The 55,477-nt window shown below is 59.9% G+C and carries 59 protein-coding genes and 1 tRNA gene (1 of these 60 running past the window's edge); 28 read left to right on the plus strand and 32 right to left on the minus strand.

All coding sequences use genetic code 11. The features are described 5' to 3' along the window. On the plus strand, positions 1-441 hold the 3' portion of the coding sequence (locus GRI44_RS07965; RefSeq protein ID WP_160600973.1) for a DUF1993 domain-containing protein. Its footprint begins 84 nt before the window's first position; the window shows 441 of its 525 coding nt (coding positions 85-525); the start codon falls outside the window, past its left edge; it ends in the stop codon at positions 439-441. A 27-nt stretch (positions 442-468) separates the two neighbouring features. On the opposite strand, the gene GRI44_RS07970 is transcribed toward GRI44_RS07965, so the two are convergent. The 5 genes from GRI44_RS07970 to truB form a co-directional block, all read right to left on the minus strand. After that, positions 469-1,146 carry a spermidine synthase family protein gene (locus GRI44_RS07970; protein WP_160600975.1) on the minus strand — a complete coding sequence of 226 codons (678 nt, stop codon included), beginning with the start codon at positions 1,144-1,146 and terminating at the stop codon, positions 469-471. A gap of 76 nt (positions 1,147-1,222) precedes the next feature. Beyond that, positions 1,223-2,272 (minus strand): succinylglutamate desuccinylase/aspartoacylase family protein, encoded by a 1,050-nt coding sequence (locus GRI44_RS07975; protein WP_160600977.1) that lies wholly within the window; start codon positions 2,270-2,272, stop codon positions 1,223-1,225. A 119-nt stretch (positions 2,273-2,391) separates the two neighbouring features. Continuing rightward, positions 2,392-4,719 (minus strand): polyribonucleotide nucleotidyltransferase, encoded by a 2,328-nt coding sequence (gene pnp / locus GRI44_RS07980; RefSeq protein ID WP_160600979.1) that lies wholly within the window; start codon positions 4,717-4,719, stop codon positions 2,392-2,394. A 174-nt stretch (positions 4,720-4,893) separates the two neighbouring features. Beyond that, positions 4,894-5,163, minus strand: coding sequence for a 30S ribosomal protein S15 (rpsO, locus tag GRI44_RS07985; RefSeq protein WP_160600981.1), 270 nt, complete (start codon positions 5,161-5,163; stop codon positions 4,894-4,896). Then, positions 5,160-6,179, minus strand: a complete 1,020-nt coding sequence (truB, locus tag GRI44_RS07990) for a tRNA pseudouridine(55) synthase TruB (RefSeq protein ID WP_160600984.1) — start codon at positions 6,177-6,179, stop codon at positions 5,160-5,162. Before truB ends, rpsO begins: the two co-directional genes overlap by 4 nt. 110 nt (positions 6,180-6,289) lie before the next feature. Between truB and GRI44_RS07995 the strand changes: the two genes are divergently transcribed. Genes GRI44_RS07995 through galK form a run of 4 tightly spaced genes read left to right on the plus strand, consistent with a single transcriptional unit; the run spans position 6,290 to position 12,093 of the window. Beyond that, on the plus strand, positions 6,290-8,458 hold the full coding sequence (locus GRI44_RS07995; RefSeq protein ID WP_202386166.1) for an alpha-galactosidase: 2,169 nt from the start codon (positions 6,290-6,292) through the stop codon (positions 8,456-8,458). Further along, positions 8,455-9,963: a glycerol-3-phosphate dehydrogenase gene (gene glpD / locus GRI44_RS08000; protein WP_160600986.1), complete on the plus strand. Its 1,509-nt coding sequence runs from the start codon at positions 8,455-8,457 to the stop codon at positions 9,961-9,963. Before GRI44_RS07995 ends, glpD begins: the two co-directional genes overlap by 4 nt. Further along, positions 9,963-11,054 (plus strand): galactose-1-phosphate uridylyltransferase, encoded by a 1,092-nt coding sequence (locus GRI44_RS08005; protein ID WP_160600988.1) that lies wholly within the window; start codon positions 9,963-9,965, stop codon positions 11,052-11,054. Before glpD ends, GRI44_RS08005 begins: the two co-directional genes overlap by 1 nt. Next, the gene (galK, locus tag GRI44_RS08010; protein ID WP_232843012.1) at positions 11,047-12,093 is read left to right on the plus strand and encodes a galactokinase; all 1,047 of its coding nucleotides are present in this window, start codon (positions 11,047-11,049) and stop codon (positions 12,091-12,093) included. Before GRI44_RS08005 ends, galK begins: the two co-directional genes overlap by 8 nt. A gap of 3 nt (positions 12,094-12,096) precedes the next feature. On the opposite strand, the gene GRI44_RS08015 is transcribed toward galK, so the two are convergent. From GRI44_RS08015 to pspF, 12 genes are all read right to left on the minus strand, one after another. Then, positions 12,097-12,780, minus strand: coding sequence for a site-2 protease family protein (locus GRI44_RS08015; protein WP_160600990.1), 684 nt, complete (start codon positions 12,778-12,780; stop codon positions 12,097-12,099). Positions 12,781-12,808: 28 nt separating this feature from the next. Beyond that, positions 12,809-13,345: a GNAT family N-acetyltransferase gene (locus GRI44_RS08020; RefSeq protein WP_160600992.1), complete on the minus strand. Its 537-nt coding sequence runs from the start codon at positions 13,343-13,345 to the stop codon at positions 12,809-12,811. A gap of 30 nt (positions 13,346-13,375) precedes the next feature. After that, positions 13,376-13,954 carry a thymidine kinase gene (locus tag GRI44_RS08025; protein ID WP_160600994.1) on the minus strand — a complete coding sequence of 193 codons (579 nt, stop codon included), beginning with the start codon at positions 13,952-13,954 and terminating at the stop codon, positions 13,376-13,378. A gap of 4 nt (positions 13,955-13,958) precedes the next feature. Further along, the gene (gene rbfA, locus GRI44_RS08030) at positions 13,959-14,360 is read right to left on the minus strand and encodes a 30S ribosome-binding factor RbfA (protein WP_160600996.1); all 402 of its coding nucleotides are present in this window, start codon (positions 14,358-14,360) and stop codon (positions 13,959-13,961) included. 17 nt (positions 14,361-14,377) lie between these two features. Beyond that, positions 14,378-14,935 (minus strand): DUF1697 domain-containing protein, encoded by a 558-nt coding sequence (locus GRI44_RS08035; protein WP_160600999.1) that lies wholly within the window; start codon positions 14,933-14,935, stop codon positions 14,378-14,380. After that, positions 14,935-15,351: a PaaI family thioesterase gene (locus tag GRI44_RS08040; protein ID WP_232843013.1), complete on the minus strand. Its 417-nt coding sequence runs from the start codon at positions 15,349-15,351 to the stop codon at positions 14,935-14,937. Before GRI44_RS08040 ends, GRI44_RS08035 begins: the two co-directional genes overlap by 1 nt. Beyond that, positions 15,351-15,740 (minus strand): PaaI family thioesterase, encoded by a 390-nt coding sequence (locus GRI44_RS08045; protein ID WP_160601001.1) that lies wholly within the window; start codon positions 15,738-15,740, stop codon positions 15,351-15,353. Before GRI44_RS08045 ends, GRI44_RS08040 begins: the two co-directional genes overlap by 1 nt. Before the next feature lie 67 nt (positions 15,741-15,807). Further along, a complete protein-coding gene (gene infB, locus GRI44_RS08050; protein ID WP_160601003.1) occupies positions 15,808-18,426 on the minus strand; it encodes a translation initiation factor IF-2 in 2,619 nt (872 codons plus the stop codon). Between the two features lie 23 nt (positions 18,427-18,449). Further along, positions 18,450-19,226: a DUF448 domain-containing protein gene (locus tag GRI44_RS08055; protein WP_160601005.1), complete on the minus strand. Its 777-nt coding sequence runs from the start codon at positions 19,224-19,226 to the stop codon at positions 18,450-18,452. Continuing rightward, positions 19,207-20,865, minus strand: a complete 1,659-nt coding sequence (nusA, locus tag GRI44_RS08060) for a transcription termination factor NusA (protein WP_160601007.1) — start codon at positions 20,863-20,865, stop codon at positions 19,207-19,209. Before nusA ends, GRI44_RS08055 begins: the two co-directional genes overlap by 20 nt. Further along, the gene (gene rimP, locus GRI44_RS08065) at positions 20,865-21,425 is read right to left on the minus strand and encodes a ribosome maturation protein RimP (RefSeq protein ID WP_160601009.1); all 561 of its coding nucleotides are present in this window, start codon (positions 21,423-21,425) and stop codon (positions 20,865-20,867) included. Before rimP ends, nusA begins: the two co-directional genes overlap by 1 nt. Positions 21,426-21,564: 139 nt before the next feature. Then, on the minus strand, positions 21,565-22,623 hold the full coding sequence (gene pspF / locus GRI44_RS08070; RefSeq protein WP_160601370.1) for a phage shock protein operon transcriptional activator: 1,059 nt from the start codon (positions 22,621-22,623) through the stop codon (positions 21,565-21,567). Positions 22,624-22,780: 157 nt separating this feature from the next. Between pspF and GRI44_RS13865 the strand changes: the two genes are divergently transcribed. From GRI44_RS13865 to GRI44_RS08115, 11 genes are all read left to right on the plus strand, one after another. Next, complete coding sequence (locus GRI44_RS13865) at positions 22,781-22,933, plus strand: hypothetical protein (RefSeq protein ID WP_202386167.1); 153 nt, start codon at positions 22,781-22,783, stop codon at positions 22,931-22,933. Further along, a complete protein-coding gene (gene pspA, locus GRI44_RS08075) occupies positions 22,930-23,817 on the plus strand; it encodes a phage shock protein PspA (protein ID WP_232843014.1) in 888 nt (295 codons plus the stop codon). Before GRI44_RS13865 ends, pspA begins: the two co-directional genes overlap by 4 nt. A 3-nt stretch (positions 23,818-23,820) precedes the next feature. After that, positions 23,821-24,117 (plus strand): envelope stress response membrane protein PspB, encoded by a 297-nt coding sequence (gene pspB / locus GRI44_RS08080; protein ID WP_160601011.1) that lies wholly within the window; start codon positions 23,821-23,823, stop codon positions 24,115-24,117. Continuing rightward, complete coding sequence (gene pspC, locus GRI44_RS08085) at positions 24,114-24,491, plus strand: envelope stress response membrane protein PspC (protein ID WP_160601013.1); 378 nt, start codon at positions 24,114-24,116, stop codon at positions 24,489-24,491. The genes pspB and pspC overlap by 4 nt, the downstream gene beginning before the upstream one ends. A 26-nt stretch (positions 24,492-24,517) precedes the next feature. After that, positions 24,518-24,844 carry a hypothetical protein gene (locus GRI44_RS08090; protein ID WP_160601015.1) on the plus strand — a complete coding sequence of 109 codons (327 nt, stop codon included), beginning with the start codon at positions 24,518-24,520 and terminating at the stop codon, positions 24,842-24,844. Further along, complete coding sequence (locus tag GRI44_RS08095; RefSeq protein WP_202386168.1) at positions 24,844-25,194, plus strand: hypothetical protein; 351 nt, start codon at positions 24,844-24,846, stop codon at positions 25,192-25,194. The genes GRI44_RS08090 and GRI44_RS08095 overlap by 1 nt, the downstream gene beginning before the upstream one ends. Continuing rightward, positions 25,194-25,514 (plus strand): hypothetical protein, encoded by a 321-nt coding sequence (locus tag GRI44_RS08100; RefSeq protein ID WP_408609194.1) that lies wholly within the window; start codon positions 25,194-25,196, stop codon positions 25,512-25,514. The genes GRI44_RS08095 and GRI44_RS08100 overlap by 1 nt, the downstream gene beginning before the upstream one ends. Next, positions 25,511-25,786 (plus strand): hypothetical protein, encoded by a 276-nt coding sequence (locus GRI44_RS13870; protein WP_202386169.1) that lies wholly within the window; start codon positions 25,511-25,513, stop codon positions 25,784-25,786. Before GRI44_RS08100 ends, GRI44_RS13870 begins: the two co-directional genes overlap by 4 nt. Positions 25,787-25,849: 63 nt before the next feature. Beyond that, positions 25,850-26,143 (plus strand): hypothetical protein, encoded by a 294-nt coding sequence (locus GRI44_RS08105; protein WP_160601019.1) that lies wholly within the window; start codon positions 25,850-25,852, stop codon positions 26,141-26,143. Between the two features lie 24 nt (positions 26,144-26,167). Continuing rightward, positions 26,168-26,575 (plus strand): SufE family protein, encoded by a 408-nt coding sequence (locus GRI44_RS08110; RefSeq protein ID WP_160601021.1) that lies wholly within the window; start codon positions 26,168-26,170, stop codon positions 26,573-26,575. Between the two features lie 12 nt (positions 26,576-26,587). Beyond that, on the plus strand, positions 26,588-26,935 hold the full coding sequence (locus GRI44_RS08115; protein WP_160601023.1) for a YbaN family protein: 348 nt from the start codon (positions 26,588-26,590) through the stop codon (positions 26,933-26,935). A gap of 35 nt (positions 26,936-26,970) precedes the next feature. On the opposite strand, the gene GRI44_RS08120 is transcribed toward GRI44_RS08115, so the two are convergent. Together GRI44_RS08120 and GRI44_RS08125 are read right to left on the minus strand one after the other, a co-directional pair. Further along, positions 26,971-27,507 (minus strand): sterol desaturase family protein, encoded by a 537-nt coding sequence (locus GRI44_RS08120; RefSeq protein ID WP_160601025.1) that lies wholly within the window; start codon positions 27,505-27,507, stop codon positions 26,971-26,973. 61 nt (positions 27,508-27,568) lie between these two features. Further along, positions 27,569-27,976: an acyl-CoA thioesterase gene (locus GRI44_RS08125; protein ID WP_160601027.1), complete on the minus strand. Its 408-nt coding sequence runs from the start codon at positions 27,974-27,976 to the stop codon at positions 27,569-27,571. A 102-nt stretch (positions 27,977-28,078) separates the two neighbouring features. On the opposite strand from GRI44_RS08125, the gene leuC reads away from it, so the two are divergent. From leuC to GRI44_RS08165, 9 genes are all read left to right on the plus strand, one after another. Continuing rightward, positions 28,079-29,509, plus strand: a complete 1,431-nt coding sequence (gene leuC / locus GRI44_RS08130) for a 3-isopropylmalate dehydratase large subunit (RefSeq protein WP_160601029.1) — start codon at positions 28,079-28,081, stop codon at positions 29,507-29,509. Between the two features lie 139 nt (positions 29,510-29,648). Next, complete coding sequence (locus tag GRI44_RS13875) at positions 29,649-29,810, plus strand: hypothetical protein (protein WP_202386170.1); 162 nt, start codon at positions 29,649-29,651, stop codon at positions 29,808-29,810. Continuing rightward, on the plus strand, positions 29,810-30,412 hold the full coding sequence (gene leuD, locus GRI44_RS08135; RefSeq protein ID WP_160601031.1) for a 3-isopropylmalate dehydratase small subunit: 603 nt from the start codon (positions 29,810-29,812) through the stop codon (positions 30,410-30,412). The genes GRI44_RS13875 and leuD overlap by 1 nt, the downstream gene beginning before the upstream one ends. After that, positions 30,409-31,404, plus strand: a complete 996-nt coding sequence (locus tag GRI44_RS08140) for an NADPH:quinone oxidoreductase family protein (RefSeq protein WP_160601033.1) — start codon at positions 30,409-30,411, stop codon at positions 31,402-31,404. The genes leuD and GRI44_RS08140 overlap by 4 nt, the downstream gene beginning before the upstream one ends. Positions 31,405-31,497: 93 nt before the next feature. Beyond that, on the plus strand, positions 31,498-31,821 hold the full coding sequence (locus GRI44_RS08145; RefSeq protein WP_160601034.1) for a DUF1476 domain-containing protein: 324 nt from the start codon (positions 31,498-31,500) through the stop codon (positions 31,819-31,821). Between the two features lie 4 nt (positions 31,822-31,825). Next, positions 31,826-32,059 carry a BolA/IbaG family iron-sulfur metabolism protein gene (locus GRI44_RS08150; protein WP_160601036.1) on the plus strand — a complete coding sequence of 78 codons (234 nt, stop codon included), beginning with the start codon at positions 31,826-31,828 and terminating at the stop codon, positions 32,057-32,059. Between the two features lie 33 nt (positions 32,060-32,092). Next, on the plus strand, positions 32,093-32,434 hold the full coding sequence (gene grxD, locus GRI44_RS08155; protein ID WP_160601037.1) for a Grx4 family monothiol glutaredoxin: 342 nt from the start codon (positions 32,093-32,095) through the stop codon (positions 32,432-32,434). Between the two features lie 382 nt (positions 32,435-32,816). After that, the gene (locus tag GRI44_RS08160; protein WP_160601039.1) at positions 32,817-33,602 is read left to right on the plus strand and encodes an NUDIX hydrolase; all 786 of its coding nucleotides are present in this window, start codon (positions 32,817-32,819) and stop codon (positions 33,600-33,602) included. A gap of 3 nt (positions 33,603-33,605) precedes the next feature. Further along, a complete protein-coding gene (locus tag GRI44_RS08165; RefSeq protein WP_160601042.1) occupies positions 33,606-34,169 on the plus strand; it encodes a hypothetical protein in 564 nt (187 codons plus the stop codon). A 65-nt stretch (positions 34,170-34,234) separates the two neighbouring features. On the opposite strand, the gene GRI44_RS08170 is transcribed toward GRI44_RS08165, so the two are convergent. Then, positions 34,235-34,311: transfer RNA gene (locus tag GRI44_RS08170), tRNA-Arg, on the minus strand. Between the two features lie 60 nt (positions 34,312-34,371). Here GRI44_RS08170 and GRI44_RS08175 point away from each other — a divergent pair. After that, on the plus strand, positions 34,372-35,109 hold the full coding sequence (locus GRI44_RS08175) for a queuosine precursor transporter (RefSeq protein ID WP_232843015.1): 738 nt from the start codon (positions 34,372-34,374) through the stop codon (positions 35,107-35,109). Positions 35,110-35,211: 102 nt separating this feature from the next. On the opposite strand, the gene GRI44_RS08180 is transcribed toward GRI44_RS08175, so the two are convergent. From GRI44_RS08180 to GRI44_RS13880, 12 genes are all read right to left on the minus strand, one after another. Next, on the minus strand, positions 35,212-38,130 hold the full coding sequence (locus GRI44_RS08180) for a TonB-dependent receptor (protein WP_202386171.1): 2,919 nt from the start codon (positions 38,128-38,130) through the stop codon (positions 35,212-35,214). Between the two features lie 333 nt (positions 38,131-38,463). After that, positions 38,464-39,978 (minus strand): Ppx/GppA family phosphatase, encoded by a 1,515-nt coding sequence (locus GRI44_RS08185; protein ID WP_232843016.1) that lies wholly within the window; start codon positions 39,976-39,978, stop codon positions 38,464-38,466. Continuing rightward, the gene (locus tag GRI44_RS08190) at positions 39,975-42,137 is read right to left on the minus strand and encodes an RNA degradosome polyphosphate kinase (protein ID WP_160601047.1); all 2,163 of its coding nucleotides are present in this window, start codon (positions 42,135-42,137) and stop codon (positions 39,975-39,977) included. The genes GRI44_RS08185 and GRI44_RS08190 overlap by 4 nt, the downstream gene beginning before the upstream one ends. A 135-nt stretch (positions 42,138-42,272) precedes the next feature. Next, positions 42,273-43,316, minus strand: a complete 1,044-nt coding sequence (gene virB11, locus GRI44_RS08195; RefSeq protein WP_160601049.1) for a P-type DNA transfer ATPase VirB11 — start codon at positions 43,314-43,316, stop codon at positions 42,273-42,275. A gap of 7 nt (positions 43,317-43,323) precedes the next feature. Then, positions 43,324-44,442, minus strand: a complete 1,119-nt coding sequence (locus GRI44_RS08200) for a TrbI/VirB10 family protein (RefSeq protein WP_160601052.1) — start codon at positions 44,440-44,442, stop codon at positions 43,324-43,326. Between the two features lie 14 nt (positions 44,443-44,456). Further along, on the minus strand, positions 44,457-45,242 hold the full coding sequence (locus tag GRI44_RS08205; RefSeq protein ID WP_160601054.1) for a TrbG/VirB9 family P-type conjugative transfer protein: 786 nt from the start codon (positions 45,240-45,242) through the stop codon (positions 44,457-44,459). Next, positions 45,239-46,453, minus strand: a complete 1,215-nt coding sequence (locus GRI44_RS08210) for a type IV secretion system protein (RefSeq protein WP_160601056.1) — start codon at positions 46,451-46,453, stop codon at positions 45,239-45,241. Before GRI44_RS08210 ends, GRI44_RS08205 begins: the two co-directional genes overlap by 4 nt. Further along, entirely contained in the window at positions 46,450-48,918 is a 2,469-nt protein-coding gene (locus GRI44_RS08215) for a VirB4 family type IV secretion/conjugal transfer ATPase (protein ID WP_160601058.1), read from the minus strand. The genes GRI44_RS08210 and GRI44_RS08215 overlap by 4 nt, the downstream gene beginning before the upstream one ends. A 49-nt stretch (positions 48,919-48,967) precedes the next feature. After that, on the minus strand, positions 48,968-49,249 hold the full coding sequence (locus GRI44_RS08220; protein ID WP_160601060.1) for a type IV secretion system protein VirB3: 282 nt from the start codon (positions 49,247-49,249) through the stop codon (positions 48,968-48,970). 5 nt (positions 49,250-49,254) lie between these two features. Further along, on the minus strand, positions 49,255-49,557 hold the full coding sequence (locus GRI44_RS08225) for a TrbC/VirB2 family protein (RefSeq protein ID WP_160601062.1): 303 nt from the start codon (positions 49,555-49,557) through the stop codon (positions 49,255-49,257). After that, positions 49,558-50,190 carry a lytic transglycosylase domain-containing protein gene (locus tag GRI44_RS08230; RefSeq protein ID WP_160601064.1) on the minus strand — a complete coding sequence of 211 codons (633 nt, stop codon included), beginning with the start codon at positions 50,188-50,190 and terminating at the stop codon, positions 49,558-49,560. Between the two features lie 186 nt (positions 50,191-50,376). Next, entirely contained in the window at positions 50,377-50,772 is a 396-nt protein-coding gene (locus GRI44_RS13880) for a hypothetical protein (protein WP_202386172.1), read from the minus strand. A 311-nt stretch (positions 50,773-51,083) separates the two neighbouring features. Between GRI44_RS13880 and GRI44_RS08240 the strand changes: the two genes are divergently transcribed. Beyond that, positions 51,084-52,661 carry a hypothetical protein gene (locus tag GRI44_RS08240; protein ID WP_160601066.1) on the plus strand — a complete coding sequence of 526 codons (1,578 nt, stop codon included), beginning with the start codon at positions 51,084-51,086 and terminating at the stop codon, positions 52,659-52,661. Positions 52,662-52,771: 110 nt separating this feature from the next. Next, the gene (locus GRI44_RS08245) at positions 52,772-55,462 is read left to right on the plus strand and encodes a TonB-dependent receptor domain-containing protein (RefSeq protein WP_160601068.1); all 2,691 of its coding nucleotides are present in this window, start codon (positions 52,772-52,774) and stop codon (positions 55,460-55,462) included. The last annotated feature ends 15 nt before the right edge of the window (positions 55,463-55,477 follow it).

The following is a 55,477-nucleotide window of genomic DNA, read 5'->3' on the forward strand; positions in this document are numbered from 1 at the left end:
GCATGGTGTGATGAACACGGCCATAGCCATCAGGAAATTATCGGTGCGCGCCTGATTGATGACATGCTGCCGTTTTCCTACCAGGTGAAAAGCTGCTGGACACATTCTGCCCATGCGGTTGCCAGCGCACAGACCGGGCTGTTCACCCCGGAAATGAGCCCTCCGCCCGACAGTTTCGACGGATTGCGGGACAAGTTGGCAGAAGCCACCACAATGCTGTCAGCTGTGGACGAGGCAGAGCTGGAAAATCTGGCCGGCAATGACATGCGCTTCCAGATTGGCGACCGGCTCAGAATGGATTTCACGGTGCAGGATTTCCTGCTCAGTTTCAGCCAGCCCAATTTCTATTTTCACGCCGCAACCGCCTATGACATTTTGCGGATGAAGGGGCTGGCGCTGGGCAAGCGGGACTATCTCGGCGCATTGCGGCTCAAGACATAGATTGCCCATAGATCGATGCGGCTTGCTTTAGCGCGGGCGAGCAAACCAGATGGTGTGGCGCGGCCCCTTGTTGTTGGGCCGGGCGCGCACTTCGCGCACTTCCACGTCAAAACCGCAGGATTCCATCTTGCGGGTAAATTTGTGATCCGGCGCAGCAGACCAGATTGCCAGCACGCCGTCCTTCACCAGCGCACGGCGGGCAAAACGCAAGCCTTCGCGTGAATAGAGCCGATTGTTATCTTCGCGCACCAGGCCATCCGGGCCATTATCGACATCCAGCAAAATGGCATCAAACGGCGCGCCGCCTTCGGCCGTCTGCTCGATTGCATCGCCGACATCACCCATGCGCAAGGTCACGCGGGGGTCGTCCAGGCAATCGCCCGTCAGTTCCGCCATCGGGCCGCGCGCCCATTCGATGATTTCGGGCACCAGTTCGACCACTGTGGCGTGGCCTTTCTTCCCGATCCGTTCCAGCGTGGCACGCAGGGTAAAGCCCATGCCATAGCCGCCAATCAGCACTTGGGGCGCTGAATTGGTCAGCCGGTCGATGGTCAGATCCGCCAGCTGTTCTTCGGAAAACTGCATCCGTGTCGACATCAGTTCATTGCGGCCAAGGCCGATGATGAAATCGCGCCCGTGGCTGAACAGTTTGAGTTCCTCACCCCCCGGCACTTGTGCCGTGCCGAGCAATTCGCGTGCGATCATTGTGTCAGTTTCCAAAAAATGTCATCGGCGCTTATGCGCAGCAGGGTATTTCCTATAGGCGAAGGGAGGAGCGGTGTCAGACGATTTCATCCTCGTCAAACAGCGGATCGGCAAAGGCGGCATCCTCAATCGCGTTCAGCCGGTGCAGCGCGGTTCCCGGCACTTCGACTTCGGCGATGTGAATAAGCGCGTCGCCCTGGTTGACCACCGGCAGATTGCTCATGCCGATAATGATGCCGGGAATAGGGGTGCGCACGGCAATATCCTCGTCGCCGAAAGGGTCGGAGATCTGGCCGACGATTTCCTCGGACACGGCGAATGCCCCGGTCCGCTTGGCCGCGCGGAAAATGCCGCCTTCAGGGGCGCGCAGCCACAGGGTTCGGCGGCTCTGGATGGAACGGGCGGCGGTTTCCTTCTGATAGGGGACGCCCATCTGCAAATCCGCCATGACACGCAAAATACCCTTCACGCCGATCCTGATGCCCAGTTCGTCAAACCGCAATGCCTCGCCTGCTTCCAGCAGCAGCACCTCGCAGTCATAAGCGGCAGCGGTCTGGCGCAGCGAGCCGTCGCGCAAGGGCGAGACAATGACGGCTGGCGCGCCGAATAATTGGGCCAGCAATTCCGCCCGTGGGCGGCCTTCGCTGATGCGGATTTGCGGCAAATTCGTTCGGTGCAGCGCGGCGGAATGCAGATCCACGCCAAAATCGCTGCGGGCGATGATCTCCTGCGTGAAGGTGTGCGCCAGCTGCGATGCCAGCGATCCGCGCGGCGAACCGGGGAAACAGCGGTTGAGATCACGCCGGTCAGGCAGATAGCGCTGGTGCGCGATAAAGCCGTAGGAATTGACGATGGGGATACACAGAAGCGTGCCTGCGAGCCGTTTGACCGACACGGATTTCAGCAGCCGACGAACAATTTCCACCCCGATAATTTCGTCCCCATGCACGCTGCCGCTGACAAAAATGACCGGGCCGGGCTTACGGCCGTGCAGCACGCGCACCCGCATGGAAATTTCAGTGTTGGTGGACAGTCGGCTGACCGGAATGTCGATCGTGGCGCTGGTGCCAGCCGCGATCCGGTGCCCTGCCAGCTCGAAATCGGGCCGCTGCTGCGCTTTAGCCATGGTGAAATACCCCTGCTGCCATTGGCTGGTGAAGAGCGGCGAACATGGACGCGCGCTGGACAAATGAAAAGGGCCGCGAGGTTTCCCTCGCGGCCCCTTTTCAGATCAGGCGACTGAAATCAGTCGTCCTTGAGGAAGTCTGGCATGTGGTCGGGGTTGCCGCCTTCGCTGCTGCGATTGCCGCCTTCATTGTCCCCGCCGCCGCTACGGCGTGGGCCACGATCCCGGCCACCGTCACGGCCGCCATCACGGCCGCCATCACGGCCACCGCCACCACGGCGTGGGCCGCGGTCGCCACGAGGAGCACCATCACGCTTGTCGCCGCGTGGCTCTCTGGCTGGACGCGTATCTTCCAGTTCTTCACCGGTTTCCTGGTCAACAACGCGCATCGACAGGCGAACCTTGCCGCGCTGGTCGATTTCGAGAACCTTGACCTTTACTTCCTGCCCTTCGGACAGAACGTCGGACACCTTTTCGACGCGCTCGTTCTTCATTTCGGACACATGGACGAGACCGTCCTTGCCGCCCATGAAGTTTACGAATGCACCGAAATCAACGATGTTGACGACCTTGCCATCATAGATCTTGCCGACTTCGGCTTCTTCCACAATCCCGGCAATCCACTTGCGTGCTGCTTCGATCTGGCTGAGGTCGGAAGAGCTGATCTTGATCAGGCCTTCATCGTCAATATCAACCTTGGCGCCGGTTTCAGCCACGATTTCGCGGATGACCTTGCCGCCGGTGCCGATGATGTCACGGATCTTCGACTTGTCGATCTGCATCGTTTCGATACGCGGTGCGTGGGCCGAAAGTTCGGTCCGGGCGCCGGTCAGTGCCTTGGCCATTTCACCCAGGATGTGGGCACGACCAGCCTTGGCCTGCGCCAGTGCCTGGGTCATGATTTCCTGGGTAATCCCGGCAACCTTGATGTCCATCTGCATGGTGGTGATACCCTGTTCGGTACCGGCCACCTTGAAGTCCATGTCGCCCAGGTGATCTTCATCACCCAGAATGTCGGACAGGACGGTGAAATCATCACCTTCCAGGATCAGACCCATGGCAATGCCTGAAACAGGGCGCGTCACAGGAACGCCGGCATCCATCATCGAAAGACAGCCACCACAGATGGTAGCCATCGACGATGAACCGTTGGATTCGGTGATGTCTGACAGGACACGGATGGTGTAAGGGAAATCTTCCTTGGACGGCAGCACTGCACGCAATGCGCGCCATGCCAGCTTGCCGTGGCCGATATCGCGGCGGCTAGGTGCGCCGAAACGGCCCACTTCACCCACCGAATAGGGCGGGAAGTTATAGTGCAGCATGAAGTTGGAATACGTCAGGCCTTCCAGCCCGTCGATCATCTGTTCACTTTCCTTGGTGCCCAGCGTGGTGGTGCAGATCGCCTGCGTTTCACCGCGGGTGAACAGCGATGAACCATGCGCGCGTGGCAGGAAGCCGACAATCGCCTCGATCTGACGGACTTCGTCAGTCTTGCGTCCGTCAATCCGCGTACCGTCCTTCAGGATGGCACCGCGAACGATTTCTGCTTCCAGCTTCTTGACGACCTTGCCAGCTGCCATTTGCGTCTGGCCATCTTCGCCGGCAAATGCTTCCTTGGCCTTGGCACGAACGGCATTCAGCGCGTTCGAACGCTCGGACTTGTCGGTCAGCTTGTAGGCTGCAGCGATATCGCCGCCCACAACGCCAGCCAGCTTTTCCTTGATCGCGGAAGTGTCGCTGACTGCAACATCCCACGGATCCTTGGCAGCCTGCTCGGCCAGATCGATGATCAGGTTTACAACCTTCTTGATCTCGTCATGCGCGAACATCACGCCGCCCAGCATGATTTCTTCCGAAAGTTCCTTCGCTTCGGATTCCACCATCATCACGGCATTGCCAGTGGCAGCCACGATCAGGTCAAGCGCGCCGTCAGCTGCAGTCGCCTGCGCCGGGTTCAGCGTATATTCGCCATCTTCATAGCCGATGCGCGCCGCGCCGATCGGACCCATGAAGGGAACGCCGGAAATGGTCAGCGCAGCAGAAGCTGCAATCATAGCAACGATATCAGGCTCGGTCTCACCATCGTAGCTAAGAACCTGCGCGATTACGTTGATTTCGTTGTAGAAACCTTCGGGGAACAGCGGGCGAACCGGACGGTCGATCAGGCGGCTGGTCAGTGTTTCCTTTTCGGTCGCACCGCGCTCACGCTTGAAGAAGCCACCGGGAATCCGGCCTGCTGCAGAGAATTTTTCCTGATAGTGGACGGTCAGCGGGAAGAAATCCTGCCCTTCCTTCACACTCTTGGCGGCGGTCACGGCGCACAGCACCACGGTTTCGCCATAGGTTGCCAGCACGGCGCCATCGGCCTGACGGGCAATGCGGCCAGTTTCGAGGGTGAGGGTTTTGCCGCCCCATTCCATCGATACGGTTTTAGTGTCGAACATGTATTTTCCTTCTGAACCCGCCAGCCATATTGCCGCGCGGGGCCTTCTGTTTCCGGGGATACCGGCCCGGACCGGTGTAGGGCTATTTGCGCCCTGTGAGCTTTCTGCCGAATTGCAGAAACTGCCCATAAGCAAAAAGGCGGCCCCATGGTGGAGCCGCCTTTCGCAAAACTCTTATTTACGCAGACCCAGTTTCTGGATCAGTGCGTTGTAGCGCGCTACGTCGATCTTCTTGAGATAGGCGAGCAGGCTGCGACGCTTGTTAACCATCGTCAGAAGACCACGACGTGAGTGGTTGTCCTTGTGATTGGCCTTGAAGTGGTCGGTCAGATTGCGAATACGTTCGGTCAGGATGGCTACCTGGACTTCCGGCGAACCGGTATCACCCGTGGTCTGGGCATTGTCCTTGATAATTTCCTGCTTACGCTCTGCAGATACCGTCATTCATTATACTCCGCGACATCGGGAAGGTTGAAACCCCTGACGACCCTGGCCGTCCCGTCCGATACTTCCATCAGCGCGACCGGCACTGTGCCGGCCTTTGCCAAATAAAGCCCGTCTGGTTGGGGCAGTCCTGCGAGGACGCGGCCCTGGCGGACCGCTTCTGCCGTGTCGGACCTAAGAGGAAGAGCCGGGATGTCGTCCAGCCCTGCCTCCAGCGGCAGAATTACGTCTTCAAGTCGCGCGCCCTTACCTATCGCGTTCAATTTGTCCAGCGAAATCGCGCTGGCTTGCGTGAACGGACCGGCTTTCGTGCGGCGCAGATAGGTCACATGACCCACCGTTCCCAGCGCATGGGCAATGTCCCGCGCCAGGGACCGTATATAGGTGCCCTTGGACACATTTGTAACCAGCGTGACTGCATCCGCCATTTCCAGCGGCGCGGCCGGGTTGAACGGATCTGGCCTGCCAACCGTGGTGGCAAAGGTAGAATCGGGCGTTTCGCCTGCCTCATAGGTGGACACAGGGGCCAGCGAATGGATTGTCACGCGGCGCGTTTTCAGCGCTACTTCCTCGCCCGCACGGGCCAGGTCATAAGCGCGCTTGCCATCCACTTTCAGGGCTGAATAGGCAGGCGGCATCTGCTCTATCTCGCCGGTAAAATGCTCCAGCACCGCCGCCACAGCGGCCATCGGCGGGCGGCGGTTGCTGGTCTGGACGACCTTGCCTTCAGTATCCAGCGTGTCCGTTTCCTCACCGAATTGCAGCGTGAATTCATAGGTTTTGTCGGATTCGAGCATCCGCCCCGCCAGCTTGGTCGCTTCGCCAAGGGCAATGGGCAGCACGCCTTCTGCCAGCGGGTCCAGCGTGCCGCCATGGCCCACTTTCACCTTGCCATAGCCCGCCTCGCGCAGATTGCGCTTTACAGCGGCAACGGCCTGAGTGGAGCCTAGCCCGCGCGGCTTGTCCAGAATGATCCAGCCGTGCGGCGGCAATTTGGGATGTGTGCTGTTATCCATCGCCTCCTCGCCTAGCGCCAAGGCCGCCCATGCGCCACCATGCAGCGAAATTTCTGCTGCGCCGTCCCGTTTTCCCGTCTGGAAATGCCGCCCATTGCTGGTAAGCCCCGATGATGGATGCAACCGGCAGCATGACCCTGATCTGCGGCAAGGATACCGCCCTGCTTTTGTCCACACAGGTGGGCGAGCGGCCCCATATCATCTATTGGGGTCGCCTGTTTGCAGGGTTCGATGGCGCGCAGATTGCCCTTCTTTCCACCCGGCAGCAGTATTTTGGCGGTCCGACTGAGGTCGTCCATTCTACCCTTTCCTGCGAGCTTGGATCATGGGGCGCAGGCCCGCCCGGGCTGATCGTCCACCGAGCCGGTCAGGACTGGATGCCTGACCTGCGCGTTTCGGATGTCTGCTGCGCCAGTGATCATGAAGCGATCATCACCTGCACTGATAGTCGCGCTGCTCTTTCGGCCAGTTACGCATTGTCGATTGATCCTGCCACTGGTGTGCTGTCTGCAAAAACGACCATCCAGAACCTTTCGGACCAGCCGCTGGGCGTGGACTGGTGCGCTCCATTATGCCTGCCGCTGGATGACCGGATGGATGGGCTGACGGCATTTACCGGCAAATGGGCCGGAGAATACGAACGCGAAACCGTGCCATTGGGCACGGGCAGCTATGTGCGCGAAAACCGCAGCGGGCGCACCAGCCACGACAATTTTCCCGGCCTGCTGGCCACCAGCGCGCAGGCCTGTGAACGCAGCGGCGTTTGCGCGGCATTTCATCTGGGGTGGAGCGGGAACCACAGGCTTCGGGTGGATCGCCAGCCAGGCGGTCAGGCTGTCGTGCAAATGGGCGAATTGCTGCTGCCGGGCGAAATCACGCTGGCCCGCGGCGAAACTTACACGACTCCGGTCATGTATGGGGCCACTGGCGAAACCGGTTTGAGCAGGCTTTCGCAGCGGTTTCATTCGTTTTTGACAGGGAAGGTCCTGGATCGCCGGATCAGCCAGAAACCCCGCCCGGTCCATTTCAACACCTGGGAAGCGGTCTATTTCAATCATTCGATGGAAAAACTGCTGGACCTGGCCGATCTGGCCGCCAGCGTTGGCGCGGAACGGTTTGTCCTTGATGATGGCTGGTTCGGCCAGCGGCGCAGCGATGTCGCCGGCCTTGGCGACTGGGTGGTATCGGCGGATATATACCCTGATGGTCTGGGCGCACTGGCAGACAGGGTGCGCAAACTGGGCATGGAATTCGGCATCTGGTTTGAACCCGAAATGGTCAATCCGGACAGCGACCTGTTCCGCCAGCACCCTGACTGGATATTGGGCGAACCGGGGCATGAAACCACCCCGTTCCGCAACCAGCTGACGCTGGATCTAACGCGGCCAGAAGTTGGGGATTACCTGTTCAACGCCATGGATGCCATCGTGCGGGACTATGGCGTCAGTTACATAAAATGGGACATGAACCGGCAGACATTGCATCCTGCCAGTCAGGCTAGGGATTTTCAGGGCCGCGCGGTCATGCACTGCCAGACCCATGCACTTTATGCACTGATGGCGCGCCTGCGCGCTGCCCACCCTGGGCTTGAACTGGAAAGCTGTGCATCGGGCGGCGGCAGGGCGGATTACGGCATCCTGCACCATGCCGACCGCATCTGGACATCGGATAATAATGATGCCCGCTCGCGCCAGTCCATCCAGCGCGGGGCCAGTTTTTTCTTCCCCCTGTCCATCACCGGCAGCCATGTCGGGCCGGCCACTTGCCACATCACCCGCCGCACGTTGCCCATGGCGATGCGCGCGGCCACTGCCATCTTTGGCCACATGGGCATGGAAGTGGATTTGGCCTGCGAAACAGAGGCAGACAGGGCCATTCTGGCAGCAGCGGTCGCGCTGTATAAACAGCATCGCGGCTTATTGCATGACGGGCTGCATTACCGGATCGATACGCCGCCCTTCCTGTCGGTGTCCGGCGTAGTGTCCGCAGCACAGGACGAGGCGATATTTTCCTGCGCGCTGACAGACACGCATTCGGCCAATTTGCCCCCGCGCATCCGGTTTGATGGGCTGGACTTGGACGCTACCTATCGCCTCCAATGTGTGTGGCCGCAGGAAAACCTGTCGATTACCGGCCCATCCATTATGGAAGCGGCTGCATTGTTGGACGGCGGCTCTGTCTTCAGCGGGGCGGCACTGGTGAACCACGGCCTGCAACTGCCGCTTCTTTACCCTGACACTTGCCTCATCCTTTATTTGCAGTCAGTTGACCGTCCATGACTGATGATGCGCCCTTTGATCTTCTGGTAATCGGCGGCGGCATCAACGGCGTCGGCATCGCCCGCGACGCGGCAGGGCGCGGCGCAAAGGTGCTGCTGGCGGAAAAGGATGATCTTGCCAGCCACACATCCTCTGCCAGCACCAAGCTGGTGCATGGCGGCCTGCGCTATCTGGAACATTACGAATTCAGGCTGGTGCGCGAATCCCTGATCGAACGCGAAGTGCTGCTGCGCAATGCGCCGCACATCATCTGGCCGCTGCGTTTCATCCTGCCCTATGATGCGGGCCTGCGCCCTGCATGGATGCTGCGGCTGGGGCTGTTCCTGTATGACCATATCGGCGGCCGGAAACTGCTGCCCGCCACCCGCACGATCAATCTGCGCCAGCCGCCGCATGACGCAATTCTCGACAAACGGCTGACGAAGGGATTTGAATATTCCGATTGCTGGGTGGAAGATTCCCGCCTGGTCGCGTTGAATGCGATGGATGCACAGGCCCGCGGCGCGGATATCCGCACACGCACCACATGCACGGCGCTGGAACGCGGGGATACGCACTGGACCGCCACTTTGCGGACCGCTAGCGGCACTGTGCAAACTGTTGCTGCCCGCGCCATCGTCAATGCGGCGGGGCCGTGGGTGGATCAGGTGCTTGGCCGCGCCATACCCGCCCAGCGGCATGAAAACCTGCGGCTGGTCAAAGGCAGCCACTTGGTCTTCCCGCGCCTGTTCGACGGGGAACATTGCTACATTTTCCAGAACAAGGACAACCGGATTGTCTTTGCAATCCCCTATGAGACGGATTTCACGCTGGTCGGCACAACCGATGTGGCCTTCACCGGCGACCCTGACCAGATTGCCATTTCCGCGTCCGAAGCGGAATATATCTGCGCTGCCATCAACGAATATCTGCACCAGGATGTGACGCCGCAACAGGCCGTGTGGAGCTACGCCGGGGTACGCCCGCTATATGATGACAAATCCAGCAACAATTCCACCGTTACGCGCGATTACGTGTTTGAACTGGACCATGAAGGCGGGGCCCCGCCCATTCTGTCCGTGTTTGGCGGCAAGATCACCACATACCGCAAACTGGCAGAACATGCGCTTTACAAGCTGTCGGCGCTGGACGGTCTGATTGATGGCAAACCCTGGACCCGCACGGCCCCACTGCCCGGCGGCGAAGGGCTGACGCCTGTGGATTTCACCAAATTCATGCAGCAGCAATGCGCCCGATACGGCTGGTTTCCTGCCCACGGGATTGTGCGCCTTGCGCGCGCCTATGGCACCCGGATGGCGGAAATTCTGGATGGGGCATCATCCCTCTCGGATATGGGGCAGCATTTTGGCGGCACGCTTTACAGCCGCGAAGTCGATTATTTATGCGCTGCCGAATTTGCCCGGTCGGCGGAGGATATTCTGTGGCGCAGGTCCAAACTCGGTCTGCATATCGGGCAGGACGGTCAAACCGCCCTGGCTACGTATCTTGATGACAGGGCCGTCTGATGGGCAACAGTGCAGATGATCTATGCCAGCTTTTGCAGGCGGAAGCGGGCCGCGACATATTCTGCCGCAGTTTTGCCAAGGCCGATGGGCGAATGCTGCATCTTTACGGCTACGCCCCCCATACAGCGCTTCCCTTGCCGCAGCCTGCCGATGCAATCGCGGCTGGCGGCGAATTGCGGCGCCATCCGCTGCGCGGGGAATGGAACATCTACGCAGCGCATCGGCAGAACCGGACATATAAACCCGGTGCCAGCGACGATCCGCTTGCGCCTTCGCAGCCGGGCATGGCGCCAACCGAAATCCCTTTTGAAAATTTCGAACTGGCCGTGTTCGACAATAAATTTGCTGGTCTTCATCCCGATGCGGTTTTGAGCAATGCCGCAGCCGGCATCGAGACGGCACCCGCCACGGGTAAATGCGAAGTCGTCGTTTACGCGCCTGATGGGGACGGGGATCTGCATAGTCTGGGGCAGGACCGGCGCAGGCTGCTGATTGCGGCATGGATTGATCGGTACGCTGCCCTGTTCGCCAAGGGCTGCGACTATGTCATGCCGTTTGAAAATCGCGGCGATGCAGTGGGTGTGACCTTGCACCACCCCCACGGGCAGATTTACGGCTTTGGTAAAGTGCCGCTGGTGCAGCAACGGGCAGTCGCCGCTTTTGCAGGCGGTTATGACCTTGGCGCCGAAATAGCTCGGTCCATGCCGGAATTGGGGCTGGCAGAAGCTGGCGGCATGGCTGCATTCTGCCCGCGCTTCGCCCGCTTCCCCTATGAAGTGTGGATCGCGCCGCTACGGCAGACCGAGGGATTATGGGATGCAAACGAGGAGGAGCGCGGCGGTTTTGCGCATTTGCTGGGCGAAATAACGCGGCGCTATGATGCGTTTTTCAGGGAGCCAACGCCAACCATGATGGCGCTGCATTGCGCGCCGCGCGGCGGGGCTGAAAATTACCACTGGACTGCCCAGTTCTACCCTCTGCTGCGGGCACCAGGACGAACGAAATATCTGGCAGCGGTGGAACAGCACAGCGGTGTGTTTACCGTGGATGTCATGCCAGAAGCTGCGGCCGCAGCGCTGCGTGATGCCTGATATGGCGCAGGCAACTTCGCCCGGACGGGTCAATCTGATTGGTGAACATACCGATTATAATGGCGGCATGGTGCTGCCCGCGGCTCTGTCTGTCAGCCTAACCGCAAAGATAACGCCCCGTGCCGATAATGCCCTGCATATTCGCGCTGCTTCCTTTAGCCCGCCAGCGATCCGCAGTTTCGGGGAACCTGCCGGCGGCAACTGGGCTGATCCGGCTGTGGGCGCGTTGATCGAAGCGCGGCGGCTGGGTTTGCTGGCTGGCGGTGTCGATGCCGAAATAACTTCTGACATTCCGCCGGGCGCGGGCCTTTCCTCGTCCGCCGCGCTGATTGTCACTTTGCTGAAAGCAGCCCGCAGCCTTGCAGCCTCGGACATTTCCGATGTCGACATCGCGCTGGCCGCACGGCGGGTGGAAAATGATTATATCGGTGTGCCATGCGGCATCATGGACCAGATGGCCGTCGCGCTGGCCACGCCCGGCCAGGCCATGGCGCTGGATACATTGACGCTCAGCCATGCGCTGGTGCCCCTTCCGCGCAGCCATGCCATGGTGGTCATCCATTCCGGCATCCGCCGCAATCTCAATGAAGGGCGCTATGCCATTCGCAAGAATGAATGCGACCGGGCCAAACAGGCGCTGGGGTCAGAGCACTTGTGCCTGCTTGCCCCCGCCGGGATAGACGCCGCATCCGGCATTGACGATACCGCGCGCCGCCGCGCCAGACATTGCGCGACAGAACACCGCCGGGTGATCAGCGCTATCGCTGCGCTGCGGCAGAATGACATTGCTGAATTTGGCCGGTTGATGAACGAAAGCCATGTTTCCATGCGCGACGATTTTGACATGTCCCTGCCCGCGATTGATGCGCTGGTGGACACTGCGGTGGCCCTTGGCGCGACCGGCGCCCGCCTGACTGGCGGCGGTTTTGGCGGGTGCATTGTGGCCTGCGTCGAAAAAACAGCGCGCCAAGACTGGCTTCGCACGCTGGTTGCCGCCCACCCACAGGCATTTTATGTGGATGAGGTTAGCGGCAGCTAGGCCTCATTCACCGGCCACCAGACGCGCCAGATCGAGATAGCGGTCCATGGCCCAGCCAACCGGCGGACCGACCAGATTTTCAATCACGCCAAGGTCGGGCGCAAACCAGCTGAGGGCCACGATTGCGAAAAACAGCAGCATTCCTGCCGGCCGCGCCTTTTCATACAATCTGGCAGCTTTGGGCGGCAGCAGACCTTCAACGATATGCGATCCGTCAAATGGCGGAATGGGCAACAGATTGAACAGGGCAAGGAAGATGTTGATGAGGATGAATGTCGTCATCGCGCGCACCGCGACTTCGGCCATCTGGCTCGGTTCGGCTGATGCAAAGGCTGCAAACATCCCCAAGGCGACAGCGCCAATGGCTGCCAGAAAGAAATTCATCGCCGGTCCGGCAGCGCCCACGGCCATCATGCCGAAGCGCGGGTTGTTCAATCGTTCCTTGATGACGGGAACAGGTTTCGCCCAGCCAAACACCGGCCCGCCCAGCAACAGCATTGCGCCCGGGACAACAATGGTCCCTACAGGGTCAACATGCCGAATGGGATTGAAACTGAGCCGGCCCAGCGCCTTTGCCGTCGGATCGCCCAGTGCCAGCGCAGTCCAGCCATGCGCGACTTCGTGAAAGACAATGGCGATCACCAGGCATGGAACCAGAATAAGCGCGAGCAGGATGGTTTCTGTCATGCGTGATAGGTAGGAAGCGCAAGCCCCCTCAACCAGCCCAATCTTCACGCAGCAGACCGAAAACTGCCGTATCGCGGATGTAGCCTGTCCAGGTCACACGGTTGCGCCGCAGCGTGCCTTCGCGAACCGCGCCCAGCTTTTCCACCGCCGCCATGGAACGCGTGTTGCGCGTATCCACCCGAAATTCGATCCGGCGATAGCCGCAGGCAAAGGCATGGCCGATCATCAGCGCTTTCATGGCGCGATTGAAACCGCTGCCGCGCATCCGGGGCACAATGAATGTGCCGCCGATCTCGACCACGCCGAAGGCATCGGGATTGATGAAATTGGTCATCCCCACGCATGTTCCGCTGGCCCCATCGATGACGGCGTAGCGCACCCATGATGTTGTTTCATGGAACTGGCGTATCGCAGCGTCAAAATCATCGCCCAGCATATTAACCGGATATATTTGCCAGATTTCGCTATCTTCAGCGCAGGCTGCGCGCAGCGGCTCAAGATGATGGTCTGCCAAAGGCTCCAGCCGGACGCGTCCGTCGTCCAGCAGTCCGCCCAGGTCAGCCACGGAGGTCAGCCACGGAGGTCAGCCCCCGGATCAGCCACAAAGTGCCTCGCTGAAATGTTTGCGGCACAGGGCAAGATAACGGTCATTCCCGCCAATTTCCGTCTGCGCGCCTGCCTTTACAGCAGCGCCGCTTTGATCGACCCGCAGGTTCATGGATGCCTTGCGTCCGCAGTGACACACGGCTTTCAGTTCCACCAGCGCGTCAGCAATGCCCAGCAACGCTGCGGAGCCGGGAAACAATTCCCCCTGAAAATCGGTCCGCAAACCGTAGCACAAGACCGGAATGCCGCCACCGTCAGCCACGCGGGCCAATTGCCACACCTGCTCCTTGGCCAGAAACTGCGCTTCGTCAATCAGCACACAGGATAATGACTGGACCCCGTGGGCCGCCATGATCCTGTCCCACAGATCGGTTTCGGGCGCAAAGCGGTGCGCGTCCGCGCCAAGGCCGATGCGGCTTTCGATGGCTTTTTCGTCGCTTCGATCATCCAAATCGGCAGTCCACAACATGGTCGCCATGCCGCGTTCGCGGTAATTGAAATCTGCCTGAAGCAAGGTGGTCGATTTGCCGGCATTCATGCTGGCATAATAAAAATACAGCTTGGCCATGGGCCTATTCTTCTTCGTCGCCCAGATCGCGGGCGACCTTGGGATCATTCAGCAATTTTTCAATCCGCTCGGCTTCATCGAAACTTTCATCACCGCGAAAGCTCAATTTCGGAGCGGATTTGAGGCCCAGACGCTTGGCCACTTCGCGCTGGAAATAGGCCGTGTTGGTCCGCAGCGCTTTCAGCACCACGGCTTCGTCAATGCCCAGCAGCGGTTTCACATAGACGGCAGCATTTCTGAGATCAGGGGACATGCGCACTTCGGTTACGCTGACCGATGTGGCGGTCAGCGTATCATCATGCACTTCCTGGCGCGCCAGCAGTTCGGACAGGATGTGCCGCACCCGCTCGCCCACTTTCAACACGCGGACCGATTGCTGTTCGGGGGTGGATAGTGGCTTAGCCATTGCTCTGTCTCGCAGGTCTATTCATGGTCCATTTTCTCGACAACCCGGCGCAGCGATGGAAGGTTTCGCGCGGTTCCGCGGGCATCCAACCGGCGTTCGATGAATGCGCCGGTCAATTTGCTGCTGCTTACGCCGGTGCCAAAATCGATATGCAGTGCCTCGGTGCCCAGGGCCATGCGCTCCCCGCCTGACCGCGCTTTGCCCGGGCCGCCGAAATTGGCGTCCAGATCGGCAAATTGTTCGGCGGTGGGCTGCCGCGACAGCAGCATGACATGGACAAATTTATCATCATTCTCACCGGCAAAGGGGTTTTCGGCAATCAGCGCCTCAACTTCCTCTTTGGTGCGGACAATGACGGCGGAATCCACGTCAAACTCTTCGCGCAGGATGAAGGCCAGCTTTTCCGACAGGCCGGGTGTCGGGCGTTCCGGGTGGCTGAACAGCACATTGTCGCTCGCCACCACTGTCTCCACATCCTCGAAATCCTCATATTTCAAGGCATTGCGAAGGTCTTCCATCAGCAGGCGATTGCCGCCCACATTGATAGCTCCCAAAAAGGCAACGTAGCGCGGCATCAGCTTCGCTGCGCCTCAAGCCCGGGATTGGGCGTGGGAATGCAGGTGGATGTCGCACGGGCCAAAAGCGTTCCGTCCGGTTCTTTCAGTTCCGCTGCCAGAAACACCACGCGTTTGCCTGCCTTGATCACTTTGCCCTCACCAATCAATGCGCCCTTGCGGACGGGGCGCAAAAGAGAAAAGTTCACCTCCAGCATCAGCGGCGAAAACTGGCCGCCGGTATGACAGGTGTAGGCCCAGCCCATGGCTTCATCAAGGAAGCCGGCGACCAGCCCCCCCTGCACGCTGCCGCGCGGGGTGATGAAGCTGTCCGGTGCGGAAAAATTCATCGTGACGGTATCTGTAGCCTTGTCGAACCCGACAAATTCCGCGCCCATCAGCCGCGCATGGGGCCACGCCCCGGTCATCATATCCATCACGCTTCCTTTGCAATGGCGCCCGGGGCTGCCGCAGGAACCGGGGTGGGCATGGCTGTTGACGTGGCCCGCGCCAGCAGGTTGCCCGCCTTGTCGTATAATTCGCCTTCAAGAAAAGCGACCCGCCGCCCGGCACGAATAACCCGGCCTTTAGCGGTAATGGTTTCCAGCGGGACCATCCGGCAGAAAGTCATGTTGAAATCAAGGTTCGGCGGCAGCAATTCGCCATCTGTGGCAGCCAGCAGGGCTGTACCCATGACTTCATCCAGAAATCCGGCAATCAGCCCGCCCTGCACTGCCCCGCGGGGTGATGCAAAGGATGGCGGCGGGGTGAAGCGCACCGTCACCGTGGCGCTTTCAGCGTCATAAGCAACAAACTCCGACCCCATCAGCTCTGCTGACGGGGATCGGCGTCTGGTAAAAACTGCATCCTTGTCGGACAATGGTCAGTCCCGCTTAAAGTACCCGCTCACGCTCCTCGACTTCAAAGACTTCGAGCATATCGCCGGGCTTGATGTCGTTCGTATCTTCCAGGACCACACCACATTCCAGACCGCTGCGGACTTCGTCCACATCGTCCTTGAAGCGGCGCAGGCTGGCAATGGTGGTGGCCGAAATGATGACATCGTCGCGGGTAAGGCGGGCAAAAAGCCCCTTGCGAATGACGCCTTCGGTAACCATGAGACCGGCCGCCTTGTCCTTCTTGCCGGACTTGAAGACTTCCTTGACCTCGGCACGGCCAATCACGTGCTCGATCTTTTCGGGGCCAAGCTCGCCAGCCATTTCCTTCGCGATTTCTTCGGTCAGGTGGTAGATCACGTCGAAATATTTCATCTCGACCCGGTCACGCGCCACCAGTGCCCGCGCCTTGGGATTGGGGCGCACGCCGAAACCGATGATCGGCGCGTTTGATGCCGCCGCCAGCGTAACGTCGCTTTCGGTAATGGCACCGACACCGGAATGCAGCACGCGGACCTTGATCAGATCGTTGGACAGCGCATTCAGCGCCGAAGTGATCGCCTGAACCGAACCCTGCACGTCGGCTTTCACCAGCACGGGGAATTCGACCAGATCGGTTTTCAGGCTGGAGAACATCGCATCAAAATTGGTCGGGGCCAGCGCAGTGCGCTTTTCAGTGGCCTTTTCCCTGCGATACAGGGCAACTTCGCGGGCGCGCTGTTCGTTTTCAACCACTGACAGCTGTTCGCCTGAACCGGGCACACCGCCAAGGCCGAGCACTTCGACCGGCATGGATGGACCCGCCTCCTTGATCTGCTTGCCCTGATCATTGACGATCGCACGGACCTTGCCGCTTTCCGTGCCGACCACGAAATTGTCGCCACGCTTCAGCGTGCCGCGCGTGATCAGCACCGTCGCAACAGGGCCGCGGCCCTTGTCCAGCTGCGCCTCGATAACCGTGGCTTCCGCCGGGCGATCAGGACGGGCCTTCAATTCCAGCAATTCTGCCTGAAGCGCGATTTTTTCCAGCAATTCGTCGAGATTGGTCTTCTTCTTGGCCGAAATCTCGACATCCTGCACATCGCCGGACATCGCTTCCACGACCACTTCATGTTCAAGCAGACGTTCGCGGATTTTCTGCGGGTTCGCACCTTCCTTGTCGATCTTGTTGATCGCCACGATCATCGGCACGCCAGCGGCCTGCGTGTGTTTGATGGCTTCGATGGTTTGCGGCATGATACCGTCATCGGCGGCCACAACCAGCACCACAATATCGGTCACATTGGCGCCGCGCTGCCGCATTTCGGTAAAGGCGGCATGGCCCGGCGTATCGAGGAAGGTGATCAGCTGACCATCCTTGGTCTTCACCTGATACGAACCGATATGCTGCGTAATACCGCCAGCCTCGCCCTTCACCACATCGGTGCCGCGCAAGGCATCGAGCAGGCTGGTCTTGCCGTGATCGACATGGCCCATGATGGTGACCACAGGCGGACGCGGACGCAGTGTTTCTTCAGGATCATCATCAACGGTGACCTTGATATCGACATCGCTGTCCGACACGCGCTGGATGGTGTGGCCGAATTCCTCGACCAGCAGTTCCGCCGTATCCTGATCAATCGACTGGTTGACGGTGACCATCATGTCCATGTTGAACAGGGCTTTGACCAGGTCAGCGCCCTTTTCACCCATGCGCTTGGCCAGTTCCTGCACCGTGATGCCTTCTGGCACGATCACTTCGCGGAACTGCTTTTCGCGCGGCTTGCGCGAACCGCCGCCCTGCGTGCGGCGTTCTTTCTCACGCGCACGTTTCAGCGCAGCCAGACTGCGGGCGCGCGCGCCTTCATCTTCGTTCAGCGCACGGTTGACGGTCAGCTTGCCGCTGCGGCGGCGATCTTCCTCGGTCTTGCCAACGCGCTTTTCTTCTTTCTTCTTCTTTTCAGGCCGCTTGGGTTCGGGCCGGGCAACCGGCGTGAACTTGCGGGCCGCAGGCGCAGGCGTGGCCGCATCTTCTGCGGCAGGCGCACTGGCTGGGGGCGTGCCTTCTGCCGGCGTCCCTTCGGCGGGCGCAGCTTCGGCCGCAGACGCTTCGCTGGTTTCGGCAGCGGCTTGCACTGGCTGCGGCGCTTCTTCGGCAACCTTTGCCGGAGCTTTTTCCGCTTCTTTTTCGCTGGCTTCAGCCTTGCGATTATCCTCGGCGCGCTGCTTTTCTTCTTCCTGCGCCTTTACCTTCTGGTCTTCTTCGCGGCGGCGCGCTTCCTCGCCGGAACGAAGGCGGTCTTCCTCAGCTTCGCGCTGAAGGCGGGCGACCAGTTCCTGCGGTGTCTCGTTGGACACAGGGGCCTTTTTCTTCGGCGCAGGTGCCGGCGTTGGCGCAGGTGCAGGCGCAGGCGCCGCCACTGGTTCTGGCGCGGGTGCGGGCGCTGCTTCTGCCACGGTTTCTTCAGGCGCAGGCGCTTCGCCGGGTTTGACCAGCTTACGGCGCCGCTTCACCTCGACCGCCACCTTGTTGGTGCGTCCGTGGCTGAAGGTCTGCTTGACCTCACCGGCATCGACCGCCCGCTTCAGGCCCAAAGGCTTGCGGGTGCGTGTCGGTTTGTCTTCACTATCGCTCATAAAGCTCGTCTATCCTTCAAAACTCAAATCGTCGTCGCGGTTTGCTGCGCGGGCAGCTCACCGTCTGTCATTCCGGCATCAATTCCGGCACTCATTCCGTCACCAGTCCCAGCAGTGCCGGACCCCAGGAAATGCAGCAGGCGCGTGAGAACAGATGATATCCGTTCGGCCGAACCTGAATCGGCCAGCGCCATATGGACGACATTGTCGCGGCCCAATGCCACAGACAGAGCCGCCCGGTCCAGTGGCAAGCGTATTCCCTGCTCGCCGGAACCTTCCAGATCGCGCCCTACGCGCCAGGCCTGGTCCAGTTTCCTGCTTCCGTCCTGACTGGCATCTGCGGCATGCAGCAGCAGTGCAACACGCCCGGAACGGGCCTGTTCGGCAATCCGGTCAGATCCCAAGATAAGCTTTCCGCTGCGCATTTCGAGTCCCAGCCGGTCAAGTAATAGCCGGCTGAGGCCATTTTCGATGCGATCAGGCAGGTCAACAGGCACTTCCAGCTTCGCACCCTTGAAGGCACGCGCCAATGCGCCGCGCAATTTGCCCTTGGCCAGCGCTGTTTCCAGTTCGCTGCGCGAAACACCCAGCCACGCACCGCGTCCCGGCGCACGCGCCAGAAGATCGGGCAAGACCTGCGCCACGCCATCAGGCCCGTCAGGCGAAATCGCCAGACGGATCAGGCCGCCGCGCGGGGCGGTGTCTCCGGACAATATGCAGCGCCGTTCGGGCCCGGAATCGCGGGCCTTGCGGCGGTCGGCTTTGTCGGGACTTACGCGCTCATTGTTCGGAGTCCGCATTCGCGGCCTCCTGTGCGGGAGTAGCGGCGTCAGCCGGAGCAGCAGGCTCTTCGTCTTCGAACCAATGGGCGCGGGCCGCCATGATGATTTCGTTGCCCTGTTCTTCGGACAGGCCATACACACCAAGGATACCGCCCTTGTCTTCCGTGCGCTGCGGACGACGCAGCGGCGGACCGTCTGCATTGTTGCGGCGGCGCGGCGCTTCACGCTTTTTCGCGATCAGTTCGTCGGTGGCAAGATCAGCCAGATCGTCCAGCGTCTTGATCCCGGCCTTGCCCAGCACGACCAGCATCTGTTCGGTCAGATGCGGCATTTCAGCCAGATCGTCCTCAACCCCCATTTCGCGGCGTTCTGCGCGGGCGGTTTCTTCGTGGCGTTCCAGCGCCTCTGTTGCCCGGCTCTGCAGTTCTTCAGCCAGTTCTTCGTCGAAGCCTTCGATGCTGGCGAGTTCGGCCAGTTCCACGTAAGCGACTTCTTCCAGCTCGGCGAAGCCTTCGGCAACCAGCAGCTGCGACAGGGTTTCGTCGACGTCCAGTTCTTCTTCGAACATCTTGGACCGTTCGGCGAATTCCTTCTGCCGCTTAACGCTGGCTTCTTCCTCGGTCATGATGTCGATCTGGTGACCGGTCAGCTGGCTGGCGAGGCGGACATTCTGCCCACGGCGACCAATTGCCAGCGACAGCTGATCATCAGGCACAACCACTTCGATGCGGCCTTCTTCTTCATCCAGCACCACGCGGCTGACCGTTGCCGGCTGAAGCGCGTTGACGACGAAAGTCGCCGTGTCTTCGCTCCACGGGATAATGTCGATCTTTTCGCCCTGCAGTTCCTGCACGACAGCCTGAACGCGGCTGCCCTTCATGCCGACGCAGGCACCGACCGGATCGATGCTGCTGTCATGGCTGATCACGCCGATCTTGGCGCGGCTGCCGGGGTCACGGGCAGCGGCCTTGATTTCGATGATGCCATCGTAAATCTCGGGCACTTCCTGCGCGAACAGCTTCTTCATGAAGTCAGGATGCGCGCGGCTGAGGAAAATCTGCGGGCCGCGATTGTTGCGTTCCACCTTGGTGATGAGCGCGCGGACACGTTCGCCCACACGCGCTGCTTCCCGGGGGATCTGCTGGTCGCGGCGGATAACGCCTTCTGCGCGGCCCAGGTTGACGATGACATGGCCGAATTCCACCGACTTGATCACGCCGGTGATCACTTCGTTGGCGCGGTCCTTGAATTCTTCATACTGGCGTTCACGCTCGGCATCGCGGACCTTCTGGAAGATCACCTGCTTGGCTGATTGCGCGTCGATCCGGCCAAGGTCGACTGCCGGCAGCGGATCAACGATGAAATCGCCAACCACAGCGCCGGGCTGCAGCTTTTCAGCCTGCTTGAGATCGACCTGCTTGAAATAGTCTTCCACTTCCTCGACCACTTCGACCACGCGCCACAAACGCAGATCGCCCGTCATCGGGTCCAGCTTGGCGCGAATATCGTTTTCCGCGCCGTAGCGGTTACGCGCACTTTTCTGGATCGCTTCTTCCATTGCTTCGATAACGATCGACTTGTCGATCATCTTCTCGGTCGCAACCGCAGTCGCAATCGCTAGCAGCTCTGCCTTATTGGCGGAAATTGCACTGGCCATCAGTCGTCAGCCTTCTCTTCTTCGGAAATTTCATCGGCACCCTTGGTGTCGATCGGTTTGGTTGCGGCAATCAGCGCATCGGTCAGGACGAGCTTTGCCGAATGAATTGCGTCGAACGGGAAAGTCACCCGCTTGGACCCCTTGTTCTTCACGGTTACGACATCGCCGTCGATCCCTTCCAAGGTGCCGCGAATGTTGCGCTGGCCGTCAATCTTGTCAGTCAGCGCGATTTTCACTTCATGCCCGGCCCATTGGGTAAAATCCTTGCGCCGCGTCAGAGGCCGGTCAATTCCGGGGGAACTGACTTCCAGATGGTAATTTCCGGAAACCAGCTCAACGCCGTCTTCTTCCAGCGCGTCGATCCGGGCAGAAACCGCACGCGACAATTCGGCACATTGTTCGATCACCAATTGCCCGGTGGCAGGATCTTCGGCCATGATCTGCAAGGCGCGTTCGCCATCGCCAGCTTCGGAACCGGTCATGATCACGCGCACAAGATCAAAACCGAGCGCTTTTGCTTCCGGTTCGATAATCTCTTTCAGGCGTGCCAGATCGGCCATCAATGCTCCATAATTGCAGGACAATGCCGTAATGGGAGTTCGTGCCGGCCCCGTCCGGCGCCAGCCCCACTTCATCAAGACAATGTCGGGATGGCGGCTAGATAGGTGGGGCGCGCGGTTTTGGCAAGCGCCAAAACACCTATTCGCTATCGGCCAGCCCGTGCTTCTTGATACAGTGGCGTAGCTGGTCATAACTCAATCCCAGCGCTTTGGCTGTCTGGCGCTGGTTCCACCGATGCTTGCCCAGCGCATGCTCGACAATCATCCGCTCATGCGCCTCCACCGCGGCTTTCAGATCATCAATCGTTTCCAGATCGGCGGGTGACTGCGCCATGCCCTGATCTTCTGCACCAGCGGCTTTTTTATCGCGTGCCGAAGCGCCGGCACCAGCCGAAGAATGACCAGAGTGCGGAGCAATCGGCTTCCACGGGCTGTCGAACGGATCGAACACCAGATGGCCAATCGGCTCCTGCCAATTGTCCCAGCGGTAAACGCCGCGTTCCACCACATTGCGCAATTCACGGACATTGCCCGGCCATGGGTAATTTTCCAACTGGCGGGCGACATGTTCGCCAAAGCCGGGCCAGCTTTCCCAGCCGATTTCCGCGGCCATCCGGCGGCCGAAATATTCCGCCAGCACGCCCACATCCCCTTCGCGCACACGCAGCGGCGGCAAGGTGATGACTTCAAAGCTGAGGCGGTCGAGCAGATCGGCCCGGAACGTGCCTTTTTCCGCCATTTTGGGCAGGTCTTCATTGGTGGCAGCAACAATCCGCACATCCACCCGGACAGGGCGCGAAGATCCGATTCGCGTCACTTCGCCATATTCCACCGCCCGCAGCAGCCGTTCCTGCGCACCCATGGATAATGTGCCCAGTTCGTCGAGAAAAAGCGTGCCTTTATCGGCTTCCTCAAACCTTCCGACCCGCGCTTTGGTAGCGCCGGTAAACGCTCCTGCCTCGTGGCCGAACAATTCGGCTTCGATCAGGGTTTCAGGAAGGGCTGCACAATTCATGGTCACCAGCGGTTCGCCCCAACGCAGCGACAAGCGGTGCAGACGTTCGGCAATCAGTTCCTTGCCCGTGCCGCGTTCGCCCACCACCAGGACAGGGCGCCGCATGGGCGCAGCGCGGCTGGCCCGCTCCACCGCATCGAGAAAGGCCCCTGACTGGCCTATAAACTGGTTATCCCGCTCCATCACCCCAACCTATAGGAAATTTTCCCGATTGTTGGCAAGTGTCGCCAATAGCAGTTTAGCAAATTGCGCCGGAACCGGCAATAATCTGCGGTTTTTGCATTTTGGCACGCTCTTTGCTGAATAGTGAACAACACAATGTTCGGGAAGGAACCACACCATGTATAACCGTCGCTTTTTCCAGTCGAAACTGGGCCAGGCCGCTACCGCAAGCATTCTTGCCATGGTCGCGTTCGTGGCATTGAGCACGCAGATGCAGGCCAGCCCTGCCTTTGCTGCAACGATGAATTGCGAAGCAGTGGAGCTCGCATGACCGACCAATCTGACACCAACCCCCTCGGGCCGGAGCGCATGTCGCCCCCCCACAGCGCTTCGACCCCCAGCGCTTCGGCCCGCACCCCTTCTTCACGTTTTGAAAGCGAAGTGGAACGCCTGCGTCGCAGCCCGACACCGACCCAGTCCAAACCCGCTTCTGCAAGCAGTGAATTCAATTTTTCCGGAGTACCCTTGATGGGAATTTTCAGCCGCACCCGAGATATCATCGCCGCCAATTTCAACGATATGCTGGACAAGGCAGACGATCCTGCGAAAATGATCCGTATGATCATCCTCGAAATGGAGGAAACGCTGGTGGAAGTGCGTGCCAGCGCCGCGCGCACCATCGCCGATCAGAAGGAAATGCACCGCCACACGGTGAAGCTGGACAAATTGCAGGCCGACTGGGGCGAAAAAGCGCAGCTGGCCCTGAGCAAGGACCGCGAGGATCTGGCCCGCGCTGCCCTGGTGGAAAAGAAGAAAGCGGCCGACATGGCCGATCAGCTGAGCGCGGAAATTACCGTGCTGGATGATGCCTTGCGCGCTTACGAACAGGACATCGACAAATTGCAGAACCGCCTGCGCGAAGCCCGCAGCCGCCAGACCGCCATTGCCGCGCGTTTGGAAAGCGCGGAAAACCGGGTTAAACTGCGTACGCTGCTGTCAACCGAGCGGGTCGATGAAGCCCTGTCACGGTTCGACCAGCTGGAACGCCGGGTCGATTATGCAGAAGGCCGCGCCGATGCCCTGAGCATTGCCGACGGGTCCAACAAACCATCCCTGTCCGAAGAAATTGCCGCGCTGGCAGGCGCTGACAAGATCGACGAGGAACTTGAAGCCATGAAGCGCGCCATGGGCGGCGCCGAACAGAAGGATAGCTAAGCCATGGAAGAAGTCATTATCATACCCGCCCTCGTGCTTGGCCTGCCGTGGCTGATTTTTCACTACATCACCAAGTGGAAGACCGCCGCCACCATCACCGGCGATGACGAGCAGCTGCTGGATGAATTGTATCATCTGGCCAAGCGCCTGGATGACCGGATGGAAACAGTCGAGCGCCTGGTCGCTTCGGACAACCCGGAATTCAAGCCTTCACGCCTGATGCATGACCGCGAAATCGACAATCAGCCACTGCGCGAACTTGATCGCCTGCTGGCGGAAAAGAAAGGAATGAGCAAATGACCAGCGAACGCACCACCCTTTACAGGGACAAGCAGAACGCGAAGCTGATGGGCGTGTGTTCCGGCATTGCCGATTATACCGGCGTCAATGCCATCTGGGTCCGCCTGGGCGCCATCGCGCTGACATTCATGACCGGCGGATCAACCATTCCGTTCTATTTCATCGCAGGCGTGCTGCTGAACAAGAAACCAGCGCATCTCTATGTCGATAATGACGAACAGAAATACTGGCAGCGTGTGCGCCAGTCACCCGCCCGCACTGCCCGCGAAGTGCGTGCACGGTTCCGCGATGTGGACCGCCGGCTGGCTGACGTGGAAACATATTACGTCACCAGCAATCCGCGGCTTTCGGCTGAAATCGAACGCCTGCGCTAAACACGAATATCGAGGGGAGCATTGAAATGGGCGATTTAATTGGACTGGTGGCAGTATCCGCGCCGTTCCTGATGGTGCTGGGGATTGTCTGGATCAGCAGCCAGAAAAAGCTGGAAGCAAAGCGCATAGCGGTAACTGCCGAACACAGCGCCGAAAAGGCCGCGCAATATGCCTCGCATACCAGGGAACTGGAAGAACGGGTCCGCGTGCTGGAACGCATCGTTACCGACCGCGGATATGACATTGCCACCCAGATCGAAGCCCTGCGCGATACGCGCACGGTGGACAGCCGGGGCCAGGTTGAAAGCAGCAGCGACGTGCCTTTGAACATTGAAAAGCAGGAGCGCGTCTGATGCCTTTTGAATTCACCCCCCAACTGATTGCCATACTTGGCGTTGCCGGAATGCTTGGCTGGGTTGCCACGACCTGGATCAGGGTTCGCCATGGTTACCCGCTCGACGGGGCCTGGGGCCAGGCCATTTACCCGAAGTCCGACGCAGAAGCGCAGGAACGCGTGGTACGCCTGACGCAGGAAAACACCCAGCTGCGCACGGAACTGGGTTCTGTCAAAGACCGGGTCGCCGTGGTCGAACGGATTGTCACCGATAGCGGTTACGGCCTGACGCAGGAAATCGAAAAGCTGCGCGATGACCGGTCCGCAACCGCCCCCTTGCACGCCGTGAACGCCAAGGGAGCGGCGTGATGGACCCCAACCTGCTGCTGATTTTCAGTTTTATTCTGGTCGTCATCATGGTGTCTTTTGGGCTTGGCGGGGCCATCCACAAGCGCGATCTGGCCTTCAAGCAGCGCAAGCTGGAACTGGAGGCAGCAAGAGCCGGTGCAGACAGCCCGGCATCGGCGAAAAAAATCGAACAGCTGGAACAGCGCGTGCGCGTTCTGGAACGGCTGGCCACGGACCGGGGGCAGGATCTTGCCCTCCAGATAGAGAGTTTGCGCGGGCCTGCCAGTGCTGACGCGCTGCCCGCAGAACTGACGAATGCCGAACAAAGGCAGCGGGCATGAGCTGGGCCACTGCCATTGTTCTGATTGTTCTGATTTCAGCAATTGCGGGCGTGATGCGGTCGCGCGGACGATTGGAGAAGGGGCAGGACCAGAGCCGCAACGATTTGGAAACGCCGCACACATCCAGCCGCGAACGCGAATTGCAAGGCGAAGTGAAGGACCTGCGCGAACGGATCAAGGTGCTGGAACGCATCGCTACCGATGCCAACAGCACAAGCAGTCGGGATAGCCGGGCAATCGCCGAGGAAATCGAGCGCCTGCGGGACGATTAGTCGCCCGTAACAAAGATGCCAATAGCCCGGTTTTTGGGCCAGAGTTCATAGGGAGGACCTCGAATGAGTGAACAGATCATCATTGCTGCAGTGGCCCTTGCCGGGATTGCCCTGGTGGCTCTGGTCGCATTGCGCGGCTGGCAGGGCTGGCTGGCGCTCAAGGAACGTGAGCTTGAGCGCGTGCCTGCGGCAGCGGCAAGCGCACGTTACGAAATCGACAGCGGCACGCATATGGGTTCAGCTGTTGCCAACCCCGGTTTGGCCAACCCCGGTTTTGGGAGTGCCCGGATCGAGATTGCCGACCTGAAAGAACGCATCCGCAAGCTGGAAGCCATCGCAAGCGGGGTAGACCTGTAATTGTGCGCTGCTAGATGCACAGGCATGAGAACACTTGACGATATTGCGGAAGAATATGAATTCCTTGAGGGTGATGAACGCTATCGCCTGCTGATCGAACTGGGCCGGGAACTGGACCCCATGCCCAATGCGCTCAAGACCGATGCCACGCTGGTGCGCGGCTGTTCTGCCAGCGTGTGGGTTTACCCGACCGGCGAAAAATCGGAATTGCACTTTCTGGCCGACAGCAATGCTGCCATCACCAAGGGCATCGTCGCACTGGTCATCGCCGCAGTGCAGGACCGGCCAGCCGCCGAAGTGGCAGCCATGGATGTGACGGCCGCCCTCGCCCCGTTTGATCTGAAAAACCAGCTTTCATCCAACCGCACACAAGGCGTGCCCAATATGATCGCGCTGGTGCAGGAACACGCTGCCCGGCTGGCGCAGGGCTGAGACACGCCTGCCATGCGTTTCCTGTTTCTCGTCGCTGGCCTTCTGGCGCTGGGCATGGCCATTATCGGCGCCGTGCTGCCAATCATGCCCACAGTGCCATTTCTGCTGCTGGCCGCAGTATGTTTCGCGCGCAGCAATCCGGCGTGGGAAAAGAAACTGCTTGATCACCCCACCTGGGGCCCGCAGATGCGCGACTGGCGGGAACGCCGCGCCATTGCCCGCCCGGCAAAAGTCGCCGCCATCAGCGCCATGGCAGCAGGCGCTGTCTTTACCGGCGTAACACTGGGTGTGCCGTGGGTCTATCTGTCACTGGCAATCCTGTTCATCGGCGGCGGCTGGATTGCCACGCGCAATGAATAGTCAGGACTGAACACCGGAATGAACTGAGCCGGCGGCTACGCAGCGTCCGCGCTGCTGCCGGTCTGGGCATCGCGAAGCACGGCAATGCCGGCGTCTTTCTGCTTGCGTAAATCAGCCTTCAACGCTGCGGGATCCCGCGCCAGCAGAAAGCCGAAGCTGACGCCGCCTTCCTTGCCAATCGTCGCATGGTGCAGCTTGTGCGCCTGCACCAGCCGCTTGGCATAGCCGCGCTTGGGCACCCAGCGAAAATAGCGTTGATGGACCAGCCCGTCATGCACCAGCGTATAAATGATGCCATAACCAAGAATGCCAAGGCCAATCCATGTCGCAGGCCACCATGCATCAGCGCCCAGCACCATCGGGCTGCCCGCGGCAAACATGGAAATGCTCATCACCGCGCCCACGATGCCGTAAAGGTCGTTTTTTTCGAGCAGATTATCATGCGGTTCGTGATGGTCACGGTGCCAGCCCCAGCCCCAGCCATGCATGATGTATTTATGGCTCGACCAGGCAATCCATTCCATCGCCATGATGGTGGCGGCCACGATCAACAAGGGGACAAGCCAGGTCATGAAAACACATTAAACCCGTTGCAGAAGGAAATACAGGGCCGCGATGCGACCTGGTTCAGGCTCAGTCCTGATCTTCGCGCGGGAAAAAGAAGCGCGAAACTTCTTCACCGATTCGCGCCGGACGCAGCGTTTCGGCATCAATGCAGCACCAGCTTGACTGGATTTCCGCCAGCACATCTTCGCCGCGCTCAATCACGGTATGGTAAAAAGCGCGGGCGCCCTTGATGCTTTCCAAAACGGTGCGGGCAATCACCACATCATCCAGAAACGCCGGTTTTCGGTAGGTAATTTCATGTTTCAGCGCCACCCACGCACGGCTGGCCACCGCTTCGGGCGGGGCAATATTGCGCCAGTGCGACAGCACTGCGTCCTGCACCCAGCTCAGATAGCGGGCGTTGTTCACATGGCCCATGAAGTCGATATCGGTGGGGATGATATCGATGGGGAAGCTATATGGTTTTGCTGACATGGGTGTTAGTTAGGGACCACAAGCTTTACTTTCCATGACTAGGTATTTCCTGCGCCCAACTTGGCTTGCCACTGTTGCCCATAGGTCGCTATTTTCTCCGGCATGGCAAGCAAACCTCGCACATTATATGAAAAGATCTGGGACGCCCATGTCGTGGAAACCCGCGATGATGGCACCAGCCTGATCTTTATCGACCGGCATCTGGTGCATGAAGTGACCAGCCCGCAGGCATTCGAGGCGTTACGGCTGGCTGGCCGCAAGGTGCGCCGCCCTGATCTGACACTGGCCGTGCCGGACCATAATCTGCCCACCACACCCCGGCTTGATGCAGATGGCAAACGCATTCCCATTGCCGACCCGCAAAGCGCCGCCCAGCTGGCCGCGCTGGAAGCCAATGCGCCAGCGTTCGGCATCCGCTATATCGATGCTTCGGCAGCGCAGCAGGGCATTGTCCATGTGGTTGGCCCGGAACAGGGATTTTCGCTTCCCGGTGCAACCATAGTCTGCGGCGATTCCCACACGGCAGCCCATGGCGGCGTGGGGGCATTGGCATTCGGCATCGGCACCAGCGAAGTGGAACATGTGCTGGCCACCCAGACCCTGCTGCTCAAACAATCGCGGACCATGGAAGTTGTCGTCAACGGTCTGCTTGGCCCCGGCATAACGTCCAAGGATCTCATTCTTCACATCATCGGCGTGGTCGGCACGGCGGGCGGCACCGGCCATGTGATCGAATATCGCGGGCAGGTGTTTGAAACCATGAGTGTGGAAGGCAGGCTGACGGTGTGTAACATGTCGATCGAAGCGGGCGCACGGGCTGGCCTGATCGCGCCTGACGATACGACTTTTGCCTATCTGAAAGGCCGCCCGCTCGCGCCCACGGGGGATGACTGGGATGCCGCCGTCAACTGGTGGCGGTCCCTTGCCACTGACCCGGGTGCCCAATTCGACAAAAGCGTGACGATCGACGCCGCCGATGTCGAGCCGACCGTAACCTGGGGGACCAGCCCAGAAGATGTGGTGCCAGTGGGCGGCGTGGTGCCTGATCCGGCCAGCTTTGCCGATCCGTCGAAACAGGCGGCTGCACAAAAAAGCCTCGACTATATGGGCCTCACCGCCGGTCAGGCGATGTGCGATGTGGCAGTTGAAAACATCTTTATCGGCAGTTGCACCAACAGCCGGATCGAAGATTTGCGTGCTGCCGCTGAAATTCTGCGGGGCCGGCACAAAGCTGACACGATCAAATGGGCCATCGTCGTGCCCGGTTCTGGCCTGGTCAAAATGCAGGCCGAAGAAGAAGGGCTGGACCGGATTTTTACCGATGCCGGTTTTGAATGGCGCGAGCCGGGATGTTCGGCCTGCCTTGGCATGAACCCTGACAAAGTGCCGCCGGGGGAACGCTGCGCTTCTACCAGCAATCGCAATTTTGTCGGGCGGCAGGGACCGGGCGCACGCACCCATCTGATGTCCCCTGCCATGGCGGCGGCGGCAGCAATTACAGGCCGCATTGCCGATGTGCGCGACCTTGCATGACCAGCTTTGCCGTCCGGGGCTGCTTTACAGTTGATGCCGCGCTGGCTAGCCCATCGCAATCATGAATTCCGCCGTAAAAAACAACTTTCCCGCCGCCCCGCATCTTGATGCGAAGCAAGGCTGGCCACATAGGTAGGCAATGACGAAAAAAATCCCTTCATCGCTCGGCGGCAAAGCTGCCATGGCCGGTGCCGCCATCGGTTCAGCCGCTATTGCCGCAGCACTGCTTTATGCGTCCAAGCGCAAGGACAAAGCCGCCGAAACGCCTCAAAGGCCCAAAACGCCGCCGGAAACAGACTGATGCATCCGGTCTCCGCAATTGAAGGCCGTGCCATCCCGTTCGGGCGCAAGAATGTCGACACTGATGTCATCATTCCGGCTGAATGGCTGAAAACCATCAGCCGCGAGGGGCTGGGCGCTGGGGCATTCCAGACCGTGCGGGCCGAACCGGGCAATGTCTTCGACGATCCTGAATTTGCCGGCGCGCCGATCTTGATCGCAGGCGATAATTTCGGCTGCGGGTCCAGCCGCGAACACGCCGCATGGGCCTTGCTGGACCTGGGTATCATGGCCGTAATCGCGCCCAGCTTTTCTGATATTTTCGCCAGCAACGCGTTCAAGAACGGTATTCTGACCGTCACGCTGCCGCAGGACAGCATCGACCGCCTGATAGAAGTGGCCCTGACTGATCCTGTCGCCATTGATCTTGGCAGCCAGATGGTAACGACCCCGTTCCAGGATCGCTTCCACTTCGAAATTGACCCATTCCGCAAAAAATGTCTGGCCGAAGGGCTGGACGAAGTGGGCCTTACGCTGGCACGCGACAATGCGATCAGCGCTTATGAAACACGCACAGCCGCGCATATGCCATGGCTGTCAAAAGGTACGGAGATTGCCGCATGAGAGCATTACTTTCGAAAGCCACTGGCGGCCCTGAAACACTGGTTCTGGAAAACATCGCCGACCCTGTACCGGGCCCGGGCGAAGTGCTGGTGAAGGTTGCGGCCTGCGCCATCAACTACCCCGATGCGCTGATTATCCGCGATATGTATCAGGTAAAGCCGGAACGCCCCTTTGCGCCCGGGAGCGAGATTTCCGGCACGATTGAAGCATTGGGCGAAGGCGTGGAAGGCTGGCAAGTAGGCGACCGCATCCTGTCCGGCACCGGCTTTGGCGGATTGCAGGAAAAAGTCGTCCTTCCTGCGGCAAAGATTTTCAAGGTTCCCGAAGGCGTTTCGTTGGTGGATGCGTCTGCCCTGCTGATGACCTATGGCACCAATATTCACGGGCTGAAGGACCGCGGGCAGATCAAGGCGGGCGAAACCATGCTGGTCCTTGGCGCAGCTGGCGGGGTCGGCCTGTCAGCGGTGGAACTGGGCAAGGCCTATGGCGCGCGCGTTGTTGCCGCCGTGTCGAGCGAGGAAAAGGCCGAAGCTGTCCGCAAGGCAGGCGCCGATGAAGTGGTGATTTACCCCCGCGCTCCGTTCGACAAGGACACATCCAAAAAGCTGGCCAACGATTTCAAGGCCGCTGTTGGCCCGCACGGCGCCGATATCGTCTATGATATTGTCGGCGGCGATTATTCCGAACCGGCCCTGCGCGCCATCGCCTGGGAGGGCCGCTTTCTGGTGGTGGGCTTCCCTGCGGGCATCGCCAAGATGCCGCTCAACCTCACCTTGCTGAAAAGCTGCGATATCCGCGGTGTGTTCTGGGGCGCCTACACCATGCGGGAGCCGGAAAAGAACGCGGCCAATATCTCGGAGCTGTTCCAGATGTGGAAAGACGGCAAGATTTCCCCGCTGGTCAGCGAAACCTACCCGCTGGAACGTGCAGGCGAAGCGATTGCCAAGCTGGAACAGCGCGGCGCCATCGGAAAACTGGTTGTAACCATGTAATTTTCGCCGCCGGGACCGTTACGCTTGCGAGCGCACCCGGCAGACACTATTTCGGACCGGACAAGATTTAACGGCCCGAACCGAGAGGCAATTATGACAGATTTCAAGGACCGCGAACGCGGCGAAGAAGCGAAATACGCATTTGACGAGGAAACATCGTTCAAAATCGCAGCCCGGCGCAACCGTCTGCTCGGCCATTGGGCAGCAGAGAAAATGGGCCTGACCAGCGAAGAAACCGAAGCCTACGCCAAGGCCGTCGTTCAGGCTGACTTTGAAGAAGCGGGCGACGAAGATGTAATCCGCAAATTGCTGGGCGACCTTACCAGCAGCGGCGTGGACATTGACGAAGCAGGCGTGCGTACGGCGCTGGAAGAAAAATCAGTCGAAGCGCGCCGGCAACTTATGGGCGAAGTCTGACATCATGCCCATGTCCGGACCTGAAATCGAAGGCATGATAAAGGCTGCATTGCCTGATGCCACTGTCGAAATGACCGATCTGGCCGGTGATGGTGACCATTGGGCGGCGCGCGTCGTGTCCCCCAGTTTCGCCGGAATGAGCCGCATTCAGCAGCACAAGACTGTCTATGCGGCGCTTGATGGGAAGATGGGCGGCGTGCTTCACGCCTTGCAACTCACGACTGAAGTTCCCAACTGATAGACAACCGATCAATTTCGCGGGATTTCGCACATGTCCGATACCACTTCACCAGCCAACGAGCGTATTTCGCAAATCGTGAACAAGGATGATGTCGTCCTGTTCATGAAAGGCACGCCCCTGTTTCCGCAATGCGGGTTTTCCAGCCGGGCCATCGCCATTCTGGACCATTGCGGCGTTGCCTATGGCAGCGTTGACGTGTTGCAGGACATGGAAGTGCGCCAGGGCATCAAGGTATTTTCAGACTGGCCAACCATCCCCCAGCTTTATGTGAAGGGCGAATTTGTCGGCGGCAGTGATATCATGATGGAAATGTTCGAAGCTGGCGAATTGCAGCAATTGCTGGCTGAAAAACAGGTCGCTCCGGCAAGCTGAAAAAACGCCGCGGCATGAGTGCCGCCAAGCACACATCCGGCCCAGAAACCCGGTAATGAAGCCGCGTTAGCCGCCAATGGCTGACGCGGCTTTCGCTTGTCAGGCGCCCTGCGGCGGCAAAATCAGGGACGAAATGGCTGGAGGTTTATCGCGAAGCTTCGGGGAGGCGGGACCGGGAGACCAGGAGTGGCCCCGCCTCGATCGAAGATCATTCGGGATATTCTGAACGATGCACGGCGCGTGCCAGTTCGTGCAAATGGCTGAATTGCAGCCAAACTCATGCTTAACGAAAAATTGCTGATCGCCGCTGTGTAAAGTTTGCCGACATCGCGGATGATATTGCACTTGGCATCGCACCCAGTGTTCTGCACACAGTTGTTTGATGAGCGAAACCCCAGCCCCGCCGGCACAGGCCGAAATCCCCGCAGCCACCGTAGTTGTATTTCGCAACTCCGCAGCAGCAGGCCCGCCCGAATTGCTGATGGTCACGCGTTCGCGGACCATGTCTTTTGCTGGCGGAGCCGCAGTGTTCCCCGGTGGACGGGTGGATGAGGCAGATTTTGAACTGGCCGCTGCCATCGGTTCGCCGCTCGACAATGATGAAGCCGCACACCGGATTGCCGCTGTGCGCGAGACTCTGGAAGAAACCGGCCTCGCCATCGGGCTGACCGGCGTGATTGATGCAGACCGGGCGGTCAAAGCCAGGGCCATGCTGCTGGAAACACAGGCCCTTGCGCCGGTCCTTACAGCAATGGACTGGCGGCTGGATCTCGATTCAATCCTGCCCTTTGCCCGCTGGTTTCCAAAGAACGAGCGGCTTTCGCGCATTTTCGACACCCGCTTCTACCTTGCTGATCTTGGCACAGGGGCAGTCGATATCGCCGTGGATGCGACGGAAAATACCAAACTTTACTGGATCACCGCGCAAGGTGCATTGGACGCAGCCGCCCGGAACGATCTGAGCATCATCTACCCCACCCGCCGAAATCTTGAACGGCTGGCTCAGTTTCCTGATTTTGCTGCCGCCAGTGCCGATTGCGCGCGCTTTCCGGTGCAGACGATCACGCCCCATATGGCGGAACGCGATGGCCAGCGGTGGCTGTGCATTCCGGAAGATGCTGGCTATCCGGTGACAGGTGAACCGCTCGAAAACGTGCTGCGAGGCTGAGGCGTGCCCCGCCTGACGGATCGTTTGGGCCCCTTCACTTTCAACGAGAAACTGGCACTGGGAATGCTGGCGCTGTTCATTCCGATAAGCTTTGGCAGCAGCATGGTGCTACGCCCTGGCAATGTGCTGAAAGGCAGTGATTTTGCACTTTTTCTCGCCTGGAAAATCGGGTGGTCTATCGCCGTTTTTATTGCGGCAGGAGTGGCCATAGCGACGGTATTTTTGAAACCTGATGCCCATTCTTCACGGTGGAGAATGCATATCGGCCGCATACTACCTCTGGCAGCGCTGGGTGTGGCCATTCCATCGGCCTATGTTCTGGAAAGCGCCTATTCCGCCCATCAGATGCGGTCTTTCGCACGATCTCATGCCAGTGAATTATCCGGCCCTGCGCCTAGGGCGGTCATATATCGCGCCGGAATTCCGGACGGCGGCGTGGTAATCGTGCGTTCACCGGGCGAAAATCCCGAAAGCTACGCAGCGACGAGAATGATTGACCTTACTGGTGAGGACATAAAATCGTGCACCGCGCTGGGTGATGGTGATTGGTCCTGCCATTTCGATTAGGGCTGGCGCACCTACCAAGTCGGTACCTGCACATGGGTCTTCACCAACCATGTGCAGCCAACGATTGGTGCGCCCGGCAGGACTCGAACCTGCTACCTCAAGATTAGAAGTCTCGCGCTCTATCCAGATGAGCTACGGGCGCATGCAACGGTGCCCATAGCGTGCTTTTCCAATCGGGCAAATGAGGATAGTCAGCTATCCCATGAACGCGCCCAAAACTCGCCCGCAATTCCGCTATTTTGATTTTGTTCTGGCGGCTTTTGTCACCATCCTGCTGCTGTCCAATGTGATTGGCGCGGGCAAGGTCGCGGAACTTGATCTGCCGGGCATCGGCATCTGGCCGTTTGGCGCAGGCGTGCTGTTCTTTCCCATCAGCTATGTCATCGGTGACGTGCTGACAGAAGTGTATGGCTATGCCTATGCACGCCGGTGCATCTGGGCAGGGTTTGCTGCGCTGGTGTTCATGGCGTTCATGGCGTGGATGGTGGTGGCGCTGCCCCCTGCGGCAGACTGGGGCAACCAGGCAGCATATGAGGCGGTGTTCGGGCAGGTGCCGCGCATCGTGCTGGCATCGATCATTGCGTTCTGGGCAGGGGAATTTGTCAATTCCTACGTGCTGGCCAAAATGAAGATCTGGACCCGCGGCAAAGCGTTGTGGAGCCGGACAATAGGCTCCACCATCTTTGGCCAAGGGGTGGACAGCATGCTGTTTTATCCCATCGCCTTTCTAGGCGTGGCAGGCTGGACAGATGCGCTGGTGGTGCAGGTTGTCTTTACGCAATGGGCCATCAAGGTCGCCTGGGAAGCGGCGCTGACGCCAGTTACCTACGCAGTGGTCGGGTGGCTGAAACGGCGCGAAGGGGTCGATATTTTCGATACTGAGACAGACTTTTCCCCCTTTGCCAAAACCGGTGTGCCCTCCGCCAGGACCGGCGATTGATCCGCGGCAGTCCATGCATGATGGACGCTGGCTGATCCCGTCATGCAAAAAGGGCCGGACTTTCGCCCGGCCCTTCGCCCTGCCCGCTGAAAGCGGATCAGGTCAGAATTCTACACCGACACCAATACCGTAGCGGCGCGGGTCGAGTGTGAAGATGTTGCTGAACAGGCCGGAAGACGCATCCGTGACATACAGGCCCGTGGTCGAGTTGCTGTCAAAAACGTTCTGCACGAAGCCGCGAACAAACCAGCGGTTGTCCGGACCGTTAAGCTGGATTTGCGCATTCGCCTGAACGAATGGCTTGATCCGGTTCACATTGCCGTTGAACACATTGCCAAATTGTTCGCCTGTAAAAGCAATGTCGAAGCGCGGCACCAGGGTCATTCCGTTGTCGAATTCGGAAGTATACTGGACGCCTACCGATGCTTTCATTTCAGGTGCCTGTGGCAATTTGTTGCCCTTCAGATTGGTCTGAACGCCTGGGCTGAGAACGGTGATGCCGCCAAAGGCTGCGCCAATTGCGGCCCCCTGTGCGGCCAGCACGGAACAGATGCTGAAGGCCCCTGAAGATGCCAGGCCGCCATCGGACGGAAATTCGCCCGGTGCGCGAAGGCCAAGCCCGCCATTGATGGCTGCAACAAAGGCATCTGCGCTACCCGAAGCGCCGCCAGACTGGACGGAGCAGAGCGCGCCATTGGTGATATCCTTGATGATCACGGCATCGGCATCGCCGGCACCGGGATCACGCGGATCGCTGAAGAACTGGTCGCCAGCCACCTCGGCATTGAGGTAGCTGAAGTTCATGTTGATCAGCCAGTTATAGTCCGGCCGGATAATGCTTTCCAGTTCAACGCCCCAGATGTTGGCATCAATCGTATCGTTGACTGATGTTCGGGCGATGATGCGGCTAAGCTGCAGGCCCTTGTATTTGTAATAGAAAGCCGTGGCATTCAGCTGCAATGCGCCGTTGGCAAATGTGTTCTTGCTGCCGATTTCAAACGCGTCGATCTTTTCCTTGCCGAAGGATTCCGCGACATCGAAAATGGGCGACAGCGGCGGATTGATACCGCCAGATTTGTAGCCGCGCGAGTAGGACGCATAGACCAGATTATCCGGCGTCATCTGGAAATCCAGCACGGCGCGGCCGGTAATGGCGTCAAACCCGACGGATCGCTGCTGGGTCAGCTGATTGCCCGGCGTGCCGGGGTCTGCATCAAAGCTGCCGACATAGGGCGACGCATAGGGATCGCCGTCATTGCTGTAAGGGTTGAGAAAGGCAGCCAGCGCGGTGCGCGCTTCGATCGACTTCTTGTCATTATTGTAGCGCAGGCCGCCGGTCAGCTTCAGACGATCGCTGATGTCGAAATAGACTTCGCCAAACAGGCCATAGCTCTTGAGTTCAAAGTCGAGCGTGTTGTTGCGGTAGAAGGATGATGCCAGATAGGATGGCTGCAATCCGCCGCCCAGGCTGGTGAACGAACCCAGCAGGCCAGCAATGTAGTCAATGGCAAAGCTGTTCACATAATAGCTGTTTTCGGACACTTTCGAATTGGCGTAAATACCGCCCAGCAGGAAGTTGAACGGCCCGTCGAGATCGCTCGAAAGGATGGCTTCTGCCGTCCACGATTCCTGGTCCTGATTGGACCGGTCATATTGTAGCGGAACATCGGAACAGATCGAATTGCCTTCAAACGAACCACGGTTATCGAGGCTGGTATCAGAAGTGCACAATGGTCCGCTCGGGCCGCCCGGAATGATCCCGGCGACAAAAGGCTGGAAATAGGCAGCGGTGGGCGCACCCACCACCAGCGGGTTGGCAAATGCTGCCAGTTGGTTGAGCGCGGGCGCGTAAAATGACCGGTCCGCGAAGCCGAGGTTGTAATCCTGACGGGAATCGACCTTGGTTTTCTGATAGGTGCCGGTCAGGCCCACTTTCATGGGTCCAAAATCATGATCGATGCTCGCCTGCACCTGCAATTCGTCCGCGAAATATTCAGGCGTGAACGGAGTGCTGACGACGCGGACATCCTGCGGTTCTTGGAAGTTCGAGAACGCATCGGGACCATAAAGGCTGCCCAGACCAAAGCCTGCTGGCAGACCGTTGATGGCCAGGAATTCGGACGATGACAAAGTGCCGGTAAAGGTCGAATTGGCATTGGTCATATCAAAATCACGGCGGGTATTTAGGCAGCCGACAACGCCGGTCGGGTCGCGCTGGCACTGCTGTTTCTGAATCCGCATGCGGTCATCGTTTTCACGGAAATAATAGCCCATGAGATCGATGGTGGTATCGGGCCCGGGTTCAAACCGCAGCGAACCACGCACGGCATACATATCGCGGCCATCAATATCCGTATTGTCGAACAGATTTTCAGTATAACCATCGCGGTTAAGGTAGAAGCCGGCCAGCCGCACACCGATCGTTTCACCGATCGGCACGTTGATCATCGCCTTGCCCTTGATGGAATTATAGTTCCCATATTCAAATTCGGCCTTGGCGCCGAAACCTGACAGGTCAGGCTTGGCACTGACCACGTTGACCACGCCCGAAGTGGCATTGCGGCCAAACAATGTGCCTTGCGGGCCGCGCAGAACTTCGATCCGTTCCAGATCGAAATATTCCGTTTCAAACAGGCGCGTGCCGAACAGGGGGGCGCCGTTCAGATGAATGGCCGTGGCACTGTCGCATGACACGCCAACGCACAGGTCGCCAATGCCGCGAATGGTGAAGCTGGATGAGGTAAAGTTGCTCTTGGTGAAGGAGACATTCGGCAACGTAAGCTGCAGATCGCTCGCATTTTCGATCTGCTGGGATTCCAGCGCTTCGGACGTAAACGCACTGACTGCAATCGGGACAGCCTGCAGGCTTTGCGCCTGCCGCTGTGCGGTTACGACGATTTCATCTGCATATTGCCTGCGCTCTGGCTGGGCATTGGCATCCGAAGCCGTCTCCTGTGCGAAAGCTGGAAATGCGATAGCGCTGCCGCAAATGCCGGCGAGCAGAGTGGCCTTAACCCTCATACGTCCTCTCCCTATGTGCGTCGCCTTGGTGGCGATCTGGTTAGGAAACTAAATCAGTTGACGCCCTTATGGCAAGCATATTGCTCAAAACTACCGCGCGGCTTTGTAGATATTCTGCATACCTATGCACAATAGCCCGAAATTGGTCAGCTTTACGCTACGGAAACTGCGCGATACAGATTTGCAGGAAATGGCGGATATCTTTTGCGGCAAGCGGCCAGATCGTGGCGCCGATAGGCCCGACTGTGGCCAATTTGTCCCGCAATATTTCCGCTGATCACTATAGCGGCGCCATCGGGGGCAGTGGATTGCGAACAAATTCGCACCTTCACCTTACTCGCTGTCAGCCACAACACGGACCTCACTTGTCAGCCCCAGATGCTCTGCCAACAGGCGCAGATCCTTTTCATTGGGCGCGCCCAATAATGCGGAATGGGATTGCTCAAGCGTAAGTATCAGCTTGCCTTCGGAGATCTCGATGCGGCTGGATTGCAAGGATTTGCGCGACAAGGCGCCAAGGCGGCGGCACAGCCGAATAGCCAGCCCCCATCCCGCCGCGTCGTCCAGCGCATCAGCGGGTGCCAGTTGCCTTAAGCCAGGCGGCAGATCGCGCTTGTTGGCATTGCCGCATACTGCTGCTGCCAGCACTGCACGTCCTGCTGCATCAATGGCGATCCATCGTTTCTGCAAAGCCCAGTCGATCGCCTGCGCAGTCCGCAGGTTCGGCTCTGACTGCATGGAAGCAAGAGCCAGCATCGTCGCGGCCAGCCGCAACCGTTCCGAACCTTTTGCATGGGCCGGCAAGGCGCCCACTGTCCATGCCGCGACCCGCGCTGCCAGGGTTGGCGGGCAGCCACGCGATGCGGAAAATACCGCCACCCCGGCGAGCAGGGGATCCTGTTCTTGCGCGAAAGGTTCCAGCCGGTCATACAGCAGCCCTTCGCGCAGGCCCCAGGACGAAAAGACAATCCTGTCCGGCTCGAGCTTTTTCACCAGCGCCATCAGCAATGCCGCAGCATCCGGCATGCTGGCAGATCGCAGGGATGAAATGCGCGGCGATTTGTGCAGATCGGACGGATCTGCCTGCGCCAGGGTGCATGCCAGTTCCAACGCTGCTTCGGCGGACAATTCAAACCCATGCGGATCACTTAACGGGTGGCGGCTTTCCGCCATCGCATATGTTGCCATGGCGCGCCATGTACCGCCGACCAGATACAGCGCACCGCCGGTTGCATCGCCCCAGCCTGCTGCCTTGAGGATTTTTGCCGCGGCCCGCCTGGTATCGGCCGGGCTGTCGCCGCGTATTTCAGGCAGGCGTAATGTGCCCAACGGCAGCGATGATCCAATCGTGCATTGCCCGCCGCTTATCTGCACCAGTTCAAGACTGCCGCCGCCAAGGTCTGCGACAACGCCGGCTCCGCCGGGAAACGCGCCGATGACACCCATGGCGCTCGTACGGGCTTCTTCCTCCCCCGACAAAAGCCGCGGCGCCAGCCCCAGCAATTCAATCTGGCGCAGAAATTTCGGTCCGTTATCCGCCTCGCGCACGGCGGCGGTGGCGACCACTTCTATATCATCGATGCCCAGATCATTCAGGATCAGGGCATAACGGGCCAGTCCGCGCAGGGCCAGTTCGATCGCTGCCTCTGCCAGCCTGCCAGTGGCCGCAATGTCCCTGCCCAGCCGCGCCACCACTTTTTCATTGAGCAGCACGACAGGCGCACGCGGCGAACCGCCATACAGCACCATCCGGACGGTATTGGACCCGATGTCGATAATCGCCCGTTCGGGCTTGTTGCCGGCAAATTTGCCTTCGCGGTCACCATTCCTGTTGCGCAGCGAAGTCAAGACGCGCCCTTGCGCAAGGCCAGAGTGGGCACGCCGCCCGCTGCCGCCAGTGCCCCGCCGCGCCCTGAAAGCGACGGATTGGTCATGAAATACAGGTGGCAGTTGAATAGTTTTTCGCCCGGCTGCACGCGCATGTAACTCCCGTCTGGTTCCAGTTCCCAGCTTTGTTCGGTATCCAGCAGATTGGCCAGCAATACCTGTTTCAGAACCTGATCGTGCACCGTTCGGTTCCGGATCGGAACCAGCGCTTCTACGCGCCGGTCCAGATTGCGCGACATGGCATCGGCAGAAGTGATGAACACGCGCGCCCGTTCTCCGGGCATCCTGTAGCCATTGGCAAAGGCCCAGATGCGGCTGTGTTCCAGAAAGCGCCCGATAATGGATTTGACGCGGATATTTTCGGACAAACCATCGATCCCAGCGCGAAGGCAGCATATGCCGCGAATGACCAGCTGGATTTCCACTCCTGACTGGCTGGCAAGATATAGCCGGTCGATCACGCCCTTGTCAGTCAGCGAATTCAGCTTTGCCCAGATCGCCGCCGGGCGGCCCTGGGCGGCATTGTCGATTTCGCGGTCAATATGGGCATATAATGTCTCGCGCAGATCAATGGGAGAAATGGCAAGGCCTTCGGTCTTGCGCGGCTCGACATAGCCGGTGACGAAATTGAACAGCTTGGCCGCATCGCGCGTCAGCCTGGGGTCTGCGGTAAAGAAGCTGAGATCGGTGTAGATGCGCGCTGTGACGGGATGATAATTGCCCGTCCCGAAATGGCAGTAGGTCCGGAAGCCCTGCTCTTCGCGGCGCACCACGATTGACACCTTGGCATGGGTTTTCCAATCGACGAAGCCGTAGATTACCTGCACGCCTGCACGTTCCAGCTGGCTGGCCCATAACAGGTTCTGTTCTTCATCGAACCGCGCCTTGAGTTCGACCACGGCCGTCACCGATTTTCCTGCGCCTGCCGCTGCGATCAGGGCTGCGATGACGGGGGACTGGTGACCTGCGCGATACAAGGTCTGCTTTATCGCCACCACATCGGGATCCGCCGCTGCCTGCCGCAGGAAATCCACCACCACTTCAAAACTTTCATACGGGTGGTGGATGATGATGTCCTTCTCGCGGATTGCGGAAAAACAGTCCCCATCATGCTCGAGAATGCGTTCCGGGTAACGCGGGGTGTAATCGTCAAATTTCAGGTCGGGCCGGTCTTCCTCGACGATGTCGCCGAGGCCGGCGATGCCCATCATGCCGTCTGTCTTGACGATGGCCGCGCCCTGGATACCCAGATGTTCGCGCAGCAAGTGCTCCGCCGCCGGGTCAAAATCCTGTTCCAGTTCAAGCTGGATCACTTGCCCGCGCCGCCTGCGCTGGATGGCAGTGCGGAACGTACGCACCAGATCTTCAGCTTCTTCCTCTATTTCAATGTCACTATCGCGCAGGACACGGAATGCCCCGTCACCTTTGATGGTGAAACCGGGAAACAGATGGTCGGCGAACCGGCTGATCAGCCGTTCGATGCTGATATAGATGGCATCGTCACCCGGCACCCGCACAAAACGCGGCAGGCCAGACGGGATCAGCACCATTTCCACCACCTGCTCGCCCGTGGTTTCGCGCGCAAGATTGAACAGCAGCCCCATGCCCTGATTGGCCACAAACGGAAACGGATGGGCCGGATCAACCGCCTGCGGAGTGATAACCGGGATGATTTCCTGCACAAAGTAGGTTTTCAGCCAATTGTATGCGCGCGAAGTGATGCGTTTTTCATCGGCAATATGGATGCCCGCTTGGCCAAGGCCTTCCCGCAGGTTGCGCCAGCTTTCCTGCTGCACCCGGTTCAGTTCCTTCACCGTTTCGCGAATGGCGCTTAATTGCTGCGTGGGGGTGCGGCCATCGATTGACCGCCGTTCAATGCCGCGCTGCACTTGCCCGACCAGCCCGGCCACGCGGATCATCATGAATTCATCCAGATTGCTGCCGGAAATGGACAGGAAGCGGACCCGTTCCAGCAGCGGATAATTTGTGTTGCACGCTTCGGCCAGCACCCGTTCGTTGAACGCCAGCCAGCTCAATTCGCGGTTCACATAGCGGTGCGATGCGTGTGCCAGCGCACCGGATGCTTCGTTATTGTCGACAGGGATTGGTGCGCTGCTCATCATTTTTTCCCGCAGGAACTGCGGTCCATAATTCGAAGGGGGAAGAACGCCATGCCTGGATCGCTGCATGGGATAAGTAAATCACGGTGCCGCCTTTGACACAAATGTATCACGGTTTTGCTGCCTTGCTGATTGTCAGACCAGATCCGCGCTGGTCGCAATTTGCGTGATGCCGCGCTTGCCATTGGCATCGCGCCCCAGTTGCACCAGCACATCGATAACAGATGCGGCATAGGCAATGGTGTCACCGCGCGTAAGGCCGATGCCGGTTTGCATGACCATCAGCGATAATTGTTCCAGCGCGCCGCGCAGGCTGTTGGCGTGGATGGTGGAAAAACTGCCCGGATGGCCAGTGTTGATCGCGCGCAGGAAACTGACGCTTTCCGCGCCGCGCAATTCGCCCAGCACAATCCGGTCAGGGCGCAGGCGTAAAGCCGCCTGCAACAATTCATTGGCGGTCACTTTCGCCTCACCCAATTCGCCTTTGACCGCGATAAGGCCGACACCGTTTTCGCCTGGCAATTTCAGTTCAGGCGTATCTTCCACCAGAACCACGCGTTCATGCCGCGGAATTTCGCCCAGCATCGCGTTGAGGAAGGTGGTCTTGCCAGTGGATGTGCCGCCGGAAATCAAAATGGTGCAACGCTGCCGAATGGCTTCGCGCAGATAGGCCACCGGTTCCTGCTGCGGGTCGGGCATGGCGGGGGCGACAGGCGGGCTGAGCGGGCCTGAATCATACGCATCCAGCGGCAGGTCCAGCCGCCGGTGGCGGCGGATGGCCATGGTCCAGTGCTTGCGCGTGGCGGGTGGGCCGCAGAACTGGATACGCGCGCCGGTTTGCCCGCCCTGCGCTGGCAATGTCGCGCCCAGCAGCGGATGTTCGCGATTGATGCCCTGATGGCTGACGCGGGCAACCTGTTCAGCCAGACGCTGCACCAGCCGGTCATCTATCTCCGGCACGTCAAGGCGCTGCATTCCGGGCGATGCGGCATCCTCGATCCACACTTCGCCCGGCTTGTTGACCATGATTTCGGTCACTGTATCGCGGTCAAGCCAGCGGCGGAACGGGGCAAGATAGGCATCAAGGTAAACGCTGCGTTCGCCAGACGGCGCGCTGCTATCCCCGGTTTCGGGTTGCAGGGGGTGTTCCGCTTGCAAGGGGTGGATGTCTGCGCTCATCTGCCGATCAGCCGCCGGAAACCTGCGAAAAATCAAGGTCACGGGCAGTGAAAACGCGGATCGGTTCGCCTTGCCGCACCCGCACCGTGGGGCCAATCTGGCTGTCCTGCTGGACTGCGGCAGCAGCAGCAGCCTGCCCGCCCCCGCCCACAATCACCGAAGCGCCGCCAGTGCCGATTGCGGAAAGCCCGCCCACCACCGACAGCAGCATGGCGGACCCGAAGCGTTTGAAGAAATTGCTGTCCACCTTGCCTTCCAGCCCGGTGCGCCCGTCAAACCCGACTGCGGGCGATGCCAGATTGACCGATGCACCATCCGGGCGGATCAGCCGCGTCCAGATGACATAGGCGCGTTTCTGACCGCCTTGCAGGCCGGACTGATACTGCCCGATCAGGCGTGAACTGCGCGGCACCAGCACGCGGGTCCCGTCAAAACTGCGGACATCCTGGCTGACCACGGCGCGCACGTAACCCGGCACATCGGTTTCAATCGCGGTTTCCAGAATAGCCGGAATAAGCGTGCCTTGCGTTACCGTGGTTTTGGGGTTGGACATGGCCGTGGCCCGGGCGGGCCCGCCGCCCACACCGCCAACACGGCTGGCAAAATCATTGCCGGTATTGCCCGCGCCAGCAGGTGCCGCGCCCTCGCCCGCCGGCCCGGCGCCCATTGGCACTGGCAGCGCGCTCGCATCGAACACCACGGTCGGGCTGGAATAGGGGTTTACCGAAGGGCCGGTCACCGCTGCGGGATTATTGGCATAGACTGGCGCCGGTGCGGGGTCTGCAAGCGGCGCATATTGCTGGGCTGGCTGGCCCTGATCCGGCACAGGCTGCACGCCCACCACTGCTGGCTGGACCGGCACGGCTGGCTGCGCGGCCTGATCGCTCCCGATGCCATCGGGTTCAGCAATGCGGGCCGAATTCATGCTCCACAAGGTGATCGCCCCCAGCAAGCCGACAAATGCGACCCCTGCTGCCAGGCCCAGCCCATCGGAACGGCCCTTGCGCTGGGTGACGGCAGGGAAGGAATTGCGGCTCGCCAGATCGATGATTTCCGCCGTTTCCTGATCGCGCGGGTCGATATTTTCAGCGGCACCATCGGCGCCCTTGCGGGCCGGAAGACGCATGGCAAGTCGCATATCTATGATCCCTCAGCTTGGGCAAATGCGGTGGAAGGCGCAGTTCTGACGGGGCGCGGCGGCCCCTGATTGACCAGCCTTGCCTCGCCCTTGCCTGACCGCAGGATGATTTCGGGCGGCACACCATCCACCACGATAGTGGTGCCGCGCACAGCAAAATTCACTGGCCCTTCGGTGCCCTTGTAATCTTTCACCAGAATGGCCGGCACGGGCTTTCCCTCGGCCCATGACAGGAAAGTGGAATTGCCATCATCATAGGCTCGCGCGGGCAGCAGCGCATTGTCCCCGCCGGTTGCCCAGGCAAAGTTGAGTTCGGCCGGATCGACCACCGCATAAGGATCGCTGGCGGCGGCCATTTCCATGGCCGTGGGCGCCCCTGCCAGGACGGTTTCTTCTGTCTCGGGCTCATCAGCATAGCTGAAGCGCAGGACGTAAATCGCATTGGCTTTGGGGCTGGCGACCAGATCGAACAGATAGGTCCGCCGGTCTGTGACCACGGTCATATTGGTGCGGGCAGTGGGCGACAAAGGCTTGATGAACAGCAGGTTGGCGCGCTTATTGGGCGTTACCTGCCAGGCTTGCGAATCCCCGATGGCGACATTTTCAATATGCTCCGCATCGTCAAACGCGATGGTCGCCTGCACCTTGGTGCGGCCATCAATCCGCACGACTTCGGCAGGGTTATACAGCCGTTCGACCAGCCGGGCATCCTCCGCCACAGCCGGGGCCGCCAGCGCCCATGACAATGCGGCCATCACCGGCAGGGCAAGGATAAACGCGCGTTTCATTTCGTTCTCTCCGTCAGGCGGCTTCCTGCACTTTTGATATGTGCAGGGCGCGTATTGGCAGGCCGGAAGCGGTTGCCAATTCCGCTGGTACGCGATGTGCTGGATGAAATAGGCTGAACCTGAGCGGAACTGCCGGGAGAGGATATGATCCGGGTTTCCCGCGCTGCGCCTGCCACGCTGCCAGTGCCCGCATCATTCGCGGGTAAGGCCGATACGATGCCGGAAAGAGGTATCTGGCGTGACGGGGCAGCAGCGATTGCCGGGGCCGCAACCGCGTTTAACGGCGCAGCGCCGGAATGGCCTGCAGCAGCGCCCGCCCTGCTGGCAGAACCGGAACTTTCCTGCTTGTCAGCCAGCCCGAAAACGCGCCAGCCACTGACCATGGTGGCGGATACTTTCAGCACCATGATCATCAGCGCGACATGCACCGCGCCGATCAGGAAGAACGCCATGGCGCTGCGCATGTCCACTTGCCCCGGCACTGCATTCAGCGAAGCGAGGACGGGCACCGCCAGTTCCAGCATCAGGCTGCCGCCAAGCACGGCAAACAGCGGCGTCAGCGCCAGCATCACCACGCCTTTCAGCCAGCCGGTAAACAGTCCGCGGGTGCCATTGAACAGGGCCAGCACGACAAAAATGGGCCCCAGCGCCAGCAGCACGGCAAGGCCGATGCGCGCCGTAACCAGTACGCCGACTGTCCCCAGCAGCAACAGCATGGCGCCCAGCCACAGCATTCCCATGGGCGAAAAAGCCGAAACATCCGCAGCTTCGCCGCCCGCCTGCGCCTGTGTGGCGCGTTCAATCGCGCTGAAGACAATGTCGATCTTGTCGGCAAAAGTGGTGGTGGCAGAACCCTGGCCCCCGGTCAGCACGGTGGCAAGATAGTCCGGCGCGCCAATCGCCAGGTTCCACACCACCGTCTGATAGGCCAGCCAGCTGGTCGCAAACGTCAGCACCAGCCCCAGCGTGATCATGCGCGGCACCAGCGACCGCACGCTGAGATTGGTGCGGCCCAGCATCAGGGCGATCGCGAAAAAGGCGATGAACAGGCCAAGCAGGATGGACAGCACCGGGCCCAGCGCGCCGCCGGGCGCGAACAGCCGCCCGAAGGCAGCGCCGGTCATCTCGGACGCGGCACAATCCACCGCGCGCAGGGCGGCCGCCACGCCATTGCCGACTTCGGCCATCGTGTTCTGGCAGGCGGCGTTCATTCGGCGGCCAGTCGCAGCGGCATTTCGGCCTTGGCCGGCGTATCGGGAATGCCGGTGTCAGCACCATCATGGTTCATTCCGGGCCATGGATGGCCCGTCAGTGCAGGATACCAGTCCGCCGGATCATCCCCCACCGCAGCGCGCAGCAGGTCCAGCCGGCGCACAGCAGCTTCGCGGCCGGAAAGCACGGTCAGCACTTCGGGCGCATTGGACAGGTCCAGCCGCACCACCACCGATGCATCGGGCTGGCGCACCAGGAAGCAGCGGCTATGCGCCGGCAGGGACCGGATCAGCGCCAATTCGTGATGCGTCAGGCCAAAACCGTCGCAATAATCTTCCGCACGGGCGCGCGAATTGGGCATGAACACCATGGTGGCTGTCTGTTCGACCAACGCGGTCGAAATCCGGCTTTCCAGCGCATCGCGTGCACTTTGCGTGGCAAAGCCGACCAGCGCATTTCGCTTCCGCAGGGTCTTGAGCCAGTCCCGGATGCGGGCGGCAAACACTTCATCGTCAAGCGCTTTCCACCCTTCATCAATCAGGATCATGGTCGGCTCGCCATCCAGCCGTTCTTCAATACGGTGAAACAGATACATCATCGTCGGCGTGCGCAGCCTCGGGTTTTCCAGCAACGCGGTCATGTCGAAACCAAGGACTCGATTGCCAAGGTCCAGCCGGTCTGTTTCATTGTCGAACAGCCAGCTGTTTTCGCCGCCACCTTCACCGGTTGCGCCAATCCACGCCGACAGCCGGTCTGCCAGATCGCCGGGCTGCGGACGGCGCGCGCCGGACAGCAATTCCCTGAAATGGCGCAGGCGGCGCAGCGATGGGTCATTGCCGTAAGTCGCATCCACCGCCTGCGCGATGGTGGCCAGTTCCTCCGGCCCTTCCGCCTTCAGCAGAACACCGAGCCAATCGCGCAGGAAGGCACGGTTGGTGGCCGTGTCGGGCAAGGCCAGCGGGTTGAAGCCGGTTGGCTCGCCCGCACTGATCCGGTCATACCGCCCGCCAATGCCGCGCACGAACAGTTCCGCACCGCGATCCTTGTCGAACAAAATCGTCCGCGGTTTGAATTTCTGGGCCTGAGCCGCAAGAAAATTCATCACCACGGTCTTGCCCGAACCCGACGGCCCGATGACCGAGAAATTGCCCAGATCGCCATGGTGGAAATTGAAGAAAAACGGCGTGGCGCTGGTGGTTTGCAGCAGCGTGACCGCTTCACCCCAATGATTGCCGCTGGCCTGCCCCAGCGCAAATCCGTGCAGCGAACCGAAGCTGGCCATATTGGCCGAGGAGATCATGGCGCGGCGCACGATATATTGCTCGTTGCCGGGGAATTGCGCCCAGAAGGACGGCTCAAGATTGGTGTCTTCGCGCACTGCAATCGCGCCGATATCGGCCAGCGCCGCGGCACAGGCGGCAGTCGCTTCGTCCAGCCGCGAAAGATCGGTCGCGCGCACCTGCACGGTCAGATGATGGTCACCAAAGCCCACCGCACCATTGCCCAGCGCATCACGCGCGGCAAGCATATCGGCCCGTTCGGCTGCCGCATCTTCATCGACCGACCGCAAGCGGCGGATGGCCAGATCCATCCGTTCGCGCGCGGTCTGCCGTTCGGACGGGGCGTAGCTTTCACTCAGCACCATTTCATAGGGCAGGCGCAGCAGCCCATCAATCAGGCCGGGGGACGTGGCATCGGGATAATCCTTCAGGCTGAGCATGGCGCAGAAATCCGGATCTCCCGAACCGCGCAACTCCATCGCATCCAGCCCGAAACTGGCGCGCCGGTAAGGCAGCATCTGGCCAATGTCGGTATCACCGGACGGCTTGCGCACAGGGCGCATTTCGCCATTGTAAAGTGCGCTCAGCAGTTCCAGCAATTCATTATTGGTATGGGTGCTGCTGCCTGCATAATCGCCCAGCAATTGCGCGCCATAAGCGCCGAGCGAGGCGACAAGGCCGGTAGCAGCCGCCTTCAGGGAACGGACATCCTTCGGGTCCGCTTCCACTTCGGCCTGACCCTTGCGGCTCCACATTCTGGACACACGTTCTGCCAGGCCCGCCTTGCCGCGAGCGGGGCGGCGGATGAGCGTTACGAACTGGTCGTTGATGAACAGCGATCCGCTGCCCAGCCGTTCCTTCCAGCGCGCGTCGATATGGGCGGAAAGCGGGTCTTCAAAGGTCGCATCCAGTTCCACTTCCACGCGGCGGCGCACGACATGGTGATAAAGGGCAAAGCGGGCATCGAGCGTGGACCGCAGCATGACTTCGCGGGTTGCCGAATGGGCATTCAGCGCATCGCTGTCCTCCGTTTCGAACAGCAGACCCGGCACCTGGATGGCGGTCATCACCGATCCATCGCGCAGCAGCATGGTATGCTGGTCGATCAGGCGTGCATAGGGCAGCCGGTCGCCGGCGCGCGCTTCCTTCGCGCTCCATGCTGCGGCTCCGATCCACTTGCTCATATGCGTTCGGCCCTCCTCAGGCCTTTGACACCATTATCAACCCTGCACCTCATGGTGCGTAGCTGTTGCAGCCCCAGCGCTTCCAGTTCTTCACCCGCGGGCATTTGCTCACCTTGGTCAGCCACAGGTCGAAAATGCGGGGTTCGCGCAGGCAGGCAAAATAGCCGATGACATGCAGGATGATGGGCACCGGAAGGATCCAGAAGCTTTTCAGCATCAGGAACAATTCAGTCGTCACCAGGAAATTGATGATGAAGAAATTCATCGTCACGCCGGCAAACATCTGCGGCCGCGTCAGCGCGCGATGGACTGGATGACGGGCGAGTTCCATTCAGCCTAGCCCCCCGACGCGCCCTGGATGCCGGCCACAATCGTGCTGGCACCAAACAGGATGAACACGCCGATGATGACAGTGGCGCCGAAGCGCCAGTTGACGCGCCCCGTCAGCATCATGAAACCAACAGCTGCCACGGCCATTACCGCAACGGCGGTTGCGACATTGCCCAGCAGCGTGCCCTGGAGCCACCCGAGCGCGGCCACAATCGGGCCGGAGCCTTGTGGATCGCTGGCGGCCTGGGCAAATGCGGCCGTAGGGCTGAAAGCAGCAATCGCACCGGCCAGACGAAGGGGGAAACGCATTTATTCACTACTCCGGGAATGGTTGGACAGACGGCCGAGGATGGCCGCGACATAGGTCTGTGTCTCGCGTATCTGCGGCACGCCATTGGCGCGGATGACGCGCCCGGGGCCCGCATTATAGGCTGCCAGCGATTTTTCGATGTCTCCGTCGAACCGGTCCATCTGCTGCCGCAAATAGCGCGCGCCGCCCTCCAGATTGGCGAAGGGATCGTCCGGGTTCACACCCATTTCACGGGCAGTGCCGGGCATCAGTTGCGCCAGACCGCGCGCGCCGACCGGCGAGCGGGCAGCGGGCTGCCACCGGCTTTCCTGCCATACCAGCGCCTCGATCAGCGTCGGGCTGAGATCGAACCGTGCTGCCAGTTCGTGGACCTTGGCGGCGTATTGCGGGGGGATATTGACCGAATGGCGTGACGGATCAGCATATGCATTGGCAGGTACTTCATAATCAGCGCCCAGTTCAACAATGTGCGTGGCCACGGCCAGGGGCTGCCCGCCAGGCAGGGCTGCCTGCTCGCCGGCAATCCAGCGCGCACCATCGTCACCAATTTCAAGCACGTCGGCGCTGGCTGGCGCTGACGCGAGGGCCAGACCTGCAAAAAGCGCAAGCCGGCCCGGACTCGTGAGAATCATGAATTCCTCCGTCCGACCCCTCTGGGCACACTACATGACACGCCTGTGACAGCAAGCTGAACACCGGCCGGGAAAGGACTTCGCAGTGCAAAACAATGGCCCGCCCGGATCATCCAGGCGGGCCACATCTATCTGTCATTGCTGATTTTTAGGACAATATCATAGTTGCGACGCGTCAGCGCCGGATCAGCGGGAAGCCATCCTGGTGGCCTGCCCGATTTCGCCGCGCTCCAGCATGGCCAACCCGCGGCGCGCAAGCTCGCGCGAATCCGTCCATTCACCATTGGCAGTCTCCAGCCGGTAGCGTGTATCCAGGCGGGCCGCATTCATGAACAGCGCCCGCGCGGCTGCCACATTTCCTTCGCGCGCATGGGCAATGGCGAGGTTGATCAGCCGGGCAGGGTCTTCACCATCTGCTGCATCGCTGCGTTCAATCCGTGCGATTGCCGCGCTGTTCTGCCCGCTGGCCAGTTCTTCATAGGCGACTTCGACCCGGTCCATTGACTGGGCCGGAAACGGGACCGCTGACTCGCCCGCGGCTTGGGCCAGCATCACGAGCGCGAGTGTTGATACAAGAGCCATTCTATCTCTCCCGGCAGTTATTATGGCATAATGATGCGCGCGAGGCGCCATGGCTGCAATAAAAATGAAACATTGTCATTGAACTGTAATATTTGGCCCGCGCCAGCACAATAAAACCGGCGGCCATTTCGCAAAATTGCTTAACCGCCCGCCAGACACCGCAAGTCATATTTGTCAGACTTCTGTCATAGTAAAGTCACTGAATTAAAACCGAAATATTGCACACAAACTGTCATGAGCGAGCCGTAGCGGGTGAGTCGCGAAGTCAATTCGCACTTTGTTGATTCTCGGTTTTTAGGGGACCGCCGCTCGTGACATATTTCCACCGATCGCTCATTCTTGGTTGCAGTACTCTGGCGCTTGCCGGATGCGGCGCAGATGACATTGCCTCGCCAGGAACCGGCGGTAATATCACCATCAACAATCCCGCCGCACCCACGCCAACACCCACACCGCCGCCAACCACCAAGCTGGTTACGCCTGCTGCGGGCTGCCCGACCATTTCCGATGCGCAGGGCCTGACAGATGAAGGTACAATTTCCGGCCCGACAGGGGAATACCGTGTCTGCGCCCTGCCAGCGCGCTTCAATTCATCATCGACACTGCGCCAGATCGACGGTCTGCTATACCGCATGGCCGGGCGTGTGGATGTGGGTTCCGATGGCGGCCCGACGGCTGACGCAGCAGATGGCGCAAGCGACACCAATGTGACGCTGACCATCGAGGCGGGAGCGATTGTCTATGCCAGCGGATCGTCCTTCCTGATGGTCAACCGCGGCAACAAGATCAACGCCGTGGGCACCGCAACACGCCCCATCATCTTTACCAGCCGTGACAATGTGCTGGGCCTCAATACCGATACTTCGTCAGGCCAGTGGGGCGGCGTGGTTCTGGGCGGCCGGGCGCCTGTCACAGACTGCATCGCGCCGGGCGCAACGCCGGGCACCATCGGCTGCGAACGCCAGGTTGAAGGCGCAGCGCAGCCTGCCCTGTTTGGCGGTGCGACCGTGAATGATAATTCCGGACGCCTCAGCTATGTGCAGATCCGCTATTCCGGCTTTGTGCTTTCAGGCGACAGCGAATTGCAGTCCCTCACCACGGGCGGCACTGGCACCGGCACCCAGTTTGACCACATCATGTCCTACAACAGTTCGGACGATGGCGTGGAATTCTTCGGCGGCCATGTGAATGTCAAAAACCTGATCGTGGTGGGCGCAGAAGATGACGCGCTTGATACTGACACCGGCGTTCAGGCCAATATGCAATATGTCATCGCCATCCAGCGCGCCGGTGCTGGCGACACCATGATCGAGGCGGATTCCAGCAATGGCCTGGAAGACCAGACCCCGCGCCAGAACACGCAAATATCCAACGCCACCTTCATTCACCGCCGGGCAGGTGATCAGGTCGTCCGCATTCGTGGCGGCACGGATTATGCGCTGGTCAACTCTGTCATCCTCGACGCATCGCCAGCGCCGGGAACACCGTGCCTGCGCATCGACCAGACGCAGACGACACGCGCCGCCAATGCCGGATTGCAGGACAAGGGCCCGCCGGTATTCCAGTCACTGGTGCTGGATTGCGACACAGCTTTCCGCGCGGGCAGCAGCGGCGTGACTGCCGCCGATACGCAGGCCATTTTCGGCGCGGGTGCGAACAACAATTCCTCTTTCACCAGCACATTGTCGATGACCTACATAAACGGCACCAACGAAAACGCCGTGGCAGCCTTTGATCCCAAGGCCCTGTCCAGCTTCTTCGACACGGTGACGTATGTGGGCGCAGTCCGCAATGCCGCCGATAATTGGTATGAAGGCTGGACCTGCAATTCTGCGACCGCCAGCTTTGGCACCAATAACGGCGCCTGTACTTCGCTGCCTGTCTATTGATCGCACACTGTGGGGGAGGACGTCTGGCAATGCCGGACGCCCTCCCCAAAATTTTTACGGGCACACCGCCCAATCCAATTACTGACCTGATGCATAAAGGGGTCTTCATAATGTCCACTGGCAAGCGGCTGGCGGGGCTGCTCCTGCTCACCACAGCGCTCACATTTCCATTTGCGGCGACCGCGCAGACTGCCGTGGCTGACACGCCTGCGGATACCGAAGAACCGGCTCCGGATGCTGCTGACGTCCTGGACGGCGCTGACGATGCGCAACCGGAACAGGCTGAAGAAACCGATATCTCCATCCCCGGTGGCGGCGGCGAAATCGTGGTAACGGGGCGACGGAACCGCGACCTGACGCGCAGTTCCACTCAGGTTGTCTCGGTTCTTTCCGCTGCGGAAATCGCGCGGACGGGCGAAGGGGATATTGCTGGCGCTCTGGGCCGGGTCACCGGCCTGTCCGTACAGGGACAGGGCTTCGTCTATGTCCGCGGATTGGGTGACCGTTATTCACTCGCCTTGCTCAACGGCCTGCCTCTGCCCAGCCCGCAGCCACTCAGCCGGGTTGTCCCGCTCGACATCTTTCCCACCAGCATCATTGCATCATCGCTGGTGCAGAAAACCTATTCCGCCAACTTCCCCGGCGAATTTGGCGGCGGCGTGATTAACCTCACCACCCGCGCAGTGCCGGAAGAAAGCTTCCTGAAAATCAGCGGCGGCATCAGCGGCGATACGCAGACCACATTTTCCAAGGGACTGGATCATTACGGGTCGGACTATGACTGGTTCGGCTTTGACGATGGCACGCGCGATGCGCCCCCTGCCCTGCAGGCGTTTTTCGATAGCGGCGCCCGGATGAGCGACCTTGGCGTGGATCAGCAGGAAATTGCCAAGCAGCTGGGCAATCCCAACCTCGTGCTGACGCAGAATATCGGCAAACTTCCGGTCAATTTTTCCGGCAGCATCACGGCGGGCACCGCCATGGATGCCTTTGGCGACGGGCGTTTCGGGGTGATTGCCACCGCTTCCATCAGCAACAAATGGCGCAACCGCTCGATCATTTCGCAAAGCGCGGTCAATGCCGATCTCGACCTTGATACCGATTTCCGCGATTTTGTGACCGACAACCGTATCCTGGTAAACGGCCTGCTGGGCCTGGGCCTTGAAATCGGTGAGCACAAGATCCGCTGGACCAATCTGTATATTCGCGATTCCCTGAAACAATCCGCGCTTTCAATCGGCACAGATTTCCAGGATGATGACAGCATCTTTTCCCAGAAAACCGGCTGGTTCCAACGGCAGCTGATCGACAGCCAGCTGGTGGCCGACATGAAGTTTGGCGACATGGATCTGGATGTTCGCCTCGGCTATGCCAAGACCCAGCGTGAAGCGCCTTACGAATATGAATTCGAATATGTCCGGACCAACAATCTGAACGACCCGCTGGGCGATACATATCTGAACCTGCTCGACCGCCAGACCGGCAATGCGTCGGTTACCTTCTCCAACCTGTCGGAAGAGCTTTATTATGGCGGGCTGGATTTCAGCTATCCGGTGGCAGACTGGGCGCGGCTGACGGCAGGGTTTGCCTATTCGGACACCAAACGCCTGTCCTCGCGCCGTGAATTCCTGTTCGATGCAGACAGCAGTTTTGACGATGCCGTGGGCGCGCTGCGTCCCGATTTGCTGCTGGGTGATGCCGTGATCGATTATTATGACATCGGCCTTATCGAGACGACCCAGTCGGACCCGGCCTTTGCTGCCGGCCTCGAAATCTTTGGTGTCTATAGCCAGGTCAAGCTTGAACCGGTGCTGGGCGTAACGCTGGATCTCGGTGTGCGCTACGAAGATGCGGTGCAGGAAGTAAACCCTGTGGAAGTGTTTGCCACGCCCACCAATTCGGGCAGCACCACTTTCATTCACAATGATTATTTTCTGCCCGCCGTAACGCTCACTTATGAAGTGGCAGACGGGCTGCAATTGCGCGCCAGTGCATCCAAGACCATTGCCCGGCCCCAGTTCCGCGAGCTGATTTTCCAGACCTATTACGATCCGGAAACCAACCGCCAGTTCAACGGCAACCCGCTGCTGCAGGACAGCCGCCTGACCAATGCGGAAGCGCGGGCAGAATATTACTTCGGGCGCGGCAACCGCACATCGGTAGCGGTCTTCTACAAAAAGATCACAAACCCGATCGAGGCGTTTTCCAGCTTCTCCGACAATGAACGCGTAACCAGCTTTGCCAATGCACCCAGCGCCACATTGCTAGGCGCGGAACTGGATTTCCAGTATACTTACGATCTGCTGGACCTGGGCGGCTGGTTTGAAAGCAAGCGCGCTGTTCTGGTGGCCAACTACACCTGGACCACTTCGGAAATCAAAGTGGCCGATGGCGACGTGACGCAGATTTTCCCGCGCGGGCCGCAGCCTGCCGGAAACTTCTTCCGCGATGGCGCCCCGCTGACCGGCCAGTCCGATCATCTGGTGAATTTGCAGCTGGGTATCGAGGATATCGACAAGCTCCAGCAATTCACTTTACTGATCAATTACGCCAGCGAACGGGTAACCAGCCGCGGCACTGCGCAATTGCCGGACATTGCCGAAAATCCGGGCCTGACGGTGGATTTTGTCGCCCGAGCAGAAGTAGGCGTGTTGGGCCAGCCATTCGAAGTGAAGGCAGAAGCCCGCAACATCTTCGGGCGGGGCAATTTCGAATATCAGTCGAACGGGACCAATCGCATCGAAGTGAACAGCTATGATGTCGGGCAGAGCTTCTCGCTCTCCGTCTCCACCGAGTTCTGATTGACGCTCCACACA

It is taken from the genome of Allopontixanthobacter confluentis (assembly GCF_009827615.1).
Lineage (GTDB): Bacteria > Pseudomonadota > Alphaproteobacteria > Sphingomonadales > Sphingomonadaceae > Allopontixanthobacter > Allopontixanthobacter confluentis.

Excerpts from the sequence above, each read along its gene's own strand:
- GRI44_RS07970 (WP_160600975.1), bottom strand. The coding sequence starts at position 1,146 with ATGATCGCACGCGAATTGCTCGGCACGGCACAAGTGCCGGGGGGTGAG.
- GRI44_RS07975 (WP_160600977.1), bottom strand. The coding sequence starts at position 2,272 with ATGGCTAAAGCGCAGCAGCGGCCCGATTTCGAGCTGGCAGGGCACCGG.
- pnp (WP_160600979.1), bottom strand. The coding sequence starts at position 4,719 with ATGTTCGACACTAAAACCGTATCGATGGAATGGGGCGGCAAAACCCTC.
- rpsO (WP_160600981.1), bottom strand. The coding sequence starts at position 5,163 with ATGACGGTATCTGCAGAGCGTAAGCAGGAAATTATCAAGGACAATGCC.
- truB (WP_160600984.1), bottom strand. The coding sequence starts at position 6,179 with ATGGATAACAGCACACATCCCAAATTGCCGCCGCACGGCTGGATCATT.
- GRI44_RS07995 (WP_202386166.1), top strand. The coding sequence starts at position 6,290 with ATGATGGATGCAACCGGCAGCATGACCCTGATCTGCGGCAAGGATACC.
- glpD (WP_160600986.1), top strand. The coding sequence starts at position 8,455 with ATGACTGATGATGCGCCCTTTGATCTTCTGGTAATCGGCGGCGGCATC.
- GRI44_RS08005 (WP_160600988.1), top strand. The coding sequence starts at position 9,963 with ATGGGCAACAGTGCAGATGATCTATGCCAGCTTTTGCAGGCGGAAGCG.
- galK (WP_232843012.1), top strand. The coding sequence starts at position 11,047 with ATGCCTGATATGGCGCAGGCAACTTCGCCCGGACGGGTCAATCTGATT.
- GRI44_RS08015 (WP_160600990.1), bottom strand. The coding sequence starts at position 12,780 with ATGACAGAAACCATCCTGCTCGCGCTTATTCTGGTTCCATGCCTGGTG.
- GRI44_RS08025 (WP_160600994.1), bottom strand. The coding sequence starts at position 13,954 with ATGGCCAAGCTGTATTTTTATTATGCCAGCATGAATGCCGGCAAATCG.
- rbfA (WP_160600996.1), bottom strand. The coding sequence starts at position 14,360 with ATGGCTAAGCCACTATCCACCCCCGAACAGCAATCGGTCCGCGTGTTG.
- GRI44_RS08035 (WP_160600999.1), bottom strand. The coding sequence starts at position 14,935 with ATGCCGCGCTACGTTGCCTTTTTGGGAGCTATCAATGTGGGCGGCAAT.
- GRI44_RS08040 (WP_232843013.1), bottom strand. The coding sequence starts at position 15,351 with ATGGATATGATGACCGGGGCGTGGCCCCATGCGCGGCTGATGGGCGCG.
- GRI44_RS08045 (WP_160601001.1), bottom strand. The coding sequence starts at position 15,740 with ATGGGGTCGGAGTTTGTTGCTTATGACGCTGAAAGCGCCACGGTGACG.
- infB (WP_160601003.1), bottom strand. The coding sequence starts at position 18,426 with ATGAGCGATAGTGAAGACAAACCGACACGCACCCGCAAGCCTTTGGGC.
- GRI44_RS08055 (WP_160601005.1), bottom strand. The coding sequence starts at position 19,226 with ATGCGGACTCCGAACAATGAGCGCGTAAGTCCCGACAAAGCCGACCGC.
- nusA (WP_160601007.1), bottom strand. The coding sequence starts at position 20,865 with ATGGCCAGTGCAATTTCCGCCAATAAGGCAGAGCTGCTAGCGATTGCG.
- rimP (WP_160601009.1), bottom strand. The coding sequence starts at position 21,425 with ATGGCCGATCTGGCACGCCTGAAAGAGATTATCGAACCGGAAGCAAAA.
- pspF (WP_160601370.1), bottom strand. The coding sequence starts at position 22,623 with ATGGAGCGGGATAACCAGTTTATAGGCCAGTCAGGGGCCTTTCTCGAT.
- GRI44_RS13865 (WP_202386167.1), top strand. The coding sequence starts at position 22,781 with ATGTATAACCGTCGCTTTTTCCAGTCGAAACTGGGCCAGGCCGCTACC.
- pspA (WP_232843014.1), top strand. The coding sequence starts at position 22,930 with ATGACCGACCAATCTGACACCAACCCCCTCGGGCCGGAGCGCATGTCG.
- pspB (WP_160601011.1), top strand. The coding sequence starts at position 23,821 with ATGGAAGAAGTCATTATCATACCCGCCCTCGTGCTTGGCCTGCCGTGG.
- pspC (WP_160601013.1), top strand. The coding sequence starts at position 24,114 with ATGACCAGCGAACGCACCACCCTTTACAGGGACAAGCAGAACGCGAAG.
- GRI44_RS08090 (WP_160601015.1), top strand. The coding sequence starts at position 24,518 with ATGGGCGATTTAATTGGACTGGTGGCAGTATCCGCGCCGTTCCTGATG.
- GRI44_RS08095 (WP_202386168.1), top strand. The coding sequence starts at position 24,844 with ATGCCTTTTGAATTCACCCCCCAACTGATTGCCATACTTGGCGTTGCC.
- GRI44_RS08100 (WP_408609194.1), top strand. The coding sequence starts at position 25,194 with ATGGACCCCAACCTGCTGCTGATTTTCAGTTTTATTCTGGTCGTCATC.
- GRI44_RS13870 (WP_202386169.1), top strand. The coding sequence starts at position 25,511 with ATGAGCTGGGCCACTGCCATTGTTCTGATTGTTCTGATTTCAGCAATT.
- GRI44_RS08105 (WP_160601019.1), top strand. The coding sequence starts at position 25,850 with ATGAGTGAACAGATCATCATTGCTGCAGTGGCCCTTGCCGGGATTGCC.
- GRI44_RS08110 (WP_160601021.1), top strand. The coding sequence starts at position 26,168 with ATGAGAACACTTGACGATATTGCGGAAGAATATGAATTCCTTGAGGGT.
- GRI44_RS08115 (WP_160601023.1), top strand. The coding sequence starts at position 26,588 with ATGCGTTTCCTGTTTCTCGTCGCTGGCCTTCTGGCGCTGGGCATGGCC.
- GRI44_RS08120 (WP_160601025.1), bottom strand. The coding sequence starts at position 27,507 with ATGACCTGGCTTGTCCCCTTGTTGATCGTGGCCGCCACCATCATGGCG.
- GRI44_RS08125 (WP_160601027.1), bottom strand. The coding sequence starts at position 27,976 with ATGTCAGCAAAACCATATAGCTTCCCCATCGATATCATCCCCACCGAT.
- leuC (WP_160601029.1), top strand. The coding sequence starts at position 28,079 with ATGGCAAGCAAACCTCGCACATTATATGAAAAGATCTGGGACGCCCAT.
- GRI44_RS13875 (WP_202386170.1), top strand. The coding sequence starts at position 29,649 with ATGACGAAAAAAATCCCTTCATCGCTCGGCGGCAAAGCTGCCATGGCC.
- leuD (WP_160601031.1), top strand. The coding sequence starts at position 29,810 with ATGCATCCGGTCTCCGCAATTGAAGGCCGTGCCATCCCGTTCGGGCGC.
- GRI44_RS08140 (WP_160601033.1), top strand. The coding sequence starts at position 30,409 with ATGAGAGCATTACTTTCGAAAGCCACTGGCGGCCCTGAAACACTGGTT.
- GRI44_RS08145 (WP_160601034.1), top strand. The coding sequence starts at position 31,498 with ATGACAGATTTCAAGGACCGCGAACGCGGCGAAGAAGCGAAATACGCA.
- GRI44_RS08150 (WP_160601036.1), top strand. The coding sequence starts at position 31,826 with ATGCCCATGTCCGGACCTGAAATCGAAGGCATGATAAAGGCTGCATTG.
- grxD (WP_160601037.1), top strand. The coding sequence starts at position 32,093 with ATGTCCGATACCACTTCACCAGCCAACGAGCGTATTTCGCAAATCGTG.
- GRI44_RS08160 (WP_160601039.1), top strand. The coding sequence starts at position 32,817 with ATGAGCGAAACCCCAGCCCCGCCGGCACAGGCCGAAATCCCCGCAGCC.
- GRI44_RS08175 (WP_232843015.1), top strand. The coding sequence starts at position 34,372 with ATGAACGCGCCCAAAACTCGCCCGCAATTCCGCTATTTTGATTTTGTT.
- GRI44_RS08180 (WP_202386171.1), bottom strand. The coding sequence starts at position 38,130 with ATGAGGGTTAAGGCCACTCTGCTCGCCGGCATTTGCGGCAGCGCTATC.
- GRI44_RS08190 (WP_160601047.1), bottom strand. The coding sequence starts at position 42,137 with ATGAGCAGCGCACCAATCCCTGTCGACAATAACGAAGCATCCGGTGCG.
- virB11 (WP_160601049.1), bottom strand. The coding sequence starts at position 43,316 with ATGAGCGCAGACATCCACCCCTTGCAAGCGGAACACCCCCTGCAACCC.
- GRI44_RS08200 (WP_160601052.1), bottom strand. The coding sequence starts at position 44,442 with ATGCGTCTTCCGGCCCGCAAGGGCGCCGATGGTGCCGCTGAAAATATC.
- GRI44_RS08205 (WP_160601054.1), bottom strand. The coding sequence starts at position 45,242 with ATGAAACGCGCGTTTATCCTTGCCCTGCCGGTGATGGCCGCATTGTCA.
- GRI44_RS08210 (WP_160601056.1), bottom strand. The coding sequence starts at position 46,453 with ATGAACGCCGCCTGCCAGAACACGATGGCCGAAGTCGGCAATGGCGTG.
- GRI44_RS08215 (WP_160601058.1), bottom strand. The coding sequence starts at position 48,918 with ATGAGCAAGTGGATCGGAGCCGCAGCATGGAGCGCGAAGGAAGCGCGC.
- GRI44_RS08220 (WP_160601060.1), bottom strand. The coding sequence starts at position 49,249 with ATGGAACTCGCCCGTCATCCAGTCCATCGCGCGCTGACGCGGCCGCAG.
- GRI44_RS08225 (WP_160601062.1), bottom strand. The coding sequence starts at position 49,557 with ATGCGTTTCCCCCTTCGTCTGGCCGGTGCGATTGCTGCTTTCAGCCCT.
- GRI44_RS08230 (WP_160601064.1), bottom strand. The coding sequence starts at position 50,190 with ATGATTCTCACGAGTCCGGGCCGGCTTGCGCTTTTTGCAGGTCTGGCC.
- GRI44_RS13880 (WP_202386172.1), bottom strand. The coding sequence starts at position 50,772 with ATGGCTCTTGTATCAACACTCGCGCTCGTGATGCTGGCCCAAGCCGCG.
- GRI44_RS08245 (WP_160601068.1), top strand. The coding sequence starts at position 52,772 with ATGTCCACTGGCAAGCGGCTGGCGGGGCTGCTCCTGCTCACCACAGCG.